Here is a 57,671-nt window from a genome sequence, read left to right as displayed (position 1 = left end):
GCCACGCACGCCAGGTCACCCGCGATGACGTGGGTGAGGGTGCGCTGCTGCTTGCCGAACGGGGAGGTCAGGGCGCCGATCCTCTCGTCGACGTCGTGGTCCTCGTGGCCGCGGTCGGCCAGACCGTGCCCGCTGACGTGCACGGTCTCCTCCGGGCGCAGGGTGCCCGAGAAGACGCGGACGAGGGAGACGCGGCCCACGTAGGGGTCGGAGGAGGTCTTGACCACCTCGGCCAGGAGCGGCCCGTCCGGGTCGCAGGTGACGTCGGGGCGGGCGGCGCCGTCGGGGGCGGTGACGGTGAGGGGGGCGCGTTCGAGCGGGGTGGGGAAGCCGCCGGTGACCAGTTCGAGGAGTTCGACGGTGCCCAGGCCCTGGCGGGCCCCTTCGGCGGCGGGCGCCGCCATCAGGACGGGGTGGAAGGTGCCGCGCGCGACGGCCCGCTCCAGGTCGTCGATCAGGGTCTTGAGGTCGATGTCCTCGCCGCCGAGGTAGCGGTCCATGAGGGTCTCGTCCTCGCTCTCCGCGATGATCCCCTCGATCAGGCGGGAGCGGGCCTGCGAGATCAGCGCGAGCTCGGCGGGGTCGGGGTCGCGTTCGGTGCGCTCGCCGGAGGTGTAGTCGTAGACCCGCTGGGACAGCAGCCCGAGCAGGCCGGTGACGGGTGCGTGCCCGTCGGGCCCGGCGGGGCCGTGCAGGGGCAGGTAGAGCGGGATGACGGCGTCCGGGTCGTCGCCGCCGAAGATCTCGCCGCAGACCGAGGTCATCTGCGTGTAATCCGCCCGGGCTGCCTCCAAATGGGTGATGACGATGGCCCTGGGCATGCCCACGGCCTCGCATTCGTCCCACACCATCCGGGTGGCCCCGTCGATCCCGTCGGCGGCCGAGACGACGAAGAGGGCCGCGTCCGCGGCGCGCAGACCGGCCCTGAGTTCCCCGACGAAGTCGGCGTATCCGGGGGTGTCGAGCACGTTGATCTTGATTCCGCCCCATTCGACGGGGACGAGGGAGAGCTGGATGGAGCGCTGGCGGCGCTGTTCGATCTCGTCGTAGTCGGAGACGGTGCCGCCGTCCTCGACCCGTCCGGCCCTGTTCACGGCCCCCGCGGTCAGGGCGAGGGCTTCGACCAGCGTGGTCTTCCCGGCGCCGCTGTGGCCGACCAGCACGACGTTCCGTACGGATGCGGGGCGGTCGGCCGTCAGTGCCCTGCCGGCGGCCCCGGCTTGGTGTGATGTGGCTCCCATGGTGTTCGTGCCTCCCGGTGTCGCGGTGAGGAGGGGTGACTGGGGTTCTTCGAGCTTTGCACCGCCGTCACACTGCGTCCATACGTCGTACTGGGGCCCGTCCGGAGCGTGAAGCGGGGGTGGCGCGCGGATTGTCCGGCCCGAACCGGTGGGTGCGGGGCCGTAGGGGTCCGGGGCGCTGGCTACGATGGGCCAGCCGGTGGCCGATGGGGCCGTGCGGCCCAGCGACCCTCCGGGAAGGCCATGCTGAACAAGTACGCGCGTGCATTCTTCACGCGTGTTCTCACGCCATTCGCCGCTTTTCTCCTCCGTCGGGGGGTGAGCCCGGACGCGGTCACGCTGATCGGCACGGCCGGAGTGGTGGCGGGAGCGCTGGTCTTCTTCCCCAGGGGCGAGTTCTTCTGGGGCACGATCACCATCACCCTGTTCGTGTTCTCCGACCTGGTGGACGGGAACATGGCCCGCCAGGCCGGGGTCTCCAGCCGCTGGGGCGCGTTCCTCGACTCCACCCTCGACCGGGTGGCGGACGCGGCGATCTTCGGCGGACTCGCGCTCTGGTACGCGGGCTCCGGCCACGACAACGTGCTGTGCGCGGTGGCGATCTTCTGCCTGGCCAGCGGGCAGGTGGTCTCGTACACCAAGGCCCGCGGCGAGGCGATCGGACTGCCGGTCGCCGTCAACGGGCTCGTCGAGCGCGCCGAGCGGCTGGTGATCACGCTGGTCGCGGCCGGTCTGTCCGGGCTGCAGACCTTCGGCGTGCCGTCCTGGATCGGCGTGCTGCTGCCGATCGCGCTGTGGGTGGTGGCGGCGGGCTCGCTCGTCACGCTGGTCCAGCGCGTGGTCACCGTACGCCGGGAGGCGGCGGAGGCCGACGCCGAGGCGCACATGCCGGAAGGCGGCGCGGCCTGATGGGCAAGGCACAGGACCGGCTCGTCGACGGGCTGTACGGGCTCGGCTGGGCGGCCGTCAAGAAGCTGCCGGAGCCGGCCGCGGTGGCCTTGGGCCGGCGGATAGCCGACTCCGTGTGGAAGCGGCGCGGCAAGAGCGTGCTGCGGCTGGAGTCGAACCTGGCCAGGGTCGTGCCCGGCGCCGGCCCGGAGCGGCTGCGGGAGCTGTCCCGGGCGGGCATGCGCTCGTACATGCGGTACTGGATGGAGTCCTTCCGGCTGCCGGCGATGGAGGCGCGGCGGTTCTCCACCGACGTGGAGATGGCCGGCGAGGACATCCTGCGCGAGGCGATCGCCTCGGGTCGCGGGGTCATCGTTGCCCTGCCGCACCTGGCGAACTGGGACCTGGCCGGGGCCTGGGCCACCAGCCACCTCGGCATCCCGTTCACGACGGTCGCCGAACGGCTCAAGCCGGAGTCCCTGTACGACCGGTTCGTTGCCTACCGCGAGAGCCTGGGCATGGAGGTGCTGCCGCACAGCGGCGGGGCCGCCTTCGGCACGCTCGCGCGCCGGCTCCGCTCGGGCGGCCTGGTCTGTCTGGTCGCCGACCGGGACCTGTCCGCCTCCGGGGTCGAGGTGGACTTCTTCGGCGCGGCCGCGCGGATGCCGGCCGGGCCCGCGCTGCTGGCGCAGCAGACCGGGGCGGCGCTGCTGCCGGCCACCCTGTACTACGGCGAGACCCCGCGGATGTACGGGCGGATCCACCCCGAGGTGTCGGTCCCGGAGACCGGCACCCGGACCGAGAAGACCGCCGTCATGACGCAGGCGGTCGCCGACGCGTTCGCCGCGGGCATCGCGGCACACCCCGAGGACTGGCACATGTTGCAGCGGCTGTGGCTGGACGATCTGGAGGAGCGCGCCTAGTGAAGATCGGCATCGTGTGCCCGTACTCGTGGGACGTGCCGGGCGGCGTCCAGTTCCACATCCGGGACCTGGCGGAGCACCTGATCCGCCTCGGCCACCAGGTGTCGGTCCTCGCCCCCGCGGACGACGAGACCCCGCTGCCGCCGTACGTGGTCTCGGCGGGACGGGCGGTGCCGGTGCCCTACAACGGGTCCGTCGCCCGGCTGAACTTCGGCTTCCTGTCGGCGGCCCGGGTACGGCGCTGGCTCCACGACGGCGTCTTCGACGTGATCCACATCCACGAGCCGGCCTCCCCGTCGCTGGGGCTGCTGTCCTGCTGGGCGGCGCAGGGGCCGATCGTGGCCACCTTCCACACCTCCAACCCGCGCTCGCGGGCGATGATCGCGGCCTACCCGATCCTCCAGCCGGCCCTGGAGAAGATCAGCGCCCGGATCGCGGTGAGCGAGTACGCGCGGCGCACGCTGGTGGAGCACCTGGGCGGAGACGCGGTGGTCATCCCGAACGGGGTGGACGTGGACTTCTTCGCCTCCGCCGAGCCGAAGGCGGAGTGGGGCGGCAGGACCCTCGGCTTCATCGGCCGCATCGACGAGCCGCGCAAGGGCCTGCCCGTGCTGATGGCGGCGTTCCCGCGGATCGTCGAGGAATGCCCCGACGTACGCCTCCTGGTGGCCGGCCGCGGCGACGAGGAGGAGGCGGTGGCGTCCTTGCCGGCCGCCCTGCGCTCCCGGGTGGAGTTCCTGGGCATGGTCTCCGACGAGGACAAGGCCCGGCTGCTGCGCAGCGTCGACGTGTACGTCGCCCCGAACACGGGCGGCGAGAGCTTCGGGATCATCCTGGTCGAGGCGCTGTCGGCGGGGGCGGCGGTCCTGGCCTCCGACCTGGACGCGTTCGCCCAGGTCCTGGACCAGGGCCGGGCGGGCGACCTCTTCGCCAACGAGGACTCCGACGCCCTGGCCGCCGCCGCGGTCCGGCTCCTCCACGACCCGGCGCGCCGCGCGGAACTCAGCGCCCGCGGCTCGGCGCACGTACGCCGCTTCGACTGGTCCACGGTCGGCGCGGACATCCTGGCCGTCTACGAAACGGTCACCGACGGCGCGGCCGCCGTCGCCACGGACGAACGCATCCCCCTCCGCACCCGCCTGGGCCTGTCCCGGGACTGATCAGTCGAACAGCCTTGCAGGGCAAGCTCGTTCGGGTGACTTTAGTCCGGGTGAGTCACGTGATGGTGTGGGTAGTCTCGCCTTCGTATCACAGGGGTTCGAGGGGGAGTCGCCATGTCCATCAGGCCACGCTATCGACGGGTCTCCGCATTACAGCGGCAGTTCTTCAACCGTGAAGGACTGCTCGCCGTGTACGACGAGGAGCTGGAGGGGATCTCGGAACGCCCGAGGATCCTCAACGTCGTGGGTGTAGGCGGCATCGGCAAGTCCCGCCTGTTGCAGGAGCTGCGCCACCGCACGCCCGACCGTTACCGATCGGCCCGGCTGGACCTCCAGCTGCCGGCCTTGCGGCAGCAAGAGGACGCCCTGGCCGTGCTCCGCACCGAATTCGGAGCGCAAGGCGTGAAGTTCGACCGATTCGACATCGCCTACGCGGTCCTGTGGCAGAGAGTCCATCCCCAGTTGCAAATGGATCGGAAAAACACTCCCTTCGCCGAGGAGAGCGAGGTGCTCTCGAAGATCCTGGACGATGCCATGGGGCTGCCGGTCTTCGGGACTGCGGCGGGCCTGGTCAGGCTCACAGGTCGGGCGATCGCCAATCGCCAGCGCAGGCATCGGATCGAAGCGGACTCCACGCTCCAGGAACTCGACAGCCTCTCCAACGCGGAACTGGGCCACGCGGTGACGTACCTGTTCGCCGAGGATCTGCGCCAGTCGGCCCAAGAGCAGCCGTTCGTGCTGTACGTCGACGCCTACGAGGCCATGGTGCCCGCACCGATCCCCGGCGGCCGCAGTTTCGCCTCGGACGCCTGGCTGCGCGATCTGCTGGGACAGCTGCAGGGAGGCCTCACCGTGCTGGCGAGTCGGGAGGCGCTGCCGTGGACGGCGTACGACAAGGAATGGGACGCGGTGATCCGCCGGGCGCGCGTGGAGGGCCTGCCGATGGCCGCGCGACTCGACCTGTTGAACCAGGCGGGGATCACGGAGATCCCGCGACAACGGTCGATCGCCGAAGCCAGCGCCGGTGTCCCGTTCTACCTGCACTTGGCCGTGGACACCCACGTGCAGAACCCCGACCGTACGGAGGACGCCGGAACGTCGGAGGAAATCGTGCAACGGTTCCTGCAGCACGTGGCTCCTGACGAGGTCAGGATCCTCGAACTGCTCAGTATCGCCCGGACCTTCGACCTGGAAGTGTTCCGGACGGTCGGCCGGCACTTCGACCTGCCGGCGAACCTGCTGACCTGGGAGTCGCTCACGGCCTACTCCTTCGCGTACCCGTTGCCTCTGGGTTGGTACCGGCTCCACCAACTGATGGTCTCGGCGCTCCAAGGGCATCTGTCGCCCGCGGTGAAACGCGAGGCGCACGCGGTGCTCCGGGCGCATTGGGAGGGGCTCGCGGACCGTATGGAAAGGGGAGCGGAGGAAAGGGGCGTGGCTCGTTCGTCCCCCCTCCGAGAGGCGGTCTATCACGGATTGCGGGCCGGAAACCTGGCTCCGGACGAAATCCTCAAGCACGCGGACCGAGCCCTCAGGATGAGCAGCCGGCAGGCGGTCGACGGAATGGTCAAGGACCTGAGGGATCACCTCGCCGCCTCGGCCGATCACACGGAGGCCCCCTCCTCCGTGGCGGCCATCCGGGACGCCGCCGACTGCCTGGATGCGGAATCCAGGCTGGAGCTGGGGGACACCGGCGCGGCCATGGCGCTGACGCCCGTGCGGGAAACGTCCGCCCGGTCGGTGGTGGCCGCCCGGCTGGCGCTGGCCGGCGCAAATGCCCGCAGGATCGCCGGGGAGAGTGCCCTGGCCGCGAGGATCTTCGAACAGGTCTGGGAGGACCACTCCGGCGAAGCCCGGACATCGGCGGGATTGTGCGTCGCGGACATCCGCATGTGGCAGGGCGACTTCCAGGGGGCTTTCGCTCTAGCCGAGGAGGTCTACGCCATCTGTTCCCCCGAGGAACGGGTCATCCGCGGAGATTTGAAGCGGCTGATGCACCTCGGACACCGGTTCCTCATGGACTTCGCACGAGCCCAGGACCTGCTGCTGCAGGCTGAGCAGGAGTATCGCGCGGTGGACGCGGTGATCGGCCTGGCCAACCTCCGGACGAACCGGGCGGAGCTCCTTGCGTTCACCGATCCGGAGGCCGCCGTCGCCGAAGCCGGAGTCGCCTTGGAAGTGCAACGGGAACTCGGCGCGCAGCACGAGATCGGCAAGGTTTACACCGCCATGGCCATCGCACAGATCCGGATGGGGCAGCTTGAGCGGGCCGAACTGTCGTTCCGCAACGCCAATGCCGCCCTCGACCGGGCCGGCTACCGATCAGGCAGGGCACGGGCCGACATGTTCCGCGCGTTCCTGCTCCTGCGCAGAGGAGAGCCGGAGGCGGCGTCCGCCCTCCTGCGTCACGCGACTCGGGAGTTCGAGGTCTGCCAGGTCTACCCCTCACTGATTCTCGCCATCCACCGGGCGACCGAGCTGATCGGTCTCGCGGACGCGGACATCACGGCGGCGGCAGACCGGGCCCGCCCCACCATCCGGCCTCTGGGGGCGGCTCACGAGCTGGAGCAACGTACGGAGCACGTCCTGTCGATGTTCGTCGAGGTGGACTCATGACCTGGTTGCGGCTCTACGGGCAGGCACGAGAGGCGGAGGGCGCCGCCGCCGGCTACTACAACCGCAACGTGGGGGTCCGGACGGCCGACGGTAAGGTCAACGTGCGGATTCCGCTGGCGGCCGCCGACACCATGGACTTGCGGCTGTGGCGCGAGGAGGACGTCCTGACCTGTATCCGGCCGTACGTCGTCCGGGCGCCGGAGCTGCGCCACGTGTCCGAGGACCCCCGCTTCCAGGTCCACCACTTCATCGAGGGGAGTGTCCTCGATGGGCTCTCTCCCCGGGGCGTTTCCGTCCCGCCGCACGTCATCGGCGATGTGGTGGCGCTGCTGGACCAGCTGGGCCGGATTCCCGCGGAGAAGGCGCCCCCGCTGCCCGCGCACTGGCCGGCTTCCGGCGACAGCGGCGGCTTCGCCCGCCTGCTGGCGCGGCTCACCCGGCAGGTCCACACCACGTACCGCGACGAGTACCGGGAGGCCTTCGTCGGCCTCGGTATCCCTGATGATCCCCTGGCGGTCATCGAGCCGCGGTGGGAATCTCTCACGTCGCGTCCCTTCGCGGTGCTCCATGCTGATCTCCACCGCAAAAACATGATCGTGGCGGACGGGGTCACCTGGTTCCTCGACTGGGAACTGGCCCTGTGGGGAGACCCGGTGTACGAAATCGCCATTCACTTCCACAAGATGGACTATCCGGACGATCAACGGGCCGAGGTTCTCGGGCTGTGGCGGGAGACCTTTCCGGAGCGATCCACGGCGGGTTCTTCCGACGACCTCGACCTGTACGCGGCGCACGAGCGGATCAAATCGGCGATTGTGGACACGGTCCGCTACTCGAAGCAGCTTGCGGCCTCCACGAGGGAGGAGCGGGACCTTCTCATCCTGCGGTTGACGAAGAAGGTGAACGCCGCCCGCCGGGTGTGGGGTGCGCCACCGAACCTGGTGCCCGAGCAGGTCGCCGCGCTCCTCGCCCCCTGGGAGGGGTAGCCATGGATCCCCTCGCGCTTTACAAGGAGGCCTGTGAGCAGGGCGCCGCTCTGTCGGGCAACTACCACCGCAACATCAGGGTGGAGGCGGACAGCGGGCCCGTCGTCGTACGCATTCGCTCGGGTGGCACGGACGCCATGGACCTGACCTTGTGGCCCGAGGCGCAGGTGCTGGAGGCGGTCGGACCCTGGGTGGCGTCGGCCCCACGCCTGCTGTACGCGGGTACGAATCCGGAGTTCCAGATCCACGGCTTCGTCGCCGGGCGCCGCGTCGACAGCCTGGCGCCCGAAGGAAAGCCACTGCCTGAGACCGTGGTGAAGGGTGTCGAGGGACTCTTCGGAGAGTTGTCGCGGGTGCCGCGGTCCGCGCTGCCCGCCGTTCCGGACGACTGGCCGTCGGACGGCGACACGCGTGGCTTCGCCGGACGACTCCTGGACCTCGTACGGACGATCCGGAGCCGACCGGACGAGCGGGTCGAGGAGACCTACCGGTCGCTGGGCGTCCCGGAGGACCCCTGTCGTGTGCTCCAGGACCAAGTGCGAGAGGTGACAGGCCGCCGCTTCGGGCTCCTGCACGCGGACATCCACCGCCAGAACATGATCGTCACGGAGGGCGGGGGGCTCGCCTTCCTCGACTGGGAGCTCGCCCTGTGGGGTGACCCCGTGTACGAGTTGGCAGATCACGTGCACAAGATGGCGTACGGTGCGGCCGAGCGGCGCGCGGTGACACAGGGGTGGGAGCGGCAGACCCCCGACGGATACCACCACGGCTGGACGGCTGATCTCGACTACTACCTCGCTTACGAGGCGGTGAAGTCCGCTGTGGTGGACACCGTGCGGTGGGGGCGGCGGATCGCCGAGGAGCAGGACACCGCCGGCAGGCTCGAGCTCGCGCGGCAACTCGCGGACAAGCTGTCCGCGGCGGCGCCGCACTGGGGCTCCGCGGCGTCGGCGGTCCCCCCGCCCCGTGAGATCGAAAAACTTGTGCGCCGATGGCAAACCTGACCGAGGCGTGCTCCCGGGGGCCGGATGGGGGTCCCCGGCCTGAGCGGTAGGCTCGCGGTCCGTGATCGAAACCCTTGTCTGGATCGTCCTCGCGTTCGGTGTCGTCGGCGTGTACCTGAGCTGGACCGCCGGGCGGCTCGACCGGCTGCATTCGCGGATGGACGCCGCGCGGGCCGCGCTCGACGCGCAGTTGGTGCGGCGGGCCTCCGTGGTGCTGGAGGTGGCCACCTCCGGGGTGCTCGACCCCGCCTCCTCGCTGGTGCTGTACGAAGCGGCGCACGCGGCGCGGCAGGCCGAGAAGGAGCAGCGCGAGGTGGCCGAGAGCGAGCTGAGCCAGGCGCTGCGCGCGGTGTTCGCCGACGCGGACCAGGTCGAGGCGGTGAAGGCCGCGCCCGGTGGGGTGGAGGCCGCGGAGGAACTGGCGGCGGCCGTGCGCCGGGTGCCGATGGCCCGGCGCTTCCACAACGACGCCGTACGGGCCGCCCGGGCCCTGCGCCGGCACCGCAAGGTGCGCTGGTTCCGCCTGGCGGGCCACGCCCCCTTCCCGCTCGCCTTCGAGATGGACGACGAGCCCCCCGCCGACCTCGCCGACCGCCCCTAGCCCGGATCCGCAGCGGGCGCACTTGTACCGGATGGCCAAAACGGAAGGAGCCACCGGCTCCTCATTGGCCCTTGCAGTGGACTGGACCCGGGGGGTTTGCTCAGTGCTGTAGTACCGCAGCACCCTTCTTCCTTCGAGTGAGGTCAATCCGTGAGCACGCTTCCCTCCACCCCCCAGTCCGCTGAGTCGGCTATCGGCACCTCCCGCGTCAAGCGCGGCATGGCCGAGCAGCTCAAGGGCGGCGTGATCATGGACGTGGTCAACGCCGAGCAGGCGAAGATCGCCGAGGACGCCGGCGCCGTGGCCGTCATGGCCCTGGAGCGGGTCCCCGCCGACATCCGCAAGGACGGCGGCGTGGCGCGCATGTCGGACCCGAACATGATCGAAGAGATCATCGAGGCCGTCTCCATCCCCGTCATGGCCAAGTCCCGCATCGGCCACTTCGTCGAGGCCCAGGTCCTGCAGTCCCTCGGCGTCGACTACATCGACGAGTCCGAGGTCCTGACCCCGGCCGACGAGGTCAACCACTCCGACAAGTGGGCGTTCACCACCCCCTTCGTCTGCGGTGCCACCAACCTGGGCGAGGCCCTGCGCCGCATCGCCGAGGGCGCGGCCATGATCCGCTCGAAGGGCGAGGCCGGCACCGGCAACGTCGTCGAGGCCGTCCGCCACCTGCGCCAGATCAAGAACGAGATCGCCAAGCTGCGCGGCTTCGACAACAACGAGCTGTACGCCGCCGCCAAGGAGCTGCGCGCCCCGTACGAGCTGGTCAAGGAGGTCGCCGAGCTCGGCAAGCTCCCCGTCGTGCTGTTCTCCGCCGGTGGCGTCGCCACCCCGGCCGACGCCGCGCTCATGCGCCAGCTCGGCGCCGAGGGCGTCTTCGTCGGCTCCGGCATCTTCAAGTCGGGCGACCCGGCCAAGCGCGCCGCCGCCATCGTGAAGGCCACCACCTTCTACGACGACCCGAAGATCATCGCGGACGCCTCCCGCAACCTGGGCGAGGCCATGGTCGGCATCAACTGCGACACCCTGCCCGAGGCCGAGCGTTACGCCAACCGGGGCTGGTAATGACGACTCCCACCATCGGTGTCCTGGCTCTCCAGGGCGACGTACGGGAGCACCTGATCGCCCTGGCCGCGGCGGACGCCGTGGCCAGGCCGGTCCGGCGTCCCGAGGAGCTCACCGAGGTCGACGCCCTGGTGATCCCCGGCGGCGAGTCCACGACCATGTCGAAGCTCGCCGTGCTGTTCGGCATGCTGGAGCCGCTGCGCGAGCGCGTGCGGGCCGGGATGCCGGTCTACGGCACCTGCGCCGGCATGATCATGCTCGCGAACAAGCTGCTGGACGGCCGTGAGGACCAGGAGACGCTCGGCGGCATCGACATGATCGTGCGCCGCAACGCCTTCGGCCGGCAGAACGAGTCCTTCGAGGCGAAGATCGACTTCGCGGGCATCGAGGGCGGCCCCGTGGAGGGCGTCTTCATCCGCGCCCCCTGGGTCGAGTCCGTCGGCGGCGGCGCCGAGGTGCTCGCCACGTACGACGGCCACACCGTCGCCGTGCGCCAGGGCAACGTGCTGGCCACCTCGTTCCACCCGGAACTCACCGGCGACGACCGCGTTCACGCGTACTTCGTCGACATGGTGCGCGCGGGGCTGTAATCAGGTCCCGGTAGGATCGGGTACGAACACTGTTGGTGACGCGAAGGAGACAGGCGGATGTCCGGCCACTCTAAATGGGCTACGACGAAGCACAAGAAGGCCGTGATCGATGCCAAGCGCGGCAAGCTCTTCGCGAAGCTGATCAAGAACATCGAGGTCGCGGCCCGGATGGGCGGCGCCGACATCGACGGCAACCCGACGCTCTTCGACGCCATCCAGAAGGCCAAGAAGAGCTCGGTCCCGAACAAGAACATCGACTCCGCGGTCAAGCGCGGCGGCGGCCTGGAGGCCGGCGGCGCCGACTACGAGACGATCATGTACGAAGGCTACGGCCCGAACGGTGTCGCGGTGCTCATCGAGTGCCTCACCGACAACCGCAACCGTGCCGCCTCCGACGTCCGCGTCGCCATGACCCGCAACGGCGGTTCGATGGCCGACCCGGGCTCGGTCTCGTACCTGTTCAACCGCAAGGGCGTCGTCGTGCTGCCCAAGGCCGGGCTCTCCGAGGACGACGTCCTGGAGACGGTGCTCGAAGCCGGTGCCGAAGAGGTCAACGACAACGGCGACACCTTCGAGATCATCAGCGAGCCCACCGACATGGTCGCGGTCCGCACCGCGCTCCAGGAGGCGGGCATCGACTACGACTCGGCCGACTCCAGCTTCGTCCCGACCATGCAGGTCGAGCTGGACGAGGACGGCGCGCGCAAGATCTTCAAGCTGATCGACGCGCTGGAGGACAGCGACGACGTGCAGAACGTCTTCGCCAACTTCGACGTCTCGGACGAGGTCATGGAGAAGGTCGACGCCTAACCGGCGCCCCGCACTTCGCACCAGTGCGACGGGCCGACAGGACACGTCCTGTCGGCCCGTCGTCATGTCAGTGGAGCCCGATAGCCTGCACGTGCACACGGACAGGCGATCGAAGGAGGGGGGCGAGGTGCGCGTACTCGGTGTGGACCCGGGGCTGACGCGGTGTGGTGTCGGCGTGGTCGAGGGGGTCGCCGGCCGCCCCCTCACCATGCTCGGAGTGGGGGTCGTACGGACGCCCGCCGACGCCGAGTTGGGGCTCCGGCTCGTCGCCGTCGAGCGCGGCATGGAGGAGTGGCTGGACGAGTACCGGCCCGAAGTCGTCGCCGTGGAGCGGGTCTTCAGCCAGCACAACGTCAGCACGGTGATGGGCACCGCCCAGGCCAGCGCCGTCGCCATGCTGTGCGCGGCCCGGCGCGGCCTGCCGGTCGCCCTGCACACCCCGAGCGAAGTCAAGGCCGCCGTCACCGGAACCGGCCGGGCCGACAAGGCGCAGGTCGGGTCCATGGTCACCCGGCTGCTGCGGCTGAGCGCCCCGCCGAAACCGGCCGACGCCGCCGACGCCCTCGCGCTCGCCATCTGCCACATCTGGCGGGCCCCCGCCCAAAACCGCCTCCAGCAGGCGGTCGCCCAGCATGCCTCCGCCGTGAAAGGCCGCCCCTCATGATCGCGTTCGTCAGCGGCCCGGTCGCCGCCCTCGCCCCCGCCGAGGCCGTCATCGAGGTCGGGGGAGTGGGCATGGCCGTCCAGTGCACGCCCACCACCGTCGCCGGCCTGCGACTGGGGGAGACGGCCAGGCTGGCCACGTCCCTGGTGGTACGGGAGGACTCGCTCACCCTGTACGGCTTCGCCGACGACGACGAACGGCAGGTCTTCGAGCTGCTCCAGAGCGCGAGCGGGGTGGGCCCGCGGCTCGCACAGGCCATGCTGGGCGTCCACAGCCCGGACGCACTGCGGGTGGCCGTCTCGACGGGGGACGAGAAGGCCCTGATGGCGGTGCCGGGCATCGGCAAGAAGGGCGCGCAGAAGCTGCTGCTGGAGCTCAAGGACAAGCTGGGCGCGCCGCTGGGCGCCGTCGTCGGGGCCCAGCGGGCCGCCGCCACCGGCCCCGCGCCCTGGACGGAGCAGCTCGCCGCCGCGCTCATCGGCCTCGGGTACGCCTCCCGCGAGGCGGAGGAAGCCGTCACGGCGGTGACCCCGCAGGCGGAGGCAGCCATCGCCGCGGGCGGCTCGGCCCCGGTCCCGCAGTTGCTGCGCGCCGCCCTGCAGTCCCTGAACCGGGCCCGCTGACCCGTACACCGCCGCGGGCGGGACGATGATCACCGTACGAACCGAGAAGGCAGACTGACACCGTGAACTGGGACGACGAGAGCGACCGCATTGTCGCGGCGGCGGCGGACGGCGAGGACACCGCCGTCGAGGCGGCCCTGCGGCCCAAGGACCTCGGGGAGTTCGTCGGCCAGGAGAAGGTCCGCCAGCAGCTGGACCTCGTCCTCAAGGCGGCCCGCCAGCGCGGCGCGACCGCCGACCACGTCCTGCTCTCCGGTGCGCCGGGCCTCGGCAAGACCACCCTCTCCATGATCATCGCGGCGGAGATGGGCGCGCCCATCCGGATCACCTCCGGCCCGGCCATCCAGCACGCCGGGGACCTCGCCGCGATCCTCTCCTCCTTGCAGGAGGGCGAGGTGCTCTTCCTGGACGAGATCCACCGCATGTCCCGGCCCGCCGAGGAAATGCTGTACATGGCCATGGAGGACTTCCGCGTCGACGTGATCGTCGGCAAGGGGCCGGGTGCGACCGCGATCCCCCTGGAGCTGCCCCCCTTCACCCTGGTCGGCGCGACCACCCGCGCCGGACTGCTGCCGCCGCCGCTGCGGGACCGCTTCGGCTTCACCGGGCACATGGAGTTCTACGCCCCCGAGGAGCTGGAACGCGTCATCCACCGCTCCGCCCGCCTCCTCGACGTGGAGATCGACACCGCCGGGGCCGCCGAGATCGCCGGACGCTCGCGCGGCACCCCGCGGATCGCCAACCGTCTGCTGCGCCGGGTCCGGGACTACGCCCAGGTGAGGGCCGACGGAGTGATCACCCGGGAGATCGCCGGCACCGCCCTCCAGGTCTACGAGGTGGACGCGCGTGGCCTCGACCGGCTGGACCGGGCCGTGCTGGAGGCGCTGCTCAAGCTGTTCGGCGGCGGTCCCGTGGGGCTCTCCACCCTCGCCGTCGCCGTCGGTGAGGAGCGCGAGACCGTCGAGGAGGTCGCCGAGCCCTTCCTGGTCCGCGAGGGGCTGCTGGCGCGTACCCCGCGCGGGCGGGTCGCGACCCCCGCCGCATGGGTTCACCTGGGCCTTGTCCCGCCCGGGCAGGGCGCCGGTGGATCAAGCGGACAACAGGGCTTGTTCGGGGCGTGACGGCGCGGAGGTTCGACCGCCCAGGAACCGCGGTGCCATGCTGGGCGTTGTTCCATCGGTGCGGACTCGCCTAGACTCCGCCGATGCCGACCCTTCGGGTCGGTATGCCCACCCCCGTAGAAAAGGCCGCATCCCCTGCGGTCGTGCGAAGGATCTCCGTCCCGTGAATCTCGTGACACTCCTCCCGTTCATCGTGCTCATCGGGGCGATGTTCCTGATGACCCGCTCCGCCAAGAAGAAGCAGCAGGCAGCCGCGCAGATGCGCGACCACCTGGTACCCGGCACCGGCGTCCGTACCATCGGCGGCATGTACGCCACGGTCAAGGAGATCGGCGACGACACCCTCACCCTCGAGGTGGCCCCGGGCGTCCACGCCATCTACGCCAAGAACGCCATCGGCGCGGTCCTGGAGGACGCGGAGTACAACCGCATCGTCCACGGAATCACCGATGATCCGACCAGCGACACGCCGGTCGTACCGGACGACGCCTCCTCGCTCACCGCGGACGCGGCGGACGAGCCGGCCAAGACCGACCTCACCAAGGACCAGGGCGAGGCTCCCAAGCCCGACCTGGGCAAGAAGGACGAGGCCAAGGGCGACGCGCCGCAGGACGGCAAGACCGACGGCGAGACCGACGGCAAGACCGACGGCGAGGCCGGCGCCAAGTAGCGACCGGCCGGGGACCGCGACGCCGCCTGACCGGCGGCCGCCGCGGTCCCCGTCAGCGACACTTCTGCGGGGGGCAGGGGTCCCCACCACACATTTCGTGGCCGTCCGCGCGCTGACCCGGCGCGGGGCGGTTGGACAGGGAGATACGACAAGGTGGCAGCACCGAAGAAGGGCCGGCGGCCCACGGGGGCTCAGGGGAGGCCGGGGCGCGCCCTGGCCATCATCCTGATCGCGATGGTGGCGCTCACCGCGGGGATGTTCCTCACGAAGCAGACGACGCCCCGGCTGGGCATCGACCTCGCGGGCGGCACGAGCATCACGCTCAAGGCCAAGAGCGAGCCCGGCAAGCCGGACGCGGTCAACGAGACCAACATGAACACGGCGGTCGGCATCATCGAGCGCCGCGTCAACGGTCTCGGCGTCTCGGAGGCCGAGGTCCAGACGCAGGGCCGCGACCACATCATCGTGAACATCCCCCGCGGGATGAACGAGCAGCAGGCGCGCGAGCAGGTCGGCACCACCGCCCAGCTGTACTTCCGCCCTGTCCTGGCCTTCGCCGACGGCGCCCCGGTCGCTCCCGAGGGGAAGCCGAGCCCGTCCACGAGCGGCGCTCCGAGCCCCTCGGCGAGCGGTTCCGGCGCCCCCAAGGCGGAGAACGGCAAGCCCGGCTCCTCGGCCACCCCGTCGTCCAGCGCCACTTCCCAGGGACGTGTGCTCAGCGAGGCCCTCAAGGCCCCGGGCGCCCCCTCTCCCTCGCCCTCGGCGAGCGAGTCGAAGAAGGCAGACGACAAGGCGCCGACCCCGGTCCCGACCCCGTCGGGCGCCGACGCCGCCGTCGCGAACCTGCAGGCGAAGTTCGCCGCGCTGGACTGCAACGACGAGAAGCAGCGCGCCACGGTCGGCAAGGACGTCAAGCCCGAGGACCCGACGCTCGCCTGTGGCAAGCGCGGCAACACCTGGGGCAAGTGGGTGCTCGGCCCGGCCGCGGTCAACGGCCAGGACGTGGACAACGCCAAGGGCGCCATCAACCCGCAGAGCGCCCAGTGGATCGTCACCATGCAGTTCACCGACAAGGGCGCCGACAAGTTCGCCAAGATCACCGGTGAGCTGGCCACCAAGCAGTCCCCGCAGAACCAGTTCGCCATCGTGCTCGACGGCGAGGTCATCTCCGACCCGTCCGTGAGCCAGGCGCTGACCGGCGGCAACGCCGAGATCTCGGGCGGCTTCACCCAGCAGTCCGCCCAGGACCTGGGCAACATGCTGTCCTACGGCGCGCTGCCGCTCTCCTTCCAGGAGGACAGCGTCACCACCGTCACCCCCGCGCTCGGCAGTGAGCAGCTCCAGGCCGGTCTCATCGCCGGCGCGATCGGCCTCGCGCTCGTCGTGATCTACCTGCTCGTGTACTACCGGGGCCTGGCCTTCATCGCCATCGTCAGCCTCCTGGTGTCCGCGGTGCTGACCTACACGATCATGGCGCTGCTCGGGAAGGGCATCGGGTTCGCGCTGAACCTGCCCGCCGTCTGCGGTGCCATCGTCGCCATCGGCATCACGGCGGACTCGTTCATCGTGTACTTCGAACGCATCCGCGACGAGATCCGCGAGGGCCGCACCCTGCGTCCGGCGGTGGAGCGTGCCTGGCCGCGGGCCCGGCGCACCATCCTGGTGTCCGACTTCGTCTCGTTCCTCGCCGCCGCCGTGCTGTTCATCGTCACCGTCGGCAAGGTGCAGGGTTTCGCCTTCACGCTGGGTCTGACCACCCTGCTCGACGTGGTCGTGGTGTTCCTCTTCACCAAGCCCGTCATGACCCTGCTGGCGCGTACGAAGTTCTTCTCCAGCGGCCACCCGTGGTCCGGGCTGGACCCCAAGCGCCTGGGCGCCAAGCCGCCGCTGCGCCGGTCCCGTCGTACCGGCGGCGCAGCGACCGCCGCCGCCGTGCCCGCCCCCGTCGACGCAAAGGAGGCGTGAGATGTCGAAGCTGGGAGATCTCGGCGCCAGGCTGTACCGCGGTGAGGTCGGATACGACTTCGTCGGCAAGCGCTTTCTCTGGTACGGCGTTTCCATCCTGATCACCATCACGGCGATCGTTGCCCTGGCCGTACAGGGCCTCAACATGGGCATCGAGTTCAAGGGCGGTGCCGTCTTCACCACCCCGAAGACGGCCGTCTCGGTCGCCGACGTGACCGAGGACGCCAAGAAGGCCTCCGGTCACGAGGCGATCGTCCAAGAGCTCGGCACCGGCGGCATGCGGATCCAGATCTCGGGTCTGAACACCGACGACGCGGCCGGCGTGAAGAAGCAGCTCGCCACCGACCTCAAGGTCGACGCGAACCAGATCAACGCCGACCTCGTCGGCCCCAGCTGGGGCGAGCAGATCGCGAACAAGGCCTGGACGGGCCTCGGCATCTTCATGGTCCTCGTGGTGCTCTACCTCGCCATCGCCTTCGAGTGGCGGATGGCGGTCGCGGCGCTGGTCGCGCTGATCCACGACCTCACCATCACCGTCGGCGTGTACGCGCTGGTCGGCTTCGAGGTCACCCCGGGCACCGTGATCGGTCTGCTGACGATCCTCGGTTACTCCCTCTACGACACCGTCGTCGTCTTCGACGGTCTCAAGGAGGGCTCGAAGGACATCACGAAGCAGACCCGCTACACGTTCAGCGAGATCGCCAACCGCAGCATCAACGGCACGCTGGTCCGCTCGATCAACACCACGGTCGTGGCGCTGCTCCCGGTCGGCGCGCTGCTGTTCATCGGCGGCGGCTTCCTGGGCGCCGGCATGCTCAACGACATCTCGCTGTCGCTGTTCGTCGGTCTCGCGGCCGGTGCGTACTCCTCGATCTTCATCGCGACCCCGCTGGTCGTCGACCTCAAGGAGCGCGAGCCGGCGATGAAGGCGCTGCGCAAGCGGGTGCTCGCGAAGCGGGCCGCCGCGGCGGCCAAGGGCGAGTCCCAGGACGACGCCCAGGAGGCGCAGGACACTCCGCAGGTCGTGGCGCAGGGCCAGGGCCAGGGGCGGCGGCGCCGGTGACCGCGTGTACGCCCGAGGTGCGAGAGCTGCTCCTCAGCAGGATCAAGGACGTACCGGACTACCCCAAGCCGGGTGTGACGTTCAAGGACATCACGCCCCTGCTGGCCGACCCGAAGGCCTTCGCGGCGCTGACGGACGCGCTGGTGGAGCTGGCGGTGCGGTACGGCGCGACGAAGATCGTCGGGCTGGAGGCGCGCGGGTTCATCCTGGCCGCTCCGGTGGCCGTGCAGGCCGGGCTCGGCTTCGTGCCGATGCGCAAGGCCGGCAAGCTGCCCGGTGCCACGCTGGGGCAGGCCTACGACCTGGAGTACGGCACCGCGGAGATCGAGGTCCACGCGGAGGACCTGGCGATCGGTGACCGGGTCATGGTCATCGACGACGTCCTGGCCACCGGCGGCACCGCGGAGGCCTCGCTCTCGCTGATCCGGCGGGCCGGGGCCGAGGTCGCGGGGGTGGCGGTCCTGATGGAGCTGTCCTTCCTGCCCGGCCGCGCGAGGCTGGAGCCCGCTCTGGGCGGCGCCCCGCTGGACGCGCTGATCGTGGTCTGACGCGCTCGCACCGCTCGTGGCGGCGGGTACCCGGGACGTCCCGGGTACCCGCCGCTTTCGCGTACGGGCCCGCCGGCCGCGGTGGGGGAGGCCGGCCGGCGGGCGGCCGGGGGGACGCCGGGGGACGCCGGGAGGCTCGGAGAACGAGGGGACCGAACCCTCGCTACCATGGGTTATCCGGACCTGACCGGGGCTCCGGATCCTCTCCCGGACGCCGTCCAGGGGGACCCCCAGAGGAGCGCTCTTGCCAGACGAGGTCCAGCCACTCTCCGCCGCCCAGCCCGACCCGCAGGCCGAGCAGCCCGCGGCGGCCGCCGCCACGCCCCCGCCCGCGCCGCCCGCCCCGCCGGTCAAGCCGGTCCCGCCGGTCAAGCCCTCCCCGCCGGTCAAGCCCGTTCCGGCGAAGTCCGCCGGGTCCTCCAACCGCGTGCGCGCCCGCCTCGCCCGCCTCGGGGTCCAGCGTTCCAACCCGTACAACCCGGTACTGGAGCCGCTGCTGCGCATAGTCCGCAGCAACGACCCGAAGATCGAGACGGCCACCCTGCGCCAGATCGAGCAGGCGTACCAGGTCGCCGAGCGCTGGCACCGCGGGCAGAAGCGCAAGAGCGGTGACCCGTACATCACCCACCCGCTCGCGGTGACCACCATCCTGGCCGAGCTCGGCATGGACCCGGCCACCCTGATGGCGGGCCTGCTGCACGACACCGTCGAGGACACCGAGTACGGCCTCGAACAGCTCAGACGCGACTTCGGCGACGCCGTCGCCCTGCTCGTCGACGGCGTCACCAAGCTGGACAGGGTCAAGTTCGGCGAGGCCGCACAGGCCGAGACCGTGCGCAAGATGGTCGTGGCCATGGCCAAGGACCCCCGGGTGCTGGTCATCAAGCTCGCCGACCGCCTGCACAACATGCGCACCATGCGCTACCTCAAGCGGGAGAAGCAGGAGAAGAAGGCCCGCGAGACCCTGGAGATCTACGCCCCGCTGGCGCACCGGCTGGGCATGAACACGATCAAGTGGGAACTCGAAGACCTGTCCTTCGCGATCCTGTACCCCAAGATGTACGACGAGATCGTGCGCCTGGTCGCCGAGCGCGCCCCCAAGCGCGACGAGTACCTCGCGGTCGTCACCGACGAGGTCCAGGCCGACCTCCGGGCCGCCCGGATCAAGGCCACCGTCACCGGCCGGCCCAAGCACTACTACAGCGTCTACCAGAAGATGATCGTGCGCGGCCGCGACTTCGCCGAGATCTACGACCTGGTCGGCATCCGGGTACTGGTCGACACCGTCCGGGACTGCTACGCGGCCCTCGGTACCGTGCACGCGCGATGGAACCCGGTCCCCGGCCGGTTCAAGGACTACATCGCGATGCCCAAGTTCAACATGTACCAGTCGCTGCACACGACGGTCATCGGGCCCAGCGGCAAGCCGGTCGAGCTCCAGATCCGCACCTTCGACATGCACCGCCGCGCCGAGTACGGCATCGCCGCGCACTGGAAGTACAAGCAGCAGACCGTCGCCGGCACCTCCAAGGTCCGCACCGACGTCCCGCAGGCGGCCAAGGGCAGCGCGGGCCAGGACACCGTCAACGACATGGCCTGGCTGCGCCAGCTGCTGGACTGGCAGAAGGAGACCGAGGACCCGGGCGAGTTCCTCGACTCGCTGCGGTTCGACCTCTCCCGCAACGAGGTCTTCGTCTTCACGCCCAAGGGCGACGTCATCGCACTGCCCGCCGGCGCCACCTCGGTGGACTTCGCCTACGCCGTCCACACCGAGGTCGGCCACCGCACCATAGGGGCGCGGGTCAACGGGCGGCTGGTGCCGCTCGAATCGACCCTGGACAACGGCGACCTCGTCGAGGTGTTCACCTCCAAGGCCGAAGGCGCCGGGCCGTCCCGTGACTGGCTGGGCTTCGTCAAGTCCCCGCGCGCCCGCAACAAGATCCGCGCCTGGTTCTCCAAGGAGCGCCGCGACGAGGCCATCGAGCACGGCAAGGACGCCATCGCCCGTGCCATGCGCAAGCAGAACCTGCCGATCCAGCGGATCCTGACGGGCGACTCCCTCGTCACCCTCGCGCACGAGATGCGCTACCCCGACATCTCCTCCCTCTACGCGGCCATCGGCGAGGGCCACGTGGCCGCGCAGGGCGTCGTGCAGAAGCTGGTCCAGGCCCTCGGCGGCGAGGACGCGGCCAACGAGGACATGGAGGAGAGCGTCCCGCCCTCGCGCGGCCGCAAGCGCCGCGGCAGCGCCGACCCGGGTGTGGTCGTCAAGGGCGTCGACGACGTCTGGGTCAAGCTGGCCCGCTGCTGCACGCCGGTACCGGGCGACCCGATCATCGGATTCGTCACGCGGGGCAGCGGCGTATCGGTTCACCGCGCCGACTGCGTCAACGTGGACTCGCTGTCCCAGCAGCCCGAACGGATGCTGGAGGTCGAATGGGCGCCCACCCAGTCCTCCGTCTTCCTGGTCGCCATCCAGGTCGAGGCGCTGGACCGGTCCAGGCTGCTGTCGGACGTCACCCGCGTCCTGTCCGACCAGCACGTCAACATCCTCTCGGCGGCCGTGCAGACCTCCCGCGACCGGGTGGCCACCTCCCGGTTCACCTTCGAGATGGGCGACCCGAAGCACCTGGGACACGTCCTCAAGGCCGTGCGGGGCGTCGAGGGCGTCTACGACGTCTACCGCGTGACCTCGGCCCGCAGGCCGTAACCCCTGCGCCCGACGCGGAGAAGGGCACCACCCCCGGGGGTGGTGCCCTTCTCCGCGTCGGGCGCAGCCGTCCGTCAGCCGCCGAACTCCTCAAGGCCCTTGAGCGCCTGGTCCAGCAGGGCCTGGCGGCCCTCCAGCTCCCGGGACAGCTTGTCGGCCTTCGCGTTGTTGCCCGTGGCGCGGGCCGCGTCGATCTGCTCGCGCAGCTTGTCGACCGCCGCCTGCAGCTGACCCGTCAGGCCGGCCGCACGCGCCCTCGCCTCCGGATTCGTACGACGCCACTCGCCTTCCTCGGCCTCCTGGATCGCCCGCTCCACCGCGTGCATCCGGCCCTCGACCTTGGGCCGCGCGTCACGCGGCACGTGGCCGATGGCCTCCCAGCGCTCGTTGAGGGAGCGGAACGCGGCCCGGGCCGCCTTCAAGTCCGTCACCGGAACGAGCTTCTCGGCCTCCTCGGCCAGCTCCTCCTTGAGCCGCAGGTTCTCCACCTGCTCGGCGTCACGCTCCGCGAAGACCTCGCTGCGGGCCGCGAAGAAGACGTCCTGCGCCCCACGGAAACGGTTCCACAGGTCGTCCTCCGCCTCCCGCTGCGCCCGGCCCGCCGCCTTCCAGCTCTCCATCAGCTCGCGGTAGCGGGCGGCCGTCGGACCCCAGTCCGTCGACTTCGACAGCGACTCGGCCTCCGCGACCAGCTTCTCCTTGGCCTTGCGGGCGTCCTCGCGCTGCGCGTCCAGCGAGGCGAAGTGCGCCTTGCGACGCTTGGAGAACGCCGAGCGGGCGTGCGAGAAGCGGTGCCACAGCTCGTCGTCCGACTTGCGGTCGAGCCGGGGCAGCCCCTTCCAGATGTCCACCAGGGCGCGCAGCCGCTCGCCCGCGCTGCGCCACTGGTCGCTCTGCGCCAGCTGCTCGGCCTCGGTGACCAGCGCGTCCTTGGCCGTACGGGCCTCGTCCGCCTGCTTGGCCTTCTGGAGCTTGCGCTCCTCGCGCCGCGACTCGACCGTCGCGACCAGCTTGTCCAGCCGGACGCGCAGTGCGTCGAGATCGCCCACGGCGTGGTGCTCGTCCACCTGCGTACGCAGGTGGTCGATCGCCGTCTGGGCGTCCTTGGCGGACAGATCGGTGGTCCGCACCCGTCGTTCGAGGAGGCCGATCTCGACCACCAGGCCCTCGTACTTGCGCTCGAAGTAGGCCAGGGCCTCCTCAGGGGTGCCCGCCTGCCAAGAGCCGACGACCTGCTCGCCCTCGGCAGTACGCACGTACACGGTGCCGGTCTCGTCGACTCGGCCCCACGGGTCGCTGCTCACAGCGCCTCCTCCACCTGATGCCTCGCGAGGGGTTCACCCCCGGGCATCGTCCACAGTTTCCTGGGGCGGGCCGCGCCCGCCCTGCACAACGCCAACATAGGCGACCGCCGGGCCGGCTGTCCGCATCCCGCACGACGCAATATCGACGTACGGGACGCGGATGGCCGGGCCCGGTCGCCGCGCCCCGATACCGGTCAGTTCTTGGTGACGGTGCCCTTCTCGATCGTCACGGGGTTCTTCGGAGCGCCGTCCTGGGCCCCGTCGGCCGTCCCCGCCTTCGCGACGTCCTCCACGACCTTGAGGCCGGCCGCGTCGATCTTGCCGAAGGGCGTGTACGAGGGCGCGAGCGGGCTGTCCTTGTACACGAGGAAGAACTGGCTGCCGCCGGTCCCGGGCTGGCCGGTGTTCGCCATCGCCACCGTGCCCGCCGGGTAGATCACCTGGCCCTGCTCGTTCGGCTTGCCCAGTGCGTCGAGGTTCTCGTCCGGGATGGTGTAGCCGGGACCGCCCATGCCGGTGCCCTGGGGGTCACCGCACTGGAGGACGAAAATGCCGCTGGTGACCAGGCGGTGGCACTTGGTGTTGTCGAAGAAGCCCTTGTCCGCGAGCGACTTGAACGAGTTGACCGTCTGCGGGGTCTTCGCCGCGTCCATCTCGAACTTGACGTCGCCCGCGCTCGTCTTGAGGTCGAAGGTGTACTTCGCCTTGTCGTCGATCGCCATCGCCGGCGGCGACTGCTTGGGGGTCGGGGACGCGGACGGCGAGGGGGTGTCCGAAGCCTTGGTCTTCTTGTCCTCGCCGTCGAAGACACCGCCCGCCACGAGGCCGACCAGCGTCGCGACCACCACGGCCGCCGCCGCGCCGATCACCGCCGCGCGGCGGCGCGACTTGCGGCGGGCCTCGGCCCGCCGCTGCTGCTGGCGCTCGTACTTCTCCCTGGCGAGCTGTCGCCGACGCTGATCGCTGCTGACCACCGGTCGTCTCCTTGTACGTCTCTGGTACCGCTGTCCGGGCTGGGCCAGTCCGTACCGTATATGGGTTCGCTGTGCCATGAGCCGCCCCGGTAGGCTCTGAGCAGCGGCATCGCACTCCGTGCGCGCCGCCCGAGCTCACGCCGGACGACGATTGAGGACGAACGTGCTGATTGCCGGGTTCCCCGCAGGGGCCTGGGGGACCAACTGCTATGTGGTCGCCCCCGCCGCCGGTGAGGAGTGCGTCATCATCGACCCGGGCCACCAGGCCGCCCAGGGCGTCGAGGAGACGTTGAAGAAGCACCGGCTCAAGCCCGTCGCGGTCGTCCTCACCCATGGCCACATCGATCATGTCGCCTCGGTGGTCCCGGTGTGCGGAGCACACGACGTACCGGCCTGGATCCACCCGGAGGACCGGTACATGATGAGCGACCCGGAGAAGGCCCTCGGCCGCTCCATCGGGATGCCGCTCATGGGCGAGCTGACCGTCGGCGAACCGGACGACGTCCGCGAGCTGGCCGACGGAGCGGGCCTCAAGCTGGCCGGGATGGACTTCTCGGTGGCCCACGCACCCGGACATACCAAGGGGTCGGTGACCTTCCGGATGCCGGAGAGCGCGGACGTCCCGTCCGTCTTCTTCTCCGGCGACCTGCTCTTCGCCGGCTCCATCGGACGCACCGACCTGCCCGGCGGCTCCCACGCCGAGATACTCCGCTCGCTGGCCCGCGTGTGCCTGCCGCTGGACGACTCGACGGTGGTGCTGTCCGGCCACGGTCCCCAGACCACCATCGGGCGCGAGCGTGCGACCAACCCGTACCTGCGGGACGTCGCCGCCGGCCTGGGGGACGGCGCAGCCGCCCCACGACGAGGAATGTGACGAGACTTCCGTGAGCACCTTCAAGGCCCCCAAGGGCACCTACGACCTGATCCCGCCGGTCTCCGTGAAGTTCCTGGCGGTACGTGAGGCCATCGCCGCCCCGCTCAGGAACTCGGGCTACGGCTACATCGAAACGCCCGGTTTCGAGGACGTCGGCCTGTTCGCGCGCGGCGTCGGCGAGTCCACCGACATCGTCTCCAAGGAGATGTACGCCTTCGAGACCAAGGGCGGCGACCAGCTGGCCCTCCGTCCCGAGGGCACGGCCTCGGTGCTGCGCGCGGCGCTGGAGGCGAGCCTGCACAAGAAGGGCAACCTGCCGGTCAAGCTCTGGTACTCGGGCTCGTACTACCGCTACGAGCGTCCGCAGGCGGGCCGCTACCGCCACTTCTCGCAGGTCGGTGCCGAGGCGATCGGTGCCGAGGACCCGGCCCTGGACGCCGAGCTGATCATCCTGGCCGACCAGGCGTACCGCTCGCTGGGCCTGCGGAACTTCCGCATCCTGCTGAACTCGCTCGGCGACAAGGAGTGCCGCCCGGTCTACCGGGAAGCGCTCCAGTCCTTCCTGAGCGGGCTCGACCTCGACGCGGAGACCGTGCGCCGGGCGGAGATCAACCCGCTGCGCGTCCTCGACGACAAGCGGGCCGACGTACAGAAGCAGCTCGTCGGGGCCCCGGTGCTGCGGGACTACCTGTGCGACGCGTGCAAGCAGTACCACGAGGAGGTGCGGGCGCTGATCACGGCGGCCGGCGTCGCCTTCGAGGACGACGAGAAGCTGGTGCGCGGCCTGGACTACTACACGCGCACCACCTTCGAGTTCGTCCACGACGGACTCGGCTCGCAGTCGGCGGTAGGCGGCGGCGGCCGCTACGACGGCCTGTCCGAGATGATCGGCGGTCCGGCCCTGCCCTCGGTGGGCTGGGCGCTGGGCGTGGACCGCACGGTGCTGGCGCTGGAGGCCGAGGGCGTCGAGCTGGACATCCCGGCGGCCACGTCGGTGTTCGCGGTGGCGCTGGGCGAGGCGAAGCCGGTGCTGTTCGGGCTGGTGACGGAGCTTCGGCGGGCCGGGGTCGCGGCGGACATCTCGTACGGCGGCAAGGGCCTCAAGGGGGCCATGAAGGACGCGAACCGCTCCGGCGCCCGCTTCGCGATCGTCGCGGGCGACCGGGACCTCGCCGAGGGCGTGGTGCAGCTCAAGGACCTGGAGTCCGGCGAGCAGAACCCCGTGGCCGTGACCGAGGTGGTCGAGGTGCTGCGGGCGCAGCTGGCCTGACGGCCGTCGCGGTGAAGGGGCGGCCCGGGGAGACTCCCGGGCCGCCCTTCGCCGTCACCGGCTCCGGAGACCGTCCTTATCTCCAACGAACGGCCCCGCGGGTCCCCCGTACGGCACAATGGCCGGTGCTTGATGACCTTGCAGATGTGGAGCGGGCGGGATGACGACAACAGGCTCTGACACGGACACCGCCCGGACCTCCGGTGCGAGCCGGGCCCTGGCGCTGCTGCTGGTGATCACCGGCGCGGCGGGGCTGCTGGCCGCCTGGGTGATCACCATCGACAAGTTCAAGCTGCTGGAGGACCCGAACTTCACGCCGGGCTGCAGCCTGAACCCGATCGTCTCCTGCGGCAACATCATGAAGAGCGACCAGGCGGCCGTCTTCGGTTTCCCGAACCCGATGCTGGGGCTCGTGGCCTACGGCATCGTGATCTGCGTCGGCATGAGCCTGCTGGCGGGCGCGCGCTTCGGCCGCTGGTACTGGCTCACGCTCAACGCGGGCACGTTGTTCGGCGTCGGCTTCTGCACCTGGCTGATGTACCAGTCGCTGTACAACATCAACTCCCTGTGCCTGTGGTGCTGCCTGGCCTGGGTCGCCACGATCTTCATGTTCTGGTACGTGACCGCCCACAACGTGCGCACCCGCATGCTTCCCGCCCCGGGCTGGCTGCGGGGCTTCCTCGACGAGTTCCCCTGGGTGCTGCCCGTGCTGCACATGGGGATCATCGGGATGCTGATCCTGACCCGCTGGTGGGACTTCTGGACCTCGTGACGGCCTGGTGACGGCCCCCGGGCTGTCAGTGCCCTCGCATAGGCTTCCCGTGTGGAACCAGATCTCTTCACCGCCGCCGCCGAGGACCGCCAGGAGAAGGACCCGTCCGCTTCTCCGCTCGCCGTCCGGATGCGCCCGCGCACCCTGGACGAGGTCGTGGGCCAGCAGCACCTGCTCAAACCCGGCTCGCCGCTCCGGCGGCTGGTCGGGGAAGGCGCCGGGGGACCGGCCGGTGCCTCCTCAGTGATCCTTTGGGGTCCTCCCGGCACCGGGAAGACCACCCTCGCCTACGTGGTCAGCCAGGCGACACAGAAGCGGTTCGTGGAGCTGTCGGCGATCACCGCGGGCGTGAAAGAGGTACGCGCCGTCATCGAGGGCGCACGGCGGGCGGCCGGCGGGTACGGCAAGGAGACCGTCCTCTTCCTCGACGAGATCCACCGGTTCAGCAAGGCGCAACAGGACTCGCTGCTCCCGGCCGTCGAGAACCGCTGGGTCACCCTCATCGCGGCGACCACCGAGAACCCGTACTTCTCGATCATCTCGCCCCTGCTCTCGCGCTCCCTGCTGCTGACGCTGGAGCCGCTGACGGACGAGGACCTGAGCGCGCTGGTGCGGCGCGCGCTGACGGAGGAGCGTGGGCTGGGCGGGGCGGTGACCTTGCCGGCCGACGCCGAGGCGCACCTGCTGCGCATCGCCGGGGGCGACGCCCGCCGGGCCCTGACGGCGCTGGAGGCGGGCGCCGGGTCGGCGATCGCCAAGGGGGAGCCGGAGATCACCCTCAGGACGCTGGAGGAGTCGGTCGACCGGGCCGCCGTCAAGTACGACCGGGACGGCGACCAGCACTACGACGTGGCGAGCGCGCTGATCAAGTCGATCCGGGGCTCGGACGTGGACGCGGCGCTGCACTACCTGGCCCGGATGATCGAGGCGGGGGAGGACCCCCGGTTCATCGCCCGGCGCCTGATGATCTCCGCGAGCGAGGACATCGGGCTGGCGGACCCGACGGCCCTGCCGCTCGCGGTCGCGGCGGCGCAGGCGGTGGCCATGATCGGCTTCCCGGAGGCGGCGCTGACCCTGTCGCACGTGACGATCGCCCTGGCGCTGGCCCCCAAGTCGAACACCGCGACGACGGCGATCGGCGCGGCCCTGGCCGACGTACGGGCGGGGCTGGCCGGCGCGGTCCCGGCCCATCTGCGGGACGGCCACTACAAGGGCGCGGCCAAGCTCGGTCACGCGGTGGGATACGTGTACCCGCACGACGTACCGGGCGCGATCGCCGCCCAGCAGTACGCGCCGGACGAGGTCCAGGGCAAGCGGTACTACGAGCCGACGCGCTACGGCGCAGAGGCCCGGTACGCGGACGTGGTGGAGAAGGTCCGCGAACGGCTGCGCGGCGAGCGCGGCTGACCCGCCCCGGGGCGGGCCCGTGCCCGCCGCGGCCTCGGATACGATGGTCCACGGACACCGGCTCCACATCCGTGATCTCGATCACGGGGGTGAGGCCGGTTCCTGGACGTGAGCGGCAGCCCCGGCAGCCGTGGATTCCGAGGAAACAAGGAGAAATCACGTTCCCGTCCGGGGTGACGGCCCACAGTGGCCGCCCCCCTGCCCCGCATCGCGGCGGTTCCTGGTGTCAGGAGCATCCTGCGAGGTGGGGGATACTGAGGCGTTGGACTCTACGAGGGTTCGTACGCGTTCGGCTCCGGTGAGCTGCCGAACGCCTTCCCTGGGACGCGGCTGACCCTGCTTACCGTCGTCGAAAGCGGATTCCGTTTCGTTGGAACCCGAACTGCGATGCGCACTGGGCAGGGGGATCCCATGTGGTCGAGACATTACGTCCCCCTCGTTACCGGTAAGTCTCACCTGACTACATGGAGGTAGGTTCCACGTGAACCAGAAGCGACCCAAGGTCAAGAAGTCGCGTGCCCTCGGCATTGCGCTGACCCCGAAGGCCGTCAAGTACTTCGAGGCCCGCCCCTACCCGCCGGGCGAGCACGGCCGTGGCCGCAAGCAGAACTCGGACTACAAGGTTCGTCTGCTCGAGAAGCAGCGTCTGCGCGCGCAGTACGACATCTCCGAGCGCCAGATGGCTCGCGCCTACGACCGCGCCAAGAAGGCCGAAGGCAAGACGGGCGAGGCGCTGGTCGTCGAGCTCGAGCGTCGCCTCGACGCCCTGGTCCTGCGTTCGGGCATCGCCCGCACCATCTACCAGGCCCGCCAGATGGTCGTCCACGGCCACATCGAGGTCAACGGTGCCAAGGTCGACAAGCCGTCGTTCCGCGTCCGCCCGGACGACGTGATCACGGTTCGCGAGCGCAGCCGCGAGAAGGTTCCGTTCCAGGTTGCCCGTGAGGGTGGCTACGCAGGCGAGGGCGAGACCCCCCGTTACCTGCAGGTCAACCTGAAGGCCCTGGCCTTCCGCCTGGACCGCGACCCGAACCGCAAGGAAATCCCGGTCATCTGCGACGAGCAGCTCGTCGTCGAGTACTACGCCCGCTGATCTTCCGGCGGTCGTAGCCTCACAGGCTGGTCAGCCCGCCGGTTCCCCCTCGGGGGAGCCGGCGGGCTTCCTGCTTTCCCGGCCGGGGCCGGAATTCCGGTACGGCCGGGGATCTCCGGCGCGATAGGGTCGGAGAAGACTTTTCATACCCAGTGATCTATGTGCAGGAAGCGGTGCAAACGTGTCCGGTGGAGAGGTGGCCGGGATCCTCGTGGCCGTCTTCTGGGCCATCCTGGTCTCCTTCCTCGCCGTGGTGCTGGTGAGACTGGCCCAGGTGCTCAAGGCGACCACCAAGCTCGTGGCGGACGTGACCGAGCAGGCCGTCCCGCTGCTCGCCGACGCCTCCACCACCGTGCGCTCCGCACGCACCCAGCTCGACCGGGTCGACGCGATCGCGAGCGACGTGCAGGAGGTCACCTCCAACGCCTCCGCACTGTCCTCGACCGTGGCCTCCACCTTCGGCGGCCCGCTGGTCAAGATCGCGGCCTTCGGCTACGGCGTGCGCAAGGCCCTGGGCAAGACCGACGCCGAGCCGACCAAGACCCCCCGACGCACTGTGATCGTCGGCCGTACGGTGCCGGGCGCCCGGCGCCGGAAGCAGAAGGGCTGAGACCTCCGATGATCCGCCGAGCCTTCTGGTTCACCGCAGGCGCAGCCGCCGGCGTGTGGGCCACCACCAAGGTCAACCGGCAGCTCAAGAAGCTGACCCCGGAGAGCCTCGCCGCGCAGGCCGCCGACAAGGCCGTCGAGGCGGGCCACCGCCTCAAGGAATTCGCCCTGGACGTCAAGGCGGGAATGACGCAGCGCGAAGAACAGCTGAACGACGCACTGGGTCTGCGCCAGGACCCCGACGAGCCGGCCCTGACCGGCAACGTCACGGCCCTGCCCGGGCCCCGGCGGACGCGGGCCGTCGCGCTCGACCCGCACGACCAGAACACCCACCGCCCGAATCTCTCGTACAACCGGAATGAGGACCACTGATGGAGTCGGCTGAAATCCGCCGCCGCTGGCTGAGCTTCTTCGAGGAGCGCGGTCACACCGTTGTCCCTTCGGCGTCGCTCATCGCGGACGACCCGACTCTGCTGCTGGTGCCCGCGGGCATGGTGCCGTTCAAGCCCTACTTCCTGGGCGAGGTCAAGCCCCCGGCCCCGCGGCTGACCAGCGTGCAGAAGTGCGTCCGCACCCCGGACATCGAAGAGGTCGGCAAGACCACCCGCCACGGCACGTTCTTCCAGATGTGCGGCAACTTCTCCTTCGGGGACTACTTCAAGGAAGGCGCCATCAAGTACGCCTGGGAGCTGCTCACCAGCTCCGTGGCGGACGGCGGCTACGGCCTGGAGCCCGAGAAGCTCTGGATCACCGTCTACCTCGACGACGACGAGGCCGAGCAGATCTGGCGCGACGTGATCGGCGTGCCCGCCGAGCGCATCCAGCGCCTGGGCAAGAAGGACAACTTCTGGTCCATGGGCGTCCCCGGACCCTGCGGTCCCTGCTCCGAGATCAACTACGACCGCGGCCCCGAGTTCGGCGTCGAGGGCGGCCCGGCCGTCAACGACGAGCGGTACGTGGAGATCTGGAACCTGGTCTTCATGCAGTACGAGCGCGGCGCGGGCGACGGGAAGGAAGACTTCCCGATCCTCGGCGACCTGCCCTCGAAGAACATCGACACCGGCCTCGGTCTCGAACGCCTCGCCATGATCCTGCAGGGCGTGCAGAACATGTACGAGACCGACACCCTGCGCGTGGTCATGGACAAGGCCACCGAGCTGACCGGCGTGCAGTACGGCGCCGCCGCGAACACCGACGTCTCGCTGCGCGTGGTCGCCGACCACATCCGCACTTCGACGATGCTCATCGGCGACGGCGTCACTCCCGGCAACGAGGGTCGCGGATACGTGCTGCGCCGCATCATGCGCCGCGCCATCCGCAACATGCGCCTCATGGGCGCCACCGGCCCGGTCGTCCAGGACCTCATCGGCGTCGTGATCGACACGATGGGGCAGCAGTACCCGGAGCTGGTCACCGACCGCAAGCGCATCGAGACCGTCGCGCTCGCCGAAGAGGCCGCCTTCCTCAAGGCCATCAAGGGCGGCACGAACATCCTCGACACCGCCGTGACCGAGACCAAGGCCACCGGCGGCACGGTCCTCTCCGGCGACAAGGCGTTCCTGCTCCACGACACCTGGGGCTTCCCGATCGACCTCACCCTGGAGATGGCCGCCGAGCAGGGCCTCTCCGTGGACGAGAGCGGCTTCCGCCGCCTCATGCAGGAGCAGCGCGACCGCGCCAAGGCCGACGCCAAGGCCAAGAAGACCGGCCACGCGGACATGTCCGCCTACCGGGAGATCGCCGACGGCGCCGGCGCCACCGAGTTCACCGGTTACGCCACCAACCAGGGCGAGTCCACCATCGTCGGCCTGCTGGTCAACGGCGTCTCCGCGCCCGCCGCCTCCGAGGGCGACGAGGTCGAGGTCGTCCTGGACCGCACCCCCTTCTACGCCGAGGGCGGCGGCCAGCTCGCCGACCAGGGCCGGATCAAGCTCGACTCCGGCGCCGTCATCGAGGTCCGCGACGTCCAGCAGCCCGTCCCGGGCGTCTCCGTACACAAGGGATCGGTGCAGGTCGGCGAGGTGACGGTGGGGGCCGCCGCCTACGCCGCCATCGACGTCAAGCGCCGCCGGGCCATCGCCCGCGCCCACTCGGCCACGCACCTGACCCACCAGGCGCTGCGCGACGCGCTCGGCCCGACGGCCGCCCAGGCCGGTTCCGAGAACTCGCCCGGCCGCTTCCGCTTCGACTTCGGCTCCCCGAACGCCGTCCCCGGCACCGTCCTCACCGACGTCGAGCAGAAGATCAACGACGTGCTCTCCCGCGAGCTCGACGTCACCGCCGAGGTGATGAGCATCGACGAGGCGAAGAAGCAGGGCGCCATCGCCGAGTTCGGCGAGAAGTACGGCGAGCGCGTGCGCGTCGTGACCATCGGCGACTTCTCCAAGGAGCTGTGCGGCGGTACCCACGTCGGCAACACCAGCCAGCTGGGCCTGGTCAAGCTGCTCGGCGAGTCCTCCATCGGCTCCGGCGTGCGCCGCGTCGAGGCCCTGGTGGGCGTGGACGCCTACAACTTCCTCGCCAAGGAGCACACGGTCGTCGCCCAGCTCCAGGAGCTGGTCAAGGGCCGCCCCGAGGAGCTGCCCGAGAAGATCGCCTCCATGCTCGGCAAGTTGAAGGACGCCGAGAAGGAGATCGAGAAGTTCCGCGCGGAGAAGGTCCTCCAGGCCGCCGCGGGGCTCGCCGAGAACGCCCAGGACATCCGCGGCGTGGCCCTCGTCGTCGGCCAGGTGCCCGACGGCACCGGCGCCGACGACCTGCGCAAGCTGGTCCTCGACGTGCGCGGGCGCATCCAGGGCGGCCGACCGGTCGTCGTGGCCCTGTTCACCGTGGCGGGCGGGCGCCCGCAGACGGTCATCGCCACCAATGACGCCGCCCGCGAGCGGGGTCTCAAGGCCGGTGACCTGGTCCGTGCCGCCGCCAAGACCCTCGGTGGCGGCGGTGGCGGCAAGCCGGACGTGGCCCAGGGCGGCGGCCAGAACCCGGCCGCCGTGCCCGAGGCCATCGCCGCCGTCGAGCGCCTCGTCGCCGAGACGGCCTGACGATGACACTGCGCCGCGGCCGCCGACTGGCCATCGACGTCGGGGACGCCCGGATCGGGGTCGCTTCCTGCGACCCCGACGGGGTGCTGGCCACACCGGTGGAAACCGTGCCCGGCCGGGACATCCCGTTCGCCCACAGGCGGCTGCGGCAGCTCGTGCAGGAGTACGAGCCGCTCGAAGTCGTGGTCGGCCTTCCCCGCTCGCTCAGCGGGCGGGAGGGGCCGGCCGCGGCCAAGGTGCGCGTCTTCGCGGGCGAACTCGCCAAGGGCATCAAGCCGGTGACGGTCCGTCTGGTGGACGAGCGGATGACGACGGTCACCGCCGCGCAGGGGCTGCGGGCGTCGGGGAAGAACGCCAAGAAGGGGCGGGCGGTCATCGACCAGGCGGCCGCCGTGGTGATCCTTCAGAACGCTCTTGAGACCGAACGGGTATCAGGTAATCCGCCCGGTGAGTGCGTCGAAGTGGTTGTCTGATCGCGATACGGTAACGTTCCGCGCGATGTGACGGCATTCGAACAGCCGTCGCCCACCACTTCAGAGGCGGAACCGGGTGCCGTGGCGATGAGCCGCTGCCTCCGTCTCGCGGCTCTAGGGGACCGATGACTGAGTATGGCCGGGGCCGCGCCCCCGAACCGTGGCACCCCGAGGACCCCCTTTACGGGGACCAGGGGTACGACGGGCATCCGGCCCAGCAGGGTCAGATGCCCTACGCCGGTGACCCGCAGCAGCAGTACGCGCAGGCGCCGCAGCACCAGGCCCCCCAGTTCCAGACCCCCCAGTTCGCGGACGGGCACTTCCAGGACGGGCAGCAGTACCAGCAGCACCCGGACCAGCTCCAGCAGCAGTACCAGCAGTACCCGCAGGAGGGTTTCCTCCCGCAGCAGCAGTACCAGCAGAACGACCAGCCGCAGCCGGCCTACGGGGGCCAGCCCTGGGACACCGGCCAGGGCCAGTACGCGGGCGCGCCCGCGGACCCGTACGCGGACGCCGAGCCGTACGCCCAGCAGACCGCCGCGGGCTTCCCCGGCGAGGCCCCCGACCTGTACGCCACCCCGGAGGCCTACCCGCCGCCGGTGCCCCCGAGCCGGCGCCACCTGGAACCGGAGCCGGACAGCCAGGACGCCGACCTCCTCACCGAGGACCCCGAGGAGGAGCCGGAGTCCCCCGCGGGCGACGACGACGGCCGTGGCGGCGGTGGCCGCCGCGGGGGCCGTTCGAAGAAGCCGAAGGCGAAACCCAGACGCCGCGGCGTGTCCTGCCTGGTCGCGGCCGTGGTGGTCGCAGCCGTCCTCGGCGGTGGCGGCTACTACGGTTACACCTACATCAAGGCCCGCTACGGCCCCGGCGAGGACTACGCCGGCCCGGGCCTCGAAGAGACGGTGGACGTCGAGATCCCCAAGAACGCCACCCTCGCCCAGATGGGCAGCATCCTGGAGAAGGCGGGCGTCGTCGCCAGCGCCAAGGCGTTCGTGACGGCCGCGGACACCCCCAAGGGCAAGGGCATCCAGCCCGGCACCTACCCGCTCAAGAAGAAGATGTCCGCCGCCGCCGCCGTCGCGCTGATGACGGACCCCTCGAAGCTGAACGTCATCATCGTTCCCGAGGGCAAACGCAACGTCGACGTCTACGCCATGATCGACAACAAGCTGGGCAAGCCGCAGGGCACCACGCAGGACATCGCGAAGCGCGAGGCCAAGAACCTGGGCCTGCCGGCCTGGGCCGCCTCCAACCCGAAGATCATGGACCCGCTCGAAGGGTTCCTGTACCCGACGCGTTACGACCTGACCAAGGACATGGCCCCCGAGGCCCTGCTCAAGCAGATGGTCAAGAACGCGAGCGACAAGTACGCGGCGCTCGGCCTCGAAGCAAAGGCCAAGGACCTCGGACTGGAGAACCCGCTCCAGGTCGTCACGGTCGCCAGCCTCGTCAACGCGGAGGGCATGAACCACGACGACTTCCGCAAGATGTCCGACGTCATCTACAACCGTCTCAAGAAGACGAACGACGTCACCAACCAGAAGCTCGAATTCGACTCCACGATCAACTACCTCAAGGGCACGAGCAACATCAACGTCTCCCGCGCCGAGACCAAGACGCTCGACCACCCTTACAACACCTACTTCTACAAGGGCCTGCCGCCGGGTCCCATCGGCAACCCCGGCACCGACGCCCTGAACGCCTCGCTCAACCCCGACAGGGGCGGCTGGATGTTCTTCGTGTCGGTCGACGGCCAGAAGACGACCTTCACCAAGACGTTCGCGGAGCACGAGAAGCTGGTAGCGGAGTTCAACGAACGGCAGAAGCAGAAGAACGGCGGATAGCAACACATGTCACGCATACGGGCCGCGGTGCTGGGGTCGCCCATCGAGCACTCCCTCTCACCGGTGCTGCACCGCGCCGCGTACCGGGAGCTCGGCCTCGCCGACTGGACCTACGACCGGTTCGAGATCGACGAGGCCGCGCTCCCCGGGTTCGTGGCCGGGCTCGGGCCCGAGTGGGCGGGGCTGTCCCTGACCATGCCGCTCAAGCGGGCGGTCATCCCGCTGCTCGACGCGGTCAGTGACACCGCAGCCTCCGTCGAGGCCGTCAACACCGTCGTCTTCACCGAGGACGGCCGCCGCGTCGGCGACAACACCGACATCCCCGGCATCGTCGCCGCGCTGCACGAGCGCGGCGTCGACAAGGTGCCCGCCGCCGCGATCCTCGGCGCCGGCGCCACCGCCTCCTCCGCGCTGGCCGCGCTCGCGCGGATCTGCACCGGTGAGGTCACCGCGTACGTCCGCTCCCGCGCCCGGGCCGACGAGATGCGGCAGTGGGGCGAGCGGCTCGGTGTCGACGTCCGCACGGCCGACTGGTCGCGCGCGCCCGAGGCGCTCACCGCGCCGCTGGTCATCGCCACCACCCCGGCCGGAGCCACGGACGAGCTGGCCCCCGCCGTGCCCGCGGCCCCGGGCACCCTGTTCGACGTCCTCTACGACCCCTGGCCCACCGCCCTCGCCGCCGCCTGGTCCGGCCGCGGCGGCGCACTGGTCGGCGGCCTCGACCTGCTCGTGCACCAGGCCGTGCTCCAGGTCGAGCAGATGACCGGCCGCGCCCCCGGCCCGCTCGCCGCCATGCGGGCCGCCGGTGAGCGGGCGCTCGCCGCGCGCTAGCGTCGGCACCTGCGGTGTCGGGGGGCGAGAGGGGTTCGCGTGGGCGCGATCGGGGCGGGTCAGCTGCTGGCATCCAAGTGGGACGCGGCGTACGGCGTCGTGGTGTTCGCCCGCGTCCTGCTCGGTACGCTTCCGGCCTGGGCGAAGTGGACCATCGGCGCGCTCCTGGCCGCCGCGGCCCTCTGGGAGGGTTTCCAGTGGTGGCGCCGGCGTGGGACGGCCGTCCGATAGCTGGACCGGAGCGTGGTGCACCGGTGCGGACGTGGGAGGATCGGGTACGGCGGATCCGGGCCGCGCACCCAGATCGCGCCGAGGCTGTACCAGGCGCGAGCATGAGGAGCATCGTTGAGCAGGTTGCGTTGGCTGACCGCAGGAGAGTCGCACGGACCGGCCCTGGTGGCGACGCTGGAGGGCCTCCCCGCCGGCGTCCCGGTCACCACCGAGCTGGTGGCCGACCACCTGGCCAGGCGCCGGCTCGGCTATGGCCGCGGTGCCCGGATGAAGTTCGAGCAGGACGAGATCACCTTCCTCGGCGGCGTCCGGCACGGGCTCTCCCTCGGGTCCCCCATCGCGGTCATGGTGGGCAACACCGAGTGGCCCAAGTGGGAGACGGTCATGTCGGCCGACCCCGTGGACCCCGGCCTCCTCAAGGACACCGGCCGTAACGCGGCACTGACCCGCCCGCGCCCCGGCCACGCAGACCTCGCCGGCATGCAGAAGTACGGCTTCGACGAGGCCCGCCCGATCCTGGAGCGCGCCAGCGCCCGTGAGACGGCCGCCCGCGTGGCCCTCGGCGCGATCGCCCGGTCCTTCATCAAGGAGACCGCCGGCATCGAGATCGTCTCCCACGTGGTCGAACTCGCCTCCGCCAAGGCCCCGTACGGCGTCTACCCGACCCCCGCCGACGTCGAGAAGCTCGACGCCGACCCGGTGCGCTGCCTCGACGCCGACGCGTCGAAGGCGATGGTGGCCGAGATCGACCAGGCCCACAAGGACGGCGACACCCTCGGCGGCGTCGTGGAGGTGCTCGCGTACGGGGTCCCCGTCGGCCTCGGCTCGCACGTGCACTGGGACCGCCGTCTCGACGCGCGCCTCGCGGCCGCGCTCATGGGCATCCAGGCCATCAAGGGCGTCGAGGTCGGGGACGGCTTCGAGCTGGCCCGCGTGCCCGGCTCGAAGGCCCACGACGAGATCGTCTCCACGCCCGAGGGGCTGCGGCGCACCACCGGCCGCTCCGGCGGTACCGAAGGCGGCCTGACCACCGGCGAGCTGCTGCGCGTGCGCGCCGCGATGAAGCCCATCGCGACCGTGCCGCGCGCCCTGGCCACCGTCGACGTCGCCACCGGTGAGGCGACCGTCGCCCACCACCAGCGCTCCGACGTCTGTGCCGTCCCGGCCGCGGGCATCGTCGCCGAGGCCATGGTCGCGCTCGTCCTCGCGGACGCCGTCGTGGAGAAGTTCGGCGGCGACTCCGTCCCCGAGACCCGCCGCAACGTCCGCTCGTACCTCGACAACCTGCAGATCCGGTGACCGGCGGGCCCCTGATCGTCCTCGTCGGACCCATGGGGTCCGGCAAGTCCACGGTGGGCGGACTCCTCGCCGAGCGGCTCGGCGTCCCCTACCGGGACACGGACGCCGACATCGTCGCCGCCGAAGGCCGCGAGATCGCGGACCTCTTCGTCGACGAGGGCGAGCCGTACTTCCGCGAGCTGGAGCGGCGGGCCGTCGCGGCCGCCGTCGCCGAGCACACCGGAGTCCTCGCCCTCGGCGGCGGAGCGGTCCTCGACGCGGGCACCCGCGAGCTGCTCGCCGGCCTGCCCGTCGCCTACCTGTCGATGGACGTCGAGGAAGCGGTACGGCGCGTCGGCCTCGGCGCCGCGCGCCCGCTGCTCGCCGTCAACCCGCGCCGACAGTGGCGCGAGCTGATGGACGCCCGCCGTCACCTGTACACCGAAGTCGCGCGCGTCGTGGTGACCACCGACGACCGCACCCCCGAAGAGGTCGCCCAGGCGGTCCTCGACGCTCTGGAGTTGAAGGACGTATGACAGACCAGGTGACGCGGATCAACGTCGGCGCGAGCGCCGGGCACGACGCGTACGACGTGCTGGTCGGCCGGCAGCTGCTCGGCGAGCTGGGCAGCCTGATCGGCACCCGCGCCCAGCGCGTGGCCGTGATCCACCCCGAAGCGCTGGCCTCGACGGGCGAGGCGCTGCGGGACGACCTGGCGGCGCAGGGCTACGAGGCCGTCGCCATCCAGGTGCCGAACGCCGAGGAGGCCAAGACCGTCGAGGTCGCGGCGTACTGCTGGAAGGCGCTCGGGCAGTCCGGGTTCACCCGCACCGACGTGATCGTGGGCGTGGGCGGAGGTGCCACCACCGACCTCGCGGGCTTCGTCGCGGCGAGCTGGCTGCGCGGCGTGCGCTGGGTCGCCGTCCCGACCACCGTGCTGGCCATGGTGGACGCGGCCGTCGGCGGCAAGACCGGCATCAACACCGCCGAGGGCAAGAACCTCGTCGGCGCCTTCCACCCGCCGGCCGGGGTGCTCTGCGACCTCGCGGCGCTGGACTCGCTGCCGGTCCACGACTACGTCAGCGGCCTGGCCGAGATCATCAAGGCCGGGTTCATCTCCGACCCGGTCATCCTCGACCTGATCGAGGCGGACCCCGAGGCGGCCCGCACGCCCGCAGGTCCGCACACGGCCGAACTCATCGTGCGCTCCATCCGGGTCAAGGCGGACGTGGTCTCCAGCGACCTCAAGGAATCGGGGCTGCGCGAGATCCTCAATTACGGCCACACCCTCGCGCACGCCATCGAGAAGAACGAGCGCTACAAGTGGCGCCACGGCGCGGCCGTCTCCGTCGGCATGGTCTTCGCCGCCGAACTCGGCCGGCTCGCGGGCCGGCTGGACGACGTGACCGCCGACCGGCACAAGGCGGTGCTCGCCTCCGTCGGGCTGCCGCTGACCTACCGGGGCGACCAGTGGCCCAAGCTGCTGGAGACCATGAAGCTCGACAAGAAGTCCCGCGGCGACCTGCTGCGCTTCATCGTGCTCGACGGGCTGGCCAAGCCGACGGTGCTGGAGGGGCCGGACCCGGCGGTGCTGTTCGCCGCCTTCGGCGAGGTCGCCGCGTGAGCCGGCGCGTCCTGGTCCTGAACGGCCCGAACCTGGGCCGGCTCGGGTCGCGCGAGCCCGACGTGTACGGGGCCACCTCGTACGCCGGGCTGGTGGAGAGCTGCCGGGCGCTGGGCGCCGAACTCGGGTTCGACGTCGAGGTCCGCGAGACCAACGACGAGGGCGAGCTGATCCGCTGGCTGCACGAGGCCGCGGACGGCAAGATCCCCGTGGTCATCAACCCGGGGGCCTTCACGCATTATTCGTACGGGATGCGCGACGCGGCGGCCCAGCGCACCGCGCCGCTGATCGAGGTGCACATCTCCAACCCGTACGCGCGCGAGGAGTTCCGGCACACGTCGGTCATCGCCTCCGTCGCCACGGGTACGGTGGCGGGCTTCGGCATCGGCTCGTACCGGCTGGCACTGCGCGCGCTGGCGGACGAAGTCACGCTCTGACGGTGCCGGTGGGCGGCTCGGGCTCCGAGGTCATATAACGTTCTCGCATCAGTCGCCGGAACGAGACGGAGTGGCAGCGGAATGCAGCAAGGAGTGGGGGGCGGCGGCTGGGGGCAGCCGGGGCAGCAGCCGCAGGCGCCCCCGCAGCCGCCCATACCCCCGGCGGGGGGCTGGCCGGGTCCTGCGCAGCCGCAGCCGGGGCAGTCGACGCCGCCCGGGCACCCGACGCCGCCCGACCGGCCCTCGGCGCACGAGAGCGGCGGATACGTTCCGCTGCCGCCCGCCCAGCCGCCGTCGCCCGAGCCCACCGGGCACATCCCGCTGCCGCCCGCGGTCGCCCCGGGCACCGGCGCGGCCACCCTCGCGGTGCTGCTGATCGGTCCGGCGGGCGCGGGCAAGACGACCGTGGCCCGGCACTGGGCCGCCACCCGCCCGGTGCCGACCGCGCACGTCAGCCTGGACGACGTCCGCGAATGGGTCTGCTCGGGCTTCGCCGACCCTCAGGCGGGCTGGAACGACCACTCCGAGGCCCAGTACCGCCTGGCCCGTCGCACCTGCGGGTTCGCCGCCCGCAACTTCCTGGCGAACGGCATCTCCTGCATCCTGGACGACGCCGTCTTCCCCGACCGGCCCGTGGTGGGCCTGGGCGGCTGGAAACGGCACGTGGGCCCGGCGCTGCTGCCGGTCGTGCTCCTGCCCGGCCTGGAGGTCGTCCTGGAGCGCAACGCGGCCCGTTCCGGCAACCGCCGGCTCTCCGACGAGGAGGTGGCCCGGATCCACGGGCGGATGGCCGGCTGGTACGGATCCGGCCTGCCGATCATCGACAACTCGCAGCTGGACGTCGAGGGCACGGCCCGCGCGCTGGACGAGACCCTGGCCCGCGTCATCGGCTCACCCACCTACTGAGGCCCCCGCCCACCAGGACCCGCCACGCGGCGGGCCCGCCCGCCCGCTGAGCCCGCCCGCCTGCGGGGGCCTGCCCCCCTGCCGGGTCCGCCGGCCGCCCGCTTGCGGGACCCGGCCGCTTGCCGGGTCCCGCCGACCGGGACCCGCCACGTGGTGGTCCGGCCGCCCGCTGGGGTCTGCCCCTGCTGGGTCCGGCCGCCTGCTGGCCCCCCGCTGGGTCCGGTCCGCCGCCGAACGCCCCGGACGGCGGCTCTCGCCGGGCCGGATGGGCGGGGCGCTCGTACGCTCGAATACATGTCAGACGTGTACGCCGCCCGTCGGGCCCTGCTTCGCGACCGCTGCGCCGCCGCGGGCAACGCCGCCGCGCTGATCACGCGTCCGGCGAACGTCCGCTACCTGACCGGAGCCTGCCCGCCGGGCGCCGTCCTGCTGGTCGGTCCGGCGGAGGAGGTGCTGTTCTGCGCGGGCGCCCCGACCGGGGAGAACGACGAGGGCCGCCTCGACGAGCAGCTGCGGGTCACCGTGATCGGCGCCCCCGGCGGGGACCCCGCGGTGGCCGCCGCCGACCTGGCCGCCTCCGGCCGGGCCGACTCCCTCGCGGTGGAGGAGCACCACCTCACCGTCGGCCGCCACCGGGCCCTGCACTCGGTCGCGCCGAAGCTGCGCCTGGCGGACCTCGGGCCCGCCGTGGAACAGCAGCGCCTCGTCAAGGACGAGGAAGAGATCGCCTGCCTGCGCATCGCCGCCGAGATCGCCGACCAGGCCCTCGGCGAGCTGCTGGAGTCGATCCTCGTCGGCCGCACCGAACGCCACCTGGCGCTGGAGCTGGAACGCCGCCTGGTCGACCACGGCGCGGACGGCCCCGCCTTCCCCACCTCCGTCGGCACCGGGCCCCACTCCGGCCGCTCCCGGCACCGGCCCTCCGACCGCCGGGTCGAGGAGGGCGACTTCCTCTCCGTGTGCCTCGGGGCGAACTACCGGGGCTACCGCTGCGAGATCGGCCGCACGTTCGTGATCGGCACCACCCCGGCCTCGTGGCAGATCGAGCTGTACGACCTGGTGTTCGCCGCCCAGCGGGCCGGCCGGGAGGCCCTCCTGCCGGGCGCCGCCTGCCGCGACGTCGACCACGCGGCGCGCTCCGTGCTCGACTCGGCCGGGCACGGCGAGGCGCTGGCCGCGTCCACCGGACACGGCGTCGGCCTCGAAATCGACGAGGACCCGCAGCTTGCACCTACGGCCATGGGTAAACTGGACGCTTGCGTGCCGGTCACCGTCGAACCGGGGGTTCACCTCCCGGGCCGGGGCGGTGTCCGGATCGATGACACGCTCGTCGTACGCCCCGAGGCGGACGGCGGTCCAGAGCTACTCACCATTACGACCAAGGAGCTGCTCGCGCTCTAGCCCGCTCGGCCGGGCCGTGCGCGCACCCGTGGTCTTCCAGTGCAGGAGATTCCGCAACCGTGGCTTCCACGAACGACCTCAAGAACGGCATGGTGCTGAAGCTCGACGGGGGCCAGCTCTGGTCCGTCGTCGAGTTCCAGCACGTCAAGCCCGGCAAGGGCCCGGCCTTCGTGCGCACCAAGCTCAAGCACGTGCTCTCCGGCAAGGTCGTCGACAAGACCTTCAACGCCGGCACCAAGGTCGACACGGCCACCATCGACCGCCGGGACATGCAGTTCTCGTACATGGACGGCGAGTACTTCGTCTTCATGGACATGGAGACCTACGACCAGCTGATGGTCGACCGCAAGGTCGTCGGCGACGCCGCCAACTTCCTCATCGAGGGCTTCACCGCCTCCGTGGCCCGCCACGAGGGCGAGGTGCTCTACGTCGAGCTCCCGGCCGCCGTCGAGCTGGTCATCGAGCACACCGACCCGGGCGTCCAGGGCGACCGCTCCACCGGCGGCACCAAGCCGGCGAGGCTGGAGACGGGCCACGAGATCCAGGTCCCGCTCTTCGTCAGCACCGGCGAGAAGATCAAGGTCGACACCCGCACCAGCGACTACCTCGGCCGGGTGAACAGCTAACCGTGGCTGCCCGGAGCAACGCGCGAAAGCGCGCTTTCCAGATCCTCTTCGAGGCCGATCAGCGCGGCGTGCCCGTGCGCGAGGTCCTCGCGGACTGGATCCGCCACGCGCGGTCGGACGACCGGCAGCCGCCGGTCAACGCCTTCACGATGGACCTTGTCGAGGGGTACGCCGACAAGGTGAACCGCATCGACGACCTGATCGTCACCTACGCCGTGGACTGGGACCTCGACCGCATGCCGGTCGTGGACCGGAACATCGTGCGGCTCGGCGCGTACGAGCTGATCTGGGTGGACGAGACGCCGGACGCCGTGGCGATCGACGAGGCCGTCCAGCTGGCCAAGGAGTTCTCCACGGACGAGTCGCCCTCGTTCGTGAACGGGCTGCTGGGCCGGTTCAAGGACCTCAAGCCGAGCCTGCGGCGCGAGTAGTCCCGCGCAGGACCGGTCACAACGGGAGGGCCCGCGGCGCACCACGCGCCGCGGGCCCTCCCGTTCGCGCGTGCCGGGTCCTCCCACGTGCCTGACGAGTGCGTCGGGCCGGAACGCGAAACGGCGGGTGCCGGACCCCCTGGGGGATCCGGCACCCGCCGGTAACGTTTCTGCTGGGCCTGGGCCCGGTGGGACTAGACGTCCTCGTGGGCCACGGCGCGCCGGGCGTCCGCGTCCAGCACGCCCCAGCTGATGAGCTGCTCGGTCAGCACCGAGGGGGACTGGTCGTAGATGACCGCGAGGGTGCGCAGGTCGTCCTGGCGGATCGAGAGCACCTTGCCGTTGTAGTCGCCGCGCTGGCTCTGGATGGTGGCGGCGTACCGCTGGAGCGGGCCGGCCTTCTCGGCGGGCACGCCCGCCAGCCGCTCCAGGTCCAGACGCAGCTTCGGCGGCGGCTCGGCCGCTCCGCCCGGGGTGGTGCCCGGCAGCAGTTCCTGGACCGGGACCCCGTAGAAGTCCGCCAGCTCGGCGAGGCGCTGAACGGTCACGGCGCGGTCCCCGCGCTCGTAGGAACCGACCACCACGGCCTTCCACCGGCCCTGGGACTTCTCCTCCACACCATGGAGGGAAAGGCCCTGCTGGGTGCGGATGGCACGGAGCTTGGCCCCGAGCTGTTTGGCGTATTCGCTGGACATAACGCTCCCGGACGCTGTGACGCTGTGACGACATGGACGACATGACCACGTGCGGCTCCGCCGCGCGGCTGGTAACTCACTGTGAGGTTACGCAGCGTTACTTGGATGCGTCAAGCCGAATGCTCTTCAACCCCCACTTACGAGGGGTCCCGCGTCGTGCCCGGTGGACGGACCGGGCGCGTCCGGCTGCTACGGTGGAACGCGAACATCAGACGTCCTTTAAGGTCCGTCCCGTGAGGCGGAGAAGGAGGTCCTTTTCATGGACACCCAGCAGAGCTCCGATGTCGTGCGTCCCGTGCTGGACGCCCAGGACATCGCGCGGGTACTGACCCGCATCGCCCACGAGATCGTCGAACGCGCCAAGGGCGCCGACGACGTGGTGCTCCTCGGCATCCCCACCCGCGGTGTGTACCTCGCCCGCCGGCTGGCCGCCAAACTCGAAGAGATCACCGGTACGAAGATCCCGGTCGGCTCCCTCGACATCACCATGTACCGCGACGACCTGCGGATGAAGCCGGCCCGGGCGATCGGCCGCACCGAGATCCCCGGCGACGACATCGAAGGCCGCCTGGTCATCCTCGTCGACGACGTGCTCTTCTCCGGCAGAACCATCCGCGCCGCCCTGGACGCCCTCGGCGACCTCGGCCGCCCCCGCGCCGTCCAGCTCGCGGTCCTCGTCGACCGCGGCCACCGCGAACTGCCGATCCGCGCCGACTACGTCGGGAAGAACCTCCCCACGTCGCTGCGGGAGACCGTCAAGGTCCAGCTCCAGGAGGAGGACGGCCGCGATGCCGTGCTGCTCGGCCAGCGGACCGACCGGGCAGCCGGGCAGCAGTAGCCCGAACCGGTACGGGTCCCGCCACGGGTACCCGGCCGCAGTCTGCCCTGCCCGCGACACCCGCCAGACAGTCCGCCTGCCTGCCCTCCTGACCTACGGAGCACCCAGATGAAGCGCCACCTCATCTCGGCCGCCGATCTCACCCGCGACGACGCTGTCCTCATCCTCGACACCGCCGAGGAGATGGCCCGCGTCGCGGACCGGCCGATCAAGAAGCTGCCCACCCTGCGCGGCCTCACCGTCGTCAACCTCTTCTTCGAGGACTCGACCCGCACCCGGATCTCCTTCGAGGCGGCCGCCAAGCGGCTCTCCGCCGACGTCATCAACTTCTCCGCCAAGGGCTCCTCGGTTTCCAAGGGCGAATCCCTCAAGGACACCGCCCTGACCCTGGAGGCGATGGGCGCGGACGCCGTCGTCATCCGCCACCACGCCTCCGGCGCCCCCTACCGGCTCGCCACCTCCGGCTGGATCGACTCCGCCGTGGTCAACGCCGGCGACGGCACCCACGAGCACCCCACCCAGGCCCTGCTCGACGCCTTCACCATGCGCCGCCGCCTGGTCGGGCGCGACGCCGGCCTCGGCAAGGACCTGAACGGCCGCCGGATCACGATCGTCGGCGACGTCCTGCACAGCCGGGTCGCCCGCTCCAACGTCCAGCTGCTCCACACGCTGGGCGCGCAGGTCACCGTGGTGGCGCCGCCGACGCTGGTCCCGATCGGCGTCGAGAGCTGGCCGTGCGAGGTCTCGTACAACCTGGACGAGGTGCTGCCGAAGTCCGACGCGGTGATGATGCTGCGTGTGCAGCGCGAACGCATGAACGCCGCCTTCTTCCCCACCGAGCGCGAGTACTCCCGCCGGTACGGGCTCGACGGCGACCGCATGGCCAAGATGCCGGAGCACGCCATCGTGATGCACCCCGGCCCGATGAACCGCGGCATGGAGATCACCGCCGAGGTCGCCGACTCCGACCGCTGCACGGCCGTCGAGCAGGTCGCCAACGGCGTCTCCACCCGGATGGCCGTCCTGTACCTGCTGCTCGGCGGCTCCGAGCCCGCCGTCACCACCACCAGCACGCCCCGCATCGAGGAGAGCAAGTAACCATGAGCAAGATCCTGATCCGTGGCGCGAAGGTACTCGGTGGCGAGGCGCAGGACGTCCTGATCGACGGCGAGACCATCGCCGAGGTCGGTACCGGGCTCTCCGCCGAGGGAGCCCAGGTCGTCGAGGCCGCCGGCCAGGTGCTCCTCCCGGGCCTGGTCGACCTGCACACGCACCTGCGCGAGCCCGGCCGCGAGGACTCCGAGACCGTCCTGACCGGCACCCGCGCCGCCGCCTCCGGCGGCTACACCGCCGTCTTCGCCATGGCGAACACCTTCCCTGTCGCCGACACCGCCGGCGTGGTCGAGCAGGTCTGGCGCCTGGGCAAGGAGTCCGGCTACTGCGACGTGCAGCCCATCGGCGCCGTCACCGTCGGCCTGGAGGGCAAGCAGCTCGCGGAGCTCGGCGCGATGCACGACAGCGCCGCCCGCGTCACCGTCTTCTCGGACGACGGCAAGTGCGTGGACGACGCCGTGATCATGCGCCGCGCCCTGGAATACGTGAAGGCCTTCGGCGGCGTCGTCGCCCAGCACGCCCAGGAGCCCCGCTTGACCGAGGGCGCGCAGATGAACGAGGGCGTCGTCTCCGCGGAGCTGGGCCTCGGCGGCTGGCCCGCCGTCGCCGAGGAGTCGATCATCGCCCGTGACGTGCTCCTCGCCGAGCACGTCGGCTCCCGCGTGCACATCTGCCACCTGTCCACCGCCGGCTCCGTCGAGATCGTCCGCTGGGCCAAGTCCCGCGGCATCGACGTCACCGCCGAGGTCACCCCGCACCACCTGCTCCTCACCGACGAGCTGGTGCGCTCGTACAACGCGGTCTACAAGGTCAACCCGCCGCTGCGCACCGAGCGCGACGTGACGGCCCTGCGCGAGGCGCTCGCCGACGGCACGATCGACATCGTCGCCACCGACCACGCCCCGCACCCGCACGAGGACAAGGACTGCGAGTGGGCCGCCGCCGCCATGGGCATGGTCGGGCTGGAGACCGCGCTGTCCGTCGTCCAGCAGACGATGGTGGAGACCGGGCTGCTCGACTGGGCGGGCGTCGCCGAGCGGATGTCCTTCGCCCCGGCGCGCATCGGCGGCCTGGAGAACCACGGACGGCCCGTCTCGGCAGGTGAACCCGCGAACCTGACCTTGGTCGATACCTCGTACCGTGGTGTCGTGGACCCCGCACACTTCGCCTCCCGCAGCCGCAACACGCCTTACGAGGGCCGTGAGCTGCCGGGGCGCGTCACTCACACCTTCCTGCGGGGCCGGGCAACGGTCGTGGACGGGACGCTGGCGTGACACCTGCAGTAATCCAACTGGCCGCCGAGGCCGCAGAACGACACTCGGCGGAGGTGACGGACTGGGGCCCGCGCATCGCGTGGGTGATCGGTCTGCTCGTCTTCATCGCGTTCGTCTACTGGCTGATGCGGCAGGGCTGGAAATGGCGCGGCACCCTGCAGAGCGATCTGCCGGAGCTGCCCGCCGCCCCGAGCGGTCTGCCCGCCCACCGGCTCGCCCTGACCGGCCGGTACCACGGGTCCACCACCGCCGGGCAGTGGCTCGACCGGATCGTCGCCCACGGCCTGGGGGTGCGCAGCCGGGTCGAGCTCACGCTCACCGACGCGGGCCTCGACGTGGTCCGTCCGGGGGCCACCGACTTCTTCGTACCGGCCGCGCAGCTGCGCGGCGCCCGCCTCGACAAGGGAATCGCGGGCAAGGTACTCACCGAGGGCGGTCTGCTCGTCGTCACCTGGGCGCACGGCGACAAGCTGATCGACTCCGGATTCCGCTCCGACCGGGCGGCCGAACACGCCGCCTGGGTCGAAGCCCTCAACCTCATGAACCCAACCATCACGACGGAAGGCGCCGAACGATGACGACCTCCACCAGGGGAGCAGCCAAAGCTCCCGCCGTACTCGTCCTGGAGGACGGCCGGATCTTCCGCGGCCGCGCCTACGGCGCTGTGGGGGAGACCTTCGGCGAGGCCGTGTTCTCCACCGGCATGACCGGCTACCAGGAGACCCTCACCGACCCGTCGTACCACCGGCAGGTCGTCGTGATGACCGCCCCGCACGTCGGCAACACCGGTGTCAACGACGAGGACCCCGAGTCCTCCCGGATCTGGGTGTCCGGCTACGTCGTGCGCGACCCCGCGCGCAAGCCCTCCAACTGGCGCTCCCGGCGCTCCCTGGACGAGGAGCTGACCGCCCAGGGCGTCGTCGGGATCAGCGGCATCGACACCCGCGCCCTGACCCGCCACCTGCGCGAGCGCGGCGCCATGCGCGTCGGCATCTTCTCCGGCGAGGCGGTGATGGACGACGCCGTGCTGCTGGCGAAGGTCCAGGACGCCCCCCAGATGAAGGGCGCGAACCTCTCCGCCGAGGTCGCCACCAAGGAGAAGTACGTCGTCCCCGCGATCGGTGAGAAGAAGTTCACCGTCGCCGCCGTCGACCTCGGCATCAAGGGCATGACCCCGCACCGGATGGCCGAGCGCGGCATCGAGGTGCACGTCCTGCCCGCCACCGCCACCGTCGAGGACGTGTACGCGGTCGACCCGGACGGCGTGTTCTTCTCCAACGGCCCCGGAGACCCGGCCACCGCCGACCACGCGGTCTCCGTGATGCAGGGCGTCCTGGAGCGCAAGACCCCGCTCTTCGGCATCTGCTTCGGCAACCAGATCCTCGGCCGCGCGCTGGGCTTCGGCACGTACAAGCTCAAGTACGGCCACCGCGGCATCAACCAGCCGGTCCAGGACCGCACCACCGGCAAGGTCGAGGTCACCGCGCACAACCACGGCTTCGCCGTCGACGCGCCCCTCGACAAGGTGTCCGAGACCCCCTTCGGCCGCGCCGAGGTCTCGCACGTCTGCCTCAACGACAACGTCGTGGAAGGCCTCCAGCTGCTCGACCAGCCCGCCTTCTCCGTCCAGTACCACCCCGAAGCCGCCGCGGGCCCGCACGACGCCGCGTACCTCTTCGACCGCTTCACGTCTTTGATGAGCACCACCCAGATGGAGGCCGAGCGTGCCTAAGCGCACCGATATCCAGTCCGTCCTGGTCATCGGCTCCGGCCCGATCGTCATCGGACAGGCCGCCGAGTTCGACTACTCCGGCACCCAGGCCTGCCGCATCCTCAAGGCCGAGGGCCTGCGGGTCATCCTGGTGAACTCCAACCCGGCGACGATCATGACCGACCCGGAGATCGCCGACGCCACGTACGTCGAGCCGATCACCCCCGAGTTCGTCGAGAAGATCATCGCCAAGGAGCGCCCCGACGCGCTCCTGCCCACCCTCGGCGGCCAGACCGCGCTGAACACCGCCATCTCCATGCACGAGCAGGGGGTGCTGGAGAAGTACGGCGTCGAGCTGATCGGCGCGAACGTCGAGGCCATCAACAAGGGCGAGGACCGCGACCTCTTCAAGGGCGTCGTCGAGGCCGTCAAGGCCAAGATCGGCTACGGCGAGTCCGCCCGCTCGGTCATCTGCCACTCGATGGACGACGTCATCAAGGGCGTCGACACGCTCGGCGGCTACCCCGTCGTCGTCCGCCCCTCCTTCACCATGGGCGGCGCCGGCTCCGGCTTCGCCCACGACGAGGAAGAGCTGCGCCGCATCGCCGGCCAGGGCCTGACGCTCTCCCCGACCACCGAGGTGCTCCTGGAGGAGTCCATTCTCGGCTGGAAGGAGTACGAGCTGGAGCTGATGCGCGACACCAAGGACAACGTGGTCGTCGTCTGCTCCATCGAGAACTTCGACCCGATGGGCGTCCACACCGGCGACTCGATCACCGTCGCCCCCGCGATGACGCTGACCGACCGCGAGTACCAGCGCCTGCGCGACATCGGCATCGCGATCATCCGCGAGGTCGGCGTCGACACCGGCGGCTGCAACATCCAGTTCGCGATCGACCCGGCCGACGGCCGCGTCATCGTCATCGAGATGAACCCGCGCGTCTCCCGCTCGTCCGCGCTCGCCTCGAAGGCCACCGGCTTCCCGATCGCCAAGATCGCCGCCAAGCTGGCCATCGGCTACACGCTCGACGAGGTCCCCAACGACATCACCGAGAAGACGCCGGCCTCCTTCGAGCCGTCCCTCGACTACGTCGTCGTCAAGGCCCCCCGCTTCGCCTTCGAGAAGTTCCCGGCCGCCGACGCCACCCTCACCACCACCATGAAGTCGGTGGGCGAGGCCATGGCCATCGGCCGCAACTTCACCGAGGCGCTCCAGAAGGCCCTGCGCTCGCTGGAGAAGAAGGGCTCCCAGTTCACCTTCGTCGGCGAGCCCGGCGACAAGGACGAGCTGCTCGCCACCGCCGTCCGCCCGACCGACGGCCGCATCAACACCGTCATGCAGGCCATCCGCGCCGGAGCCACCCAGGAAGAGGTCTTCGAGTCCACGAAGATCGACCCCTGGTTCGTCGACCAGCTCTTCCTCATCAAGGAGATCGCCGACGAACTCGCCGCCGCCGAGAAGCTCCACCCCGAGCTGCTCGCCGAGGCCAAGCGGCACGGCTTCTCCGACGCCCAGATCGCCGAGATCCGCGGCCTGCGCGAGGACGTCGTCCGCGAGGTCCGCCACGCGCTCGGCGTCCGCCCGGTCTACAAGACGGTCGACACCTGCGCCGCCGAGTTCGCCGCGAAGACCCCCTACTTCTACTCCTCCTACGACGAGGAGTCCGAGGTCGCGCCGCGCACCAAGCCCGCGGTCATCATCCTGGGCTCCGGCCCGAACCGCATCGGCCAGGGCATCGAGTTCGACTACTCCTGCGTCCACGCCTCCTTCGCGCTCAGCGACGCCGGCTACGAGACCGTGATGGTCAACTGCAACCCGGAGACCGTCTCCACGGACTACGACACCTCCGACCGCCTGTACTTCGAGCCGCTGACGCTCGAAGACGTGCTGGAGATCGTCCACGCCGAGTCGCTGGCCGGCCCGATCGCCGGTGTCGTCGTCCAGCTCGGCGGCCAGACCCCCCTCGGTCTCGCCCAGGCGCTCAAGGACAACGGCGTCCCCGTCGTCGGCACCTCCCCGGAGGCCATCCACGCCGCCGAGGACCGCGGCGCCTTCGGCCGGGTCCTCGCCGAGGCCGGCCTGCCCGCGCCCAAGCACGGCACCGCCACCACCTTCGCGGGCGCCAAGGCGATCGCCGACGAGATCGGCTACCCGGTCCTCGTCCGCCCGTCGTACGTGCTCGGCGGCCGCGGCATGGAGATCGTCTACGACGAGACCCGGCTGGAGTCGTACATCGCCGAGTCCACCGAGATCTCCCCGACCCGCCCCGTGCTGGTCGACCGCTTCCTCGACGACGCCATCGAGATCGACGTCGACGCCCTCTACGACGGCACCGAGCTCTACCTCGGCGGCGTCATGGAGCACATCGAGGAAGCCGGCATCCACTCCGGCGACTCGGCCTGCGCCCTGCCCCCGATCACCCTCGGCGGCTACGACATCAAGCGCCTGCGCGCCTCCACCGAGGCCATCGCCAAGGGCGTCGGCGTCCGCGGTCTGATCAACATCCAGTTCGCGATGGCGGGTGACATCCTCTACGTCCTGGAGGCCAACCCCCGCGCGTCCCGCACCGTCCCCTTCACCTCGAAGGCGACCGCGGTCCCGCTCGCGAAGGCCGCCGCCCGCATCTCGCTCGGCACCACCATCGCCGAGCTGCGCGCCGAGGGCATGCTCCCGAAGAACGGCGACGGCGGCACCCTGCCGCTGGACGCGCCGATCTCCGTCAAGGAGGCCGTCATGCCGTGGTCGCGCTTCCGCGACATCCACGGCCGCGGCGTCGACACCGTCCTCGGCCCGGAGATGCGCTCCACCGGCGAGGTCATGGGCATCGACACCGTCTTCGGCACCGCCTACGCCAAGTCGCAGGCCGGCGCCTACGGCCCGCTGCCCACCAAGGGCCGGGCGTTCATCTCCGTCGCCAACCGCGACAAGCGCTCGATGATCTTCCCGGCGCGCGAGCTGGTCGCCCACGGCTTCGAGCTGATGGCGACCTCCGGCACCGCGGAGGTGCTGCGCCGCAACGGCATCAACGCCACCATCGTGCGCAAGCTCAGCGAGGGCGAGGGCCCCGGCGGCGAGAAGACGATCGTCCAGCTGATCCACGACGGCCAGGTCGACCTGATCGTCAACACCCCGTACGGCACGGGTGGCCGCCTCGACGGCTACGAGATCCGTACCGCGGCCGTGGCGCGCGGCGTCCCGTGCCTGACGACGGTCCAGGCGCTCGCCGCCGCCGTCCAGGGCATCGACGCGCTCAACCGCGGCGACGTCGGCGTCCGCTCCCTCCAGGAGCACGCCGAACACCTGATCGCGGCCCGCGACTAGCAGCCGTACGAGGAGGGGGACACCAAATTCGCGACAGCGACGGGTGTCCCCCTCTTCATGAGCGCACAAGGATCCCCACGCCGATGTACAAACTCTTCTTCAACCTCGTCTTCAAGCGGATGGACCCGGAGCAGGCCCACTACACGGCCTTCCGCTGGATCCGCCTCGCGGCCCGCACGCCGGTGCTGCGCACCTTCGTCGCGGCCGTCCTCGCCCCCCGCCACGAGGGGCTGCGCACCGAGGCCCTCGGGCTGCGCATGCACGGCCCCTTCGGGCTCGCGGCCGGCTTCGACAAGAACGCCGTCGCGATCGACGGCATGTCGATGCTCGGCTTCGACCACGTCGAGATCGGCACGGTCACGGCCCAGGCCCAGCCGGGCAACCCCAAGAAGCGGCTCTTCCGCCTCGTCCCCGACCGCGCGCTGATCAACCGGATGGGCTTCAACAACGAGGGCTCGGCGGCCGTCGCCCAGCGCCTGGCGGCCCGCAAGGCCGTCTTCAAGACGGTCGTCGGCGTCAACATCGGCAAGACCAAGGTGGTGCCCGAGGAGGAGGCGGTGGCGGACTACGTCGCCTCCACCGAGCGCCTGGCCCGCCACGCCGACTACCTCGTGGTCAACGTCTCCTCGCCGAACACCCCGGGGCTGCGCAACCTCCAGGCCACCGAGTCCCTGCGCCCGCTGCTGAGCGCCGTACGGGAGGCCGCCGACCGGGTGGTGACCGACCGCCGGGTCCCGCTGCTGGTCAAGATCGCCCCCGACCTCGCCGACGAGGACGTCGACGCCGTCGCCGACCTCGCCCTGGAGCTCGGCCTGGACGGCATCATCGCGACGAACACCACCATCGCCCGCGAGGGCCTGGGCCTGAGGTCCGAGCCCTCGCTGGTCAAGGAGACCGGCGGCCTGTCCGGAGCCCCCGTCAAGGCGCGCTCCCTGGAGGTCCTGCGCCGCCTGTACGCCCGCGTGGGGGACCGGCTGGTCCTGGTCGGGGTCGGCGGCATCGAGAACGCCGAGGACGCCTGGCAGCGCATCCTGGCGGGCGCGACGCTGATCCAGGGCTACAGCGCCTTCATCTACGAGGGCCCCGGCTACGCCCGCGCGATCCACAAGGGCCTGGCCGAGCGCCTCGCCGCCAGCCCGTACGAGACGCTCGCCGACGCGGTGGGCGCCGAGACCCGGAAGGCCTCCCAGTGACCTCTGCGACCCCTGTGACCCCCTTCGGCGCCCGCCTGCGGGCGGCGATGGACTCCCGCGGCCCGCTGTGCGTCGGGATCGACCCGCACGCCGCCCTGCTCACGTCGTGGGGCCTGAACGACGACGTCACCGGGCTGGAGACCTTCTCCCGCACGGTCGTCGAGGCCCTCGCCGACTCGGTCGCCGTCTTCAAGCCGCAAGCCGCCTTCTTCGAGCGGTTCGGCTCGCGGGGCATCGCGGTGCTGGAGCGGACGGTCGCCGACGCCCGCGCGGCCGGGACGCTGGTCGTGATGGACGCCAAGCGCGGGGACATCGGCTCGACGATGGCCGCCTACGCCGAGACGTTCCTCTCGCCCGGCTCGCCGCTGTTCTCCGACGCCCTGACGGTCTCCCCGTACCTCGGCTACGGTTCGCTCGCTCCCGCGGTGGACCTGGCCCGCCGCTCGGGCGCCGGCCTCTTCGTCCTGGCCCTCACCTCCAACCCGGAAGGGGCGGAGGTGCAGCGGGCGGTGCGCTCCGACGGCCGCTCGATCGGCGCGACGATGCTGGCCCACCTGGCGGCCGAGAACGAGGGGGCCGAGCCGATGGGCTCCTTCGGGGCCGTCGTCGGCGCGACCCTCGGTGACCTCTCCTCCTTCGACCTGGACATCAACGGCCCGCTGCTGGCGCCCGGCATCGGCGCGCAGGGTGCCACGGCCGCCGATCTCCCGGCGGTCTTCGGCGCGGCCGTCGCCAACGTGGTCCCGAACGTCTCGCGGGGCGTCCTCGGGCACGGCCCGGATGCCGCGGCCCTGCGGGCAGCGGCATCCGGCTTCGCGGCCGAGATCCGCGCGGCGGTCCCCTCCGCCTGACCGGTGCGGTGAGCTGCGGCGGATTCCCAGGGGGTGTCCGTCGCACTGCTTGACGAAAACCGAACGTCCTCGACCGGACAAAACCGGGGTAGTTTGTCCGTGATGTACGTTTCAACGGAGGCTGACCAGGACTTTTCGTCCGTTCTCGCTGACTGGAGCGGTCCGGGCCGCTAGTCTCCGAGCAGAGTCAACGAACAGCGGACGAGTATCACCGCCGTTCGGGAGCTCGCCTGGTGTGGTGCCTCCTGGCTCCGTGCCGGTCCGTATCCGACAGTTCGACATCCGAGGTGACGTAGGCGTGGCTCTTCCGCCCCTTACCCCTGAACAGCGCGCAGCAGCGCTCGAAAAGGCCGCCGCGGCTCGCCGGGAGCGGGCCGAGGTGAAGAATCGACTCAAGCATTCCGGCGCCTCCCTCCACGACGTCATCAAGACGGGACAGGAGAACGACGTCATCGGCAAGATGAAGGTCTCCGCCCTCCTTGAGTCGCTGCCCGGCGTGGGCAAGGTCCGCGCCAAGCAGATCATGGAGCGTCTCGGCATCTCCGAATCCCGGCGTGTCCGAGGTCTCGGCTCCAACCAGATCGCCTCTCTGGAGCGTGAGTTCGGCGGTAGCGGCGCCTGAGGCGTCGCCCGAAGTCCTCCCGGCGTTCTCAGGCAGTCCCTGGAACCTGGATAATCGCTCTATGGCAGCAGAGGTTCGTCCGCGGCTGACCGTGCTCTCCGGCCCCTCAGGGGTCGGCAAGAGCACGGTCGTCGCGCATATGCGCAAGGTCCACCCCGAGGTATGGCTCTCGGTGTCGGCCACCACCCGCAAGCCGCGGCCCGGTGAGCGGCACGGTGTCCACTACTTCTTCGTCGGCGACGACGAGTTCGACAAGCTGATCGCCAACGGCGAGCTGCTGGAGTGGGCCGAGTTCGCTGGCAACCGCTACGGCACACCACGCGGCGCGGTGCTGGAACGCCTGGAGAACGGCGAGCCGGTCCTGCTGGAGATCGACCTCCAGGGTGCCCGGCTGGTGCGCCAGTCGATGCCTGAGGCCCAGCTGGTCTTCCTGGCGCCGCCGAGCTGGGACGAGCTGGTCCGCCGCCTCACCGGTCGCGGTACCGAGTCGGCCGAGGTCATCGAGCGCCGCCTGGCCGCCGCCAAGATCGAACTTGCTGCCGAGACCGAGTTCGACGCCACCCTGGTCAACACCTCCGTCGAGGACGTGGCGCGCGAGCTGCTAGCCTTGATGGACGTTGTCTGATCGTTGTTCGGTATTTGTCCGAACGACGCAAGATCTTTCACCCATCTTCGGAAGGTAGAGCGTGTCCTCTTCCATGACTGCGCCCGAGGGCATCATCAACCCGCCGATCGACGAGCTGCTCGAGGCCACGGACTCGAAGTACAGCCTCGTGATCTACGCGGCCAAGCGCGCGCGTCAGATCAACGCGTACTACTCGCAGCTCGGTGAGGGCCTGCTCGAGTACGTCGGCCCGCTGGTGGACACCCACGTCCACGAGAAGCCGCTTTCGATCGCGCTGCGCGAGATCAACGCGGGTCTGCTGACCTCCGAGGCCATCGAGGCCCCGGCCCAGTAAGGCGCCAGGAATTCCTTTCACCACAGGCCCGGCAGAACATCTGCCGGGCCTGTGGTGTGTCATAGGTGCAGAGATGGTTCCTCGAAGGGGAGTGCGTGGTGGGTAAGCCGAAGGTCGTGCTGGGGGTCAGCGGCGGGATCGCCGCCTACAAGGCGTGCGAGCTGCTGCGCCGGCTGTCCGAGTCCGGCCACGACGTACGGGTCGTGCCGACGGCCGCGTCGCTGAACTTCGTCGGAGAGGCCACCTGGGCCGCCCTCTCCGGGAACCCGGCCTCCACCGAGGTCTGGGAGAGCGTCCACGACGTCCCGCACGTGCGCATCGGGCAGGGCGCCGACCTGGTCGTCGTCGCCCCGGCCACCGCCGACATGCTGGCCAAGGCCGCCCACGGGCTGGCCGACGACCTGCTCACCAACACGCTGCTCACCGCGCGCTGTCCGGTGGTCTTCGCGCCCGCGATGCACACCGAGATGTGGGAGCACCCCGCCACCCGGGAGAACGTGGCCACGCTGCGCCGGCGCGGCGCCGTCGTCATCGAGCCCGCCGTCGGCCGGCTCACCGGCAAGGACACCGGGAAGGGACGGCTGCCCGACCCCGACGAGATCTTCGAGGTCTGCCGCAGGGTCCTGACCCGGGGCGTCGCAGAGCCGGACCTGGCCGGACGGCACGTGGTGATCAGCGCCGGCGGCACGCGGGAACCGCTGGACCCGGTCCGCTTCCTCGGCAACCGCTCCTCGGGCAAGCAGGGCTACGCGCTCGCCCGCACCGCCGTGGCGCGCGGGGCCCGGGTGACGCTCGTCGCGGCCAACACCGCGCTGGCCGACCCGGCGGGGGCCGACGTCGTACGGGTCGGGACAGCCCTCCAGCTGCGGGAGGCGGTGCTCAAGGCGGCCGCCGACGCCGACGCCGTGGTGATGGCGGCGGCCGTGGCCGACTTCCGGCCCGCCCGGTACGCCGAGGGCAAGATCAAGAAGCAGGACGGGCAGGACCCCGCGCCGGTGGCGCTCGTACGCAACCCGGACGTGCTGGCGGAGATCTCCGCGGAACGCGCCCGGGAGGGCCAGGTGGTGGTCGGCTTCGCCGCGGAGACCGACGACGTCCTCGCCAATGGACGGGCCAAGCTCCGGCGCAAGGGATGTGATCTTCTCGTCATCAATGAGGTCGGCGAGACCAAGACCTTCGGTTCCGAGGAGAACGAGGCGGTCATCCTTGGCTCCGATGGGACCGAGACGGCTGTTGCGCATGGACCGAAGGAAGGGTTGGCCGACGCGATTTGGGACCAGGTCGCTTCCCGACTCGCGCCGCGACGCGCCTGAGCGGTTCGCCTTCCCGCCGGGGAATCCGTACGTCAGAATGTAGTGCCGCAGGTCACACGGCTCCCACAAGGCGAGACGGGTGGTCCGGTAAACGGTGGCGACCGATAAACTGCACTTGGAGCACGACCGGGCGCAGCCCCCGGTAAGGTTCCGCCAAATGATCAGCCAGCAGCCGCTGCAACCCCAGGGAGCGTTGTGTCCCGTCGCCTGTTCACCTCGGAGTCCGTGACCGAGGGTCACCCCGACAAGATCGCTGACCAGATCAGCGACACGATCCTCGACGCGCTCCTCCGTGAGGACCCGACCTCGCGCGTGGCCGTGGAGACCCTCATCACCACCGGTCTCGTGCACATCGCGGGAGAGGTGACCACGAAGGCCTACGCGCCGATCGCGCAGCTCGTCCGCGACAAGATCCTGGAGATCGGTTACGACTCCTCCAAGAAGGGCTTCGACGGCGCCTCCTGTGGCGTGTCGGTGTCCATCGGCGCACAGTCGCCCGACATCGCCCAGGGCGTCGACACCGCCTACGAGCAGCGCGTCGAAGGCGACGAGGACGAGCTGGACAAGCAGGGCGCCGGCGACCAAGGCCTGATGTTCGGCTACGCGTGCGACGAAACGCCCGAGCTGATGCCGCTCCCGATCCACATCGCGCACCGCCTCTCGCGCCGGCTGTCCGAGGTCCGCAAGAACGGGACCATCCCGTACCTGCGCCCGGACGGCAAGACGCAGGTCACCATCGAGTACGACGGCGACAAGGCCGTCCGCCTCGACACCGTCGTCGTGTCCACCCAGCACGCCGCCGACATCGACCTGGACTCGCTCCTCGCCCCGGACATCCGCGAGTTCGTCGTCGAGCACGTGCTCGCGCAGCTCATCGAGGACGGGATCAAGCTGGACACCGAGGGCTACCGGCTGCTGGTGAACCCGACGGGCCGCTTCGAGATCGGTGGTCCGATGGGTGACGCGGGCCTGACCGGCCGCAAGATCATCATCGACACCTACGGCGGTATGGCCCGCCACGGCGGTGGCGCGTTCTCCGGCAAGGACCCGTCCAAGGTCGACCGGTCCGCCGCGTACGCGATGCGCTGGGTCGCGAAGAA

55 protein-coding genes (1 of these 55 running past the window's edge) are annotated in these 57,671 nt (G+C 70.7%); 51 read left to right on the top strand and 4 right to left on the bottom strand.

Going from position 1 to position 57,671, the window contains the following annotated elements; genetic code table 11:
• Positions 1 to 1,241 carry the 5' portion of an elongation factor G-like protein EF-G2 gene (locus IE207_RS17590; protein ID WP_190185191.1) on the bottom strand. The gene continues 955 nt to the left of window position 1, outside the view, so 1,241 of the gene's 2,196 nt are visible here — the first part of the coding sequence; its start codon is at positions 1,239 to 1,241; its stop codon lies beyond the left edge, outside the window.
• 243 nt (positions 1,242 to 1,484) lie between these two features.
• Between IE207_RS17590 and pgsA the strand changes: the two genes are divergently transcribed.
• From pgsA to IE207_RS17500, 18 genes are all read left to right on the top strand, one after another.
• A complete protein-coding gene (gene pgsA / locus IE207_RS17585; RefSeq protein WP_190185190.1) occupies positions 1,485 to 2,150 on the top strand; it encodes a phosphatidylinositol phosphate synthase in 666 nt (221 codons plus the stop codon).
• On the top strand, positions 2,150 to 3,052 hold the full coding sequence (locus IE207_RS17580; protein ID WP_190185189.1) for a phosphatidylinositol mannoside acyltransferase: 903 nt from the start codon (positions 2,150 to 2,152) through the stop codon (positions 3,050 to 3,052). The genes pgsA and IE207_RS17580 overlap by 1 nt, the downstream gene beginning before the upstream one ends.
• Positions 3,052 to 4,212, top strand: a complete 1,161-nt coding sequence (locus IE207_RS17575; protein WP_190185188.1) for a glycosyltransferase family 4 protein — start codon at positions 3,052 to 3,054, stop codon at positions 4,210 to 4,212. Before IE207_RS17580 ends, IE207_RS17575 begins: the two co-directional genes overlap by 1 nt.
• A gap of 189 nt (positions 4,213 to 4,401) precedes the next feature.
• Complete coding sequence (locus tag IE207_RS17570) at positions 4,402 to 6,828, top strand: aminoglycoside phosphotransferase family protein (protein WP_190185187.1); 2,427 nt, start codon at positions 4,402 to 4,404, stop codon at positions 6,826 to 6,828.
• Positions 6,825 to 7,814 (top strand): phosphotransferase family protein, encoded by a 990-nt coding sequence (locus tag IE207_RS17565; RefSeq protein WP_190185186.1) that lies wholly within the window; start codon positions 6,825 to 6,827, stop codon positions 7,812 to 7,814. The genes IE207_RS17570 and IE207_RS17565 overlap by 4 nt, the downstream gene beginning before the upstream one ends.
• Before the next feature lie 2 nt (positions 7,815 to 7,816).
• On the top strand, positions 7,817 to 8,818 hold the full coding sequence (locus IE207_RS17560; protein WP_190185185.1) for an aminoglycoside phosphotransferase family protein: 1,002 nt from the start codon (positions 7,817 to 7,819) through the stop codon (positions 8,816 to 8,818).
• A gap of 61 nt (positions 8,819 to 8,879) precedes the next feature.
• Positions 8,880 to 9,419 (top strand): LemA family protein, encoded by a 540-nt coding sequence (locus IE207_RS17555; protein ID WP_190185184.1) that lies wholly within the window; start codon positions 8,880 to 8,882, stop codon positions 9,417 to 9,419.
• Positions 9,420 to 9,569: 150 nt separating this feature from the next.
• Positions 9,570 to 10,487 carry a pyridoxal 5'-phosphate synthase lyase subunit PdxS gene (gene pdxS, locus IE207_RS17550; protein ID WP_030157377.1) on the top strand — a complete coding sequence of 306 codons (918 nt, stop codon included), beginning with the start codon at positions 9,570 to 9,572 and terminating at the stop codon, positions 10,485 to 10,487.
• Positions 10,487 to 11,077: a pyridoxal 5'-phosphate synthase glutaminase subunit PdxT gene (gene pdxT, locus IE207_RS17545; RefSeq protein ID WP_190185183.1), complete on the top strand. Its 591-nt coding sequence runs from the start codon at positions 10,487 to 10,489 to the stop codon at positions 11,075 to 11,077. The genes pdxS and pdxT overlap by 1 nt, the downstream gene beginning before the upstream one ends.
• A 57-nt stretch (positions 11,078 to 11,134) precedes the next feature.
• Positions 11,135 to 11,887, top strand: a complete 753-nt coding sequence (locus IE207_RS17540) for a YebC/PmpR family DNA-binding transcriptional regulator (protein ID WP_190185182.1) — start codon at positions 11,135 to 11,137, stop codon at positions 11,885 to 11,887.
• Positions 11,888 to 12,014: 127 nt separating this feature from the next.
• Positions 12,015 to 12,551 (top strand): crossover junction endodeoxyribonuclease RuvC, encoded by a 537-nt coding sequence (gene ruvC / locus IE207_RS17535; RefSeq protein WP_190185181.1) that lies wholly within the window; start codon positions 12,015 to 12,017, stop codon positions 12,549 to 12,551.
• Positions 12,548 to 13,174, top strand: a complete 627-nt coding sequence (gene ruvA / locus IE207_RS17530; RefSeq protein WP_190185180.1) for a Holliday junction branch migration protein RuvA — start codon at positions 12,548 to 12,550, stop codon at positions 13,172 to 13,174. The genes ruvC and ruvA overlap by 4 nt, the downstream gene beginning before the upstream one ends.
• Before the next feature lie 62 nt (positions 13,175 to 13,236).
• On the top strand, positions 13,237 to 14,295 hold the full coding sequence (gene ruvB / locus IE207_RS17525; RefSeq protein WP_190185179.1) for a Holliday junction branch migration DNA helicase RuvB: 1,059 nt from the start codon (positions 13,237 to 13,239) through the stop codon (positions 14,293 to 14,295).
• Between the two features lie 163 nt (positions 14,296 to 14,458).
• Positions 14,459 to 14,965: a preprotein translocase subunit YajC gene (gene yajC, locus IE207_RS17520; protein WP_190185178.1), complete on the top strand. Its 507-nt coding sequence runs from the start codon at positions 14,459 to 14,461 to the stop codon at positions 14,963 to 14,965.
• Positions 14,966 to 15,118: 153 nt separating this feature from the next.
• Positions 15,119 to 16,930, top strand: a complete 1,812-nt coding sequence (gene secD, locus IE207_RS17515) for a protein translocase subunit SecD (protein ID WP_190185177.1) — start codon at positions 15,119 to 15,121, stop codon at positions 16,928 to 16,930.
• A 1-nt stretch (position 16,931) separates the two neighbouring features.
• A complete protein-coding gene (gene secF, locus IE207_RS17510; RefSeq protein ID WP_190185176.1) occupies positions 16,932 to 17,993 on the top strand; it encodes a protein translocase subunit SecF in 1,062 nt (353 codons plus the stop codon).
• Complete coding sequence (locus tag IE207_RS17505; protein WP_190185175.1) at positions 17,990 to 18,541, top strand: adenine phosphoribosyltransferase; 552 nt, start codon at positions 17,990 to 17,992, stop codon at positions 18,539 to 18,541. Before secF ends, IE207_RS17505 begins: the two co-directional genes overlap by 4 nt.
• 244 nt (positions 18,542 to 18,785) lie before the next feature.
• The gene (locus tag IE207_RS17500) at positions 18,786 to 21,251 is read left to right on the top strand and encodes a RelA/SpoT family protein (RefSeq protein ID WP_190185174.1); all 2,466 of its coding nucleotides are present in this window, start codon (positions 18,786 to 18,788) and stop codon (positions 21,249 to 21,251) included.
• Between the two features lie 74 nt (positions 21,252 to 21,325).
• Here IE207_RS17500 and IE207_RS17495 read toward each other — a convergent pair whose 3' ends face one another.
• Positions 21,326 to 22,555 (bottom strand): DUF349 domain-containing protein, encoded by a 1,230-nt coding sequence (locus IE207_RS17495; protein ID WP_190185173.1) that lies wholly within the window; start codon positions 22,553 to 22,555, stop codon positions 21,326 to 21,328.
• A 194-nt stretch (positions 22,556 to 22,749) separates the two neighbouring features.
• Positions 22,750 to 23,529, bottom strand: a complete 780-nt coding sequence (locus IE207_RS17490; protein ID WP_190185172.1) for a peptidylprolyl isomerase — start codon at positions 23,527 to 23,529, stop codon at positions 22,750 to 22,752.
• 163 nt (positions 23,530 to 23,692) lie between these two features.
• Between IE207_RS17490 and IE207_RS17485 the strand changes: the two genes are divergently transcribed.
• From IE207_RS17485 to nusB, 20 genes are all read left to right on the top strand, one after another.
• Complete coding sequence (locus tag IE207_RS17485; RefSeq protein ID WP_190185171.1) at positions 23,693 to 24,403, top strand: MBL fold metallo-hydrolase; 711 nt, start codon at positions 23,693 to 23,695, stop codon at positions 24,401 to 24,403.
• 10 nt (positions 24,404 to 24,413) lie between these two features.
• Positions 24,414 to 25,673, top strand: coding sequence for a histidine--tRNA ligase (gene hisS / locus IE207_RS17480; protein ID WP_190185170.1), 1,260 nt, complete (start codon positions 24,414 to 24,416; stop codon positions 25,671 to 25,673).
• Between the two features lie 160 nt (positions 25,674 to 25,833).
• Positions 25,834 to 26,445 (top strand): vitamin K epoxide reductase family protein, encoded by a 612-nt coding sequence (locus tag IE207_RS17475; protein ID WP_190185169.1) that lies wholly within the window; start codon positions 25,834 to 25,836, stop codon positions 26,443 to 26,445.
• A 51-nt stretch (positions 26,446 to 26,496) separates the two neighbouring features.
• On the top strand, positions 26,497 to 27,852 hold the full coding sequence (locus IE207_RS17470) for a replication-associated recombination protein A (protein ID WP_190185168.1): 1,356 nt from the start codon (positions 26,497 to 26,499) through the stop codon (positions 27,850 to 27,852).
• Positions 27,853 to 28,333: 481 nt separating this feature from the next.
• On the top strand, positions 28,334 to 28,945 hold the full coding sequence (gene rpsD, locus IE207_RS17465) for a 30S ribosomal protein S4 (protein ID WP_030026606.1): 612 nt from the start codon (positions 28,334 to 28,336) through the stop codon (positions 28,943 to 28,945).
• A 181-nt stretch (positions 28,946 to 29,126) separates the two neighbouring features.
• Positions 29,127 to 29,555, top strand: coding sequence for a DUF948 domain-containing protein (locus IE207_RS17460; protein ID WP_190185167.1), 429 nt, complete (start codon positions 29,127 to 29,129; stop codon positions 29,553 to 29,555).
• Between the two features lie 8 nt (positions 29,556 to 29,563).
• Entirely contained in the window at positions 29,564 to 29,926 is a 363-nt protein-coding gene (locus IE207_RS17455) for a DUF6167 family protein (protein ID WP_190185166.1), read from the top strand.
• Entirely contained in the window at positions 29,926 to 32,595 is a 2,670-nt protein-coding gene (gene alaS / locus IE207_RS17450; RefSeq protein WP_190185165.1) for an alanine--tRNA ligase, read from the top strand. The genes IE207_RS17455 and alaS overlap by 1 nt, the downstream gene beginning before the upstream one ends.
• A 2-nt stretch (positions 32,596 to 32,597) precedes the next feature.
• The gene (gene ruvX, locus IE207_RS17445) at positions 32,598 to 33,068 is read left to right on the top strand and encodes a Holliday junction resolvase RuvX (RefSeq protein ID WP_190185164.1); all 471 of its coding nucleotides are present in this window, start codon (positions 32,598 to 32,600) and stop codon (positions 33,066 to 33,068) included.
• Between the two features lie 125 nt (positions 33,069 to 33,193).
• Positions 33,194 to 34,915 (top strand): endolytic transglycosylase MltG, encoded by a 1,722-nt coding sequence (mltG, locus tag IE207_RS17440; RefSeq protein ID WP_190185163.1) that lies wholly within the window; start codon positions 33,194 to 33,196, stop codon positions 34,913 to 34,915.
• A 6-nt stretch (positions 34,916 to 34,921) separates the two neighbouring features.
• The gene (locus IE207_RS17435; RefSeq protein WP_190185162.1) at positions 34,922 to 35,746 is read left to right on the top strand and encodes a shikimate dehydrogenase; all 825 of its coding nucleotides are present in this window, start codon (positions 34,922 to 34,924) and stop codon (positions 35,744 to 35,746) included.
• Positions 35,747 to 35,785: 39 nt separating this feature from the next.
• Entirely contained in the window at positions 35,786 to 35,977 is a 192-nt protein-coding gene (locus IE207_RS17430; RefSeq protein WP_190185161.1) for a hypothetical protein, read from the top strand.
• A gap of 114 nt (positions 35,978 to 36,091) precedes the next feature.
• A complete protein-coding gene (gene aroC, locus IE207_RS17425; RefSeq protein ID WP_190185160.1) occupies positions 36,092 to 37,276 on the top strand; it encodes a chorismate synthase in 1,185 nt (394 codons plus the stop codon).
• The gene (locus IE207_RS17420; RefSeq protein ID WP_190185159.1) at positions 37,273 to 37,791 is read left to right on the top strand and encodes a shikimate kinase; all 519 of its coding nucleotides are present in this window, start codon (positions 37,273 to 37,275) and stop codon (positions 37,789 to 37,791) included. Before aroC ends, IE207_RS17420 begins: the two co-directional genes overlap by 4 nt.
• Entirely contained in the window at positions 37,788 to 38,879 is a 1,092-nt protein-coding gene (gene aroB / locus IE207_RS17415; RefSeq protein ID WP_190185158.1) for a 3-dehydroquinate synthase, read from the top strand. Before IE207_RS17420 ends, aroB begins: the two co-directional genes overlap by 4 nt.
• Entirely contained in the window at positions 38,876 to 39,316 is a 441-nt protein-coding gene (gene aroQ / locus IE207_RS17410) for a type II 3-dehydroquinate dehydratase (RefSeq protein ID WP_190185157.1), read from the top strand. The genes aroB and aroQ overlap by 4 nt, the downstream gene beginning before the upstream one ends.
• 81 nt (positions 39,317 to 39,397) lie before the next feature.
• Entirely contained in the window at positions 39,398 to 40,222 is an 825-nt protein-coding gene (locus IE207_RS17405) for an AAA family ATPase (RefSeq protein ID WP_190185156.1), read from the top strand.
• Positions 40,223 to 40,516: 294 nt separating this feature from the next.
• Entirely contained in the window at positions 40,517 to 41,623 is a 1,107-nt protein-coding gene (locus IE207_RS17400; protein WP_190185155.1) for an aminopeptidase P family protein, read from the top strand.
• A 59-nt stretch (positions 41,624 to 41,682) separates the two neighbouring features.
• The gene (gene efp, locus IE207_RS17395) at positions 41,683 to 42,249 is read left to right on the top strand and encodes an elongation factor P (RefSeq protein ID WP_190185154.1); all 567 of its coding nucleotides are present in this window, start codon (positions 41,683 to 41,685) and stop codon (positions 42,247 to 42,249) included.
• A 2-nt stretch (positions 42,250 to 42,251) separates the two neighbouring features.
• Positions 42,252 to 42,680, top strand: a complete 429-nt coding sequence (gene nusB, locus IE207_RS17390) for a transcription antitermination factor NusB (RefSeq protein WP_190185153.1) — start codon at positions 42,252 to 42,254, stop codon at positions 42,678 to 42,680.
• A gap of 194 nt (positions 42,681 to 42,874) precedes the next feature.
• Here nusB and bldD read toward each other — a convergent pair whose 3' ends face one another.
• Entirely contained in the window at positions 42,875 to 43,375 is a 501-nt protein-coding gene (gene bldD / locus IE207_RS17385) for a transcriptional regulator BldD (RefSeq protein WP_030026184.1), read from the bottom strand.
• A 259-nt stretch (positions 43,376 to 43,634) separates the two neighbouring features.
• Between bldD and pyrR the strand changes: the two genes are divergently transcribed.
• From pyrR to metK, 13 genes are all read left to right on the top strand, one after another.
• A complete protein-coding gene (gene pyrR, locus IE207_RS17380) occupies positions 43,635 to 44,213 on the top strand; it encodes a bifunctional pyr operon transcriptional regulator/uracil phosphoribosyltransferase PyrR (RefSeq protein ID WP_190185152.1) in 579 nt (192 codons plus the stop codon).
• Positions 44,214 to 44,321: 108 nt separating this feature from the next.
• Positions 44,322 to 45,311 (top strand): aspartate carbamoyltransferase catalytic subunit, encoded by a 990-nt coding sequence (locus tag IE207_RS17375; RefSeq protein WP_190185151.1) that lies wholly within the window; start codon positions 44,322 to 44,324, stop codon positions 45,309 to 45,311.
• A 2-nt stretch (positions 45,312 to 45,313) separates the two neighbouring features.
• Complete coding sequence (locus IE207_RS17370; protein ID WP_190185150.1) at positions 45,314 to 46,600, top strand: dihydroorotase; 1,287 nt, start codon at positions 45,314 to 45,316, stop codon at positions 46,598 to 46,600.
• Entirely contained in the window at positions 46,597 to 47,178 is a 582-nt protein-coding gene (locus IE207_RS17365) for a PH-like domain-containing protein (protein WP_190185149.1), read from the top strand. Before IE207_RS17370 ends, IE207_RS17365 begins: the two co-directional genes overlap by 4 nt.
• On the top strand, positions 47,175 to 48,332 hold the full coding sequence (gene carA, locus IE207_RS17360; RefSeq protein ID WP_190185148.1) for a glutamine-hydrolyzing carbamoyl-phosphate synthase small subunit: 1,158 nt from the start codon (positions 47,175 to 47,177) through the stop codon (positions 48,330 to 48,332). The genes IE207_RS17365 and carA overlap by 4 nt, the downstream gene beginning before the upstream one ends.
• Positions 48,325 to 51,633 carry a carbamoyl-phosphate synthase large subunit gene (gene carB / locus IE207_RS17355; protein ID WP_190185147.1) on the top strand — a complete coding sequence of 1,103 codons (3,309 nt, stop codon included), beginning with the start codon at positions 48,325 to 48,327 and terminating at the stop codon, positions 51,631 to 51,633. Before carA ends, carB begins: the two co-directional genes overlap by 8 nt.
• 83 nt (positions 51,634 to 51,716) lie before the next feature.
• Positions 51,717 to 52,826 (top strand): quinone-dependent dihydroorotate dehydrogenase, encoded by a 1,110-nt coding sequence (locus IE207_RS17350; protein WP_190185146.1) that lies wholly within the window; start codon positions 51,717 to 51,719, stop codon positions 52,824 to 52,826.
• Entirely contained in the window at positions 52,823 to 53,677 is an 855-nt protein-coding gene (gene pyrF / locus IE207_RS17345) for an orotidine-5'-phosphate decarboxylase (protein ID WP_268250189.1), read from the top strand. Before IE207_RS17350 ends, pyrF begins: the two co-directional genes overlap by 4 nt.
• Positions 53,678 to 53,975: 298 nt before the next feature.
• Positions 53,976 to 54,299: an integration host factor gene (locus IE207_RS17340; RefSeq protein ID WP_030234009.1), complete on the top strand. Its 324-nt coding sequence runs from the start codon at positions 53,976 to 53,978 to the stop codon at positions 54,297 to 54,299.
• A 61-nt stretch (positions 54,300 to 54,360) separates the two neighbouring features.
• Positions 54,361 to 54,924 carry a guanylate kinase gene (gene gmk, locus IE207_RS17335; RefSeq protein ID WP_190185145.1) on the top strand — a complete coding sequence of 188 codons (564 nt, stop codon included), beginning with the start codon at positions 54,361 to 54,363 and terminating at the stop codon, positions 54,922 to 54,924.
• 61 nt (positions 54,925 to 54,985) lie between these two features.
• Positions 54,986 to 55,258, top strand: a complete 273-nt coding sequence (gene rpoZ / locus IE207_RS17330; protein WP_030879741.1) for a DNA-directed RNA polymerase subunit omega — start codon at positions 54,986 to 54,988, stop codon at positions 55,256 to 55,258.
• 98 nt (positions 55,259 to 55,356) lie between these two features.
• Complete coding sequence (gene coaBC, locus IE207_RS17325) at positions 55,357 to 56,571, top strand: bifunctional phosphopantothenoylcysteine decarboxylase/phosphopantothenate--cysteine ligase CoaBC (RefSeq protein ID WP_190185396.1); 1,215 nt, start codon at positions 55,357 to 55,359, stop codon at positions 56,569 to 56,571.
• A 195-nt stretch (positions 56,572 to 56,766) separates the two neighbouring features.
• Positions 56,767 to 57,671: methionine adenosyltransferase (metK, locus tag IE207_RS17320; protein ID WP_190185144.1), on the top strand; the 905-nt coding region annotated here is incomplete at its 3' end.

The organism is Streptomyces cirratus (genome assembly GCF_014650775.1).
In the GTDB taxonomy this organism is placed as follows: Bacteria; Actinomycetota; Actinomycetes; order Streptomycetales; family Streptomycetaceae; genus Streptomyces; species Streptomyces cirratus.
The sequence above is the reverse complement of the archived record's forward strand: the minus strand, read 5'-3'. Positions and strand labels throughout refer to the sequence as shown.

Excerpts from the sequence above, each read along its gene's own strand:
- pgsA (WP_190185190.1), top strand. The coding sequence starts at position 1,485 with ATGCTGAACAAGTACGCGCGTGCATTCTTCACGCGTGTTCTCACGCCA.
- IE207_RS17580 (WP_190185189.1), top strand. The coding sequence starts at position 2,150 with ATGGGCAAGGCACAGGACCGGCTCGTCGACGGGCTGTACGGGCTCGGC.
- IE207_RS17565 (WP_190185186.1), top strand. The coding sequence starts at position 6,825 with ATGACCTGGTTGCGGCTCTACGGGCAGGCACGAGAGGCGGAGGGCGCC.
- IE207_RS17560 (WP_190185185.1), top strand. The coding sequence starts at position 7,817 with ATGGATCCCCTCGCGCTTTACAAGGAGGCCTGTGAGCAGGGCGCCGCT.
- pdxT (WP_190185183.1), top strand. The coding sequence starts at position 10,487 with ATGACGACTCCCACCATCGGTGTCCTGGCTCTCCAGGGCGACGTACGG.
- IE207_RS17540 (WP_190185182.1), top strand. The coding sequence starts at position 11,135 with ATGTCCGGCCACTCTAAATGGGCTACGACGAAGCACAAGAAGGCCGTG.
- ruvA (WP_190185180.1), top strand. The coding sequence starts at position 12,548 with ATGATCGCGTTCGTCAGCGGCCCGGTCGCCGCCCTCGCCCCCGCCGAG.
- secF (WP_190185176.1), top strand. The coding sequence starts at position 16,932 with ATGTCGAAGCTGGGAGATCTCGGCGCCAGGCTGTACCGCGGTGAGGTC.
- IE207_RS17475 (WP_190185169.1), top strand. The coding sequence starts at position 25,834 with ATGACGACAACAGGCTCTGACACGGACACCGCCCGGACCTCCGGTGCG.
- IE207_RS17455 (WP_190185166.1), top strand. The coding sequence starts at position 29,564 with ATGATCCGCCGAGCCTTCTGGTTCACCGCAGGCGCAGCCGCCGGCGTG.
- alaS (WP_190185165.1), top strand. The coding sequence starts at position 29,926 with ATGGAGTCGGCTGAAATCCGCCGCCGCTGGCTGAGCTTCTTCGAGGAG.
- ruvX (WP_190185164.1), top strand. The coding sequence starts at position 32,598 with ATGACACTGCGCCGCGGCCGCCGACTGGCCATCGACGTCGGGGACGCC.
- mltG (WP_190185163.1), top strand. The coding sequence starts at position 33,194 with ATGACTGAGTATGGCCGGGGCCGCGCCCCCGAACCGTGGCACCCCGAG.
- IE207_RS17435 (WP_190185162.1), top strand. The coding sequence starts at position 34,922 with ATGTCACGCATACGGGCCGCGGTGCTGGGGTCGCCCATCGAGCACTCC.
- aroB (WP_190185158.1), top strand. The coding sequence starts at position 37,788 with ATGACAGACCAGGTGACGCGGATCAACGTCGGCGCGAGCGCCGGGCAC.
- IE207_RS17405 (WP_190185156.1), top strand. The coding sequence starts at position 39,398 with ATGCAGCAAGGAGTGGGGGGCGGCGGCTGGGGGCAGCCGGGGCAGCAG.
- IE207_RS17400 (WP_190185155.1), top strand. The coding sequence starts at position 40,517 with ATGTCAGACGTGTACGCCGCCCGTCGGGCCCTGCTTCGCGACCGCTGC.
- bldD (WP_030026184.1), bottom strand. The coding sequence starts at position 43,375 with ATGTCCAGCGAATACGCCAAACAGCTCGGGGCCAAGCTCCGTGCCATC.
- pyrR (WP_190185152.1), top strand. The coding sequence starts at position 43,635 with ATGGACACCCAGCAGAGCTCCGATGTCGTGCGTCCCGTGCTGGACGCC.
- IE207_RS17375 (WP_190185151.1), top strand. The coding sequence starts at position 44,322 with ATGAAGCGCCACCTCATCTCGGCCGCCGATCTCACCCGCGACGACGCT.
- IE207_RS17370 (WP_190185150.1), top strand. The coding sequence starts at position 45,314 with ATGAGCAAGATCCTGATCCGTGGCGCGAAGGTACTCGGTGGCGAGGCG.
- carA (WP_190185148.1), top strand. The coding sequence starts at position 47,175 with ATGACGACCTCCACCAGGGGAGCAGCCAAAGCTCCCGCCGTACTCGTC.
- IE207_RS17350 (WP_190185146.1), top strand. The coding sequence starts at position 51,717 with ATGTACAAACTCTTCTTCAACCTCGTCTTCAAGCGGATGGACCCGGAG.
- gmk (WP_190185145.1), top strand. The coding sequence starts at position 54,361 with ATGGCAGCAGAGGTTCGTCCGCGGCTGACCGTGCTCTCCGGCCCCTCA.